We start from the raw sequence: 49,894 nt of genomic DNA, 5'->3' as shown, positions 1-49,894 counted from the left end.
GCGTCAGTCCAGACACCAGAGATGTCTGAGCTGACGCATTCGCAGGTAAACCCGCTCCCACAGGGCTCGCCAGGGAGGCTGGAATCAGGCGTAGGTGTCGATGAACCGCCCGAGCATTTCGTCGGACGCCTTGGCCACCTTTGCACCCAGTTCGACCTCGGTCTTGCCCAGGGCCAATTGCACGGTGCTGGTTGCCAGGTCCATCTGCTGGCTACGGTCGACCCCGCGCAGGCGCTCGGCCTGGAAGTCGCTGGACTGGCTGGTGGCGGCGCGCTCGACCGAAGCATTGGCGATCTGGCCGGCGGCCTGATCGACGCGGTTCTGGCCGTTGTAGATGGCGTTGAGGCCCGCGTAGTACGCGGTGCTGCCGGTGATTTCCATGTCAGAACTCCAATGACGCTGGATGTGAACAAGGGCAATTAAAGCAGGCCGAAGGCGAAAAGGCCCGTTTAAATCCCTAATGGCTCAGTGCCACTTGATAGGCCACGGGCATATCTGCCCATGCTCAATCCAGCAAGTCGAGTTGCAAATGCTCCGCCACCGCATCCGCCGTTGCCTGCTTGAGCTTCGGCACCCGCCCCAGGCACGGCGCAGGTAAACGCTCCGCCAGGCTGGCCAGGTTTTCCTCCAGCCGCGAAGTCCGCGGTTCGATGATATTCGCCACCCAGCCCGCCAGTTGCAGGCCGTCGCGGGCAATCGCCTCGGCACTGAGCAGCGCATGGTTGATGCAACCCAGGCGTACCCCGACCACCAGAATCACCGGCAGCTTGAGGGCAATCGCCAGGTCCGACAGGTTGGCATGGTTGGACAATGGCACGCGCCAACCGCCCGCGCCTTCGACCAGGGTGAAGTCTGCCCGCTGGTCCAGCACATGGCGCATGGCCTTTGACAACACAGCGACTTCCAGCGCAACACCCGCTTCCCGGGCAGCCACATGCGGCGCTATAGCCGGCTCGAAGGCAAACGGGTTGACCTCCTCGTAGGCGAGCTTGATCGAACTTTCGTCGATCAACGCCTGGGCGTCGCTGTTGCGCAGGCCCTTGGAGGTCATCGTGCAACCCGAAGCCACCGGCTTCGCACCCAAGGTGCTCAGCCCCTGCAACCGTGCCGCATGCAGCAGCCCGGCAGCGATGGTGGTCTTGCCGACATCGGTGTCGGTCCCGGCAATGAAATAGGCCTGGCTCATGTCGCTCCTCTCATGCCTGTGGCTTGCGCAGCACACCATAGACCACCTGATAGGTGGCGGGCAGCCCCTGGGGCTGGCGAAACGCTTCGTAGGCCTGCAACAGGCCTTGCATACGCGCGCGACCGGTCAGGCCGGCAGGCCGCCCGGGGTTGAGATTGTGAGCACCGAGCGCCTTGAGTTCATGGGTCAGGCTACGCACATCGGGGTAGTGCAGCACATGGGCCTGGCGCTGCAAGCTGACCTGGGCGAGGCCACTGGCAGCACACAGGCGCTGGTAGTCTTCGAACCTGCGGAAGCGATTGACATGCACCATGCCATCAACCGCCTGCCAGCTGGCGCGCAACTCATCGAGCGTACCGACGCACAGGCTGCTGAAGGCCAGCACCCCGTCCGGGCGCAATACTCGCCGAGCCTCCTCCAGCACGCTGGCGAACTGGCCACACCACTGCACCGCGAGGCTGGTGAACACCAGGTCGACACAGCCATCACGCAGCGGCAGGCGCTCGGCATCGCCGGCCACGTGATACTGCGCCCCACCCTGTTCGCCACGCGCGTGGCACAGCATGCCTTCGGCAATATCCACGGCAACGCCGGTGGCCGGGGCAAAACGCTCGCCCAGCACTCGGCTGAAATGCCCCGTGCCACTGCCAAGGTCCAGCCAGCGCGTCGGTGCCACATCATCCGGCAACTGCTCCAGCAGGCTCACGCCCACCGCACGCTGCAAGGCCGCAACACTGTCGTAGCTGGCTGCCGCACGGGAGAACGAGGCGGCCACCTGGCGCTTGTCCGGTAGCGCGCCGGGCAGGGTTGGACGGGAAAGGTCAGTCATCGCCACTCTCATGCAGAAAACTCTTGATGCCCGCCGCCAGCTCCTGTGGATACTCCAGCAGGAAGGCGTGGGAACTGTCTTCGACCAGGCCGACTTCCACGTCAGGCAGCAGCTCGCTCAGCGCTTTGGCCGCCTCTGCCGGCACCAGCGCATCGCTGCCGGCGAACAGGTGCAACTGCGGGCCGCCATAGGCCTGCAGGGCCTCACGGGTGTCGAGCCTGGCCAGCACTTCAAGGCCGGTGGCCAGGTACAGCGGGTCGGTATTTGGCACGCCGATACCCAGTTGCCGCAGCAGCGTGCGAGGTTGCAGGGCACCGTCGCTGCACAGGGTACGGAAGCGCTTGAGGGTCACCGAGGTGTGGCTGCGGCAACCATCGAGAAACGTGCCGAAGGTATCCTCGGCCATGCCATGGGGCCAATCGGCGCGAGCCACAAAGCTGGGGTTGCTGCCCAACGTCAGCAGGCCGCAGCAGTGGTCGCCACGCTTGCGCGCCAGTTCGCTGGCGAGCATGCCGCCGAGCGACCAGCCGCCCAGCCAGGCATCACTGGGCAATTTGCGATCAAGGTAGTCCACCCAGGCTTGCACGTCGGCATCGGCCAGTTCCGGCAGGGGCATCAGTTCGACCTGCAGGCGTGCATCTTGTGCCCGCAGGCTGGCGGCGAGCGGTTCGAGGGCGGCGGTGCCCAACCCCCAACCGGGAAGAAGGATCAAACGGTTACGCATCGGCGGCCTCCAGCTGTGGATAACACTCGGCCAATGCATTCAACAATAGCTGCACCTGCGCCTCGCTGTGCGCCGCGCTCAGGGTGACCCGCAGGCGGGCGCTGCCGGCAGGTACGGTTGGTGGGCGGATAGCGGTCACCAGCAGGCCACGGTCACGCAGCATGCGCGACAGCTTGAGGGCCTGGGCACTGTCGCCGATCAGGATCGGCTGAATTGGCGTCGGGCTGTCCATCAACTGCAGGCCGATTTGCGAGGCGCCCTGGCGGAACTGGCGGATCAGCGCAGCCAGGTGCTCGCGGCGCCAGGTTTCGCGGCGCAGCAGTTCCAGGCTCTTGAGCGTGGCGCAGGCCAGCGCTGGCGGCTGACTGGTGGTGTAGATGTAGGGGCGGGCGAACTGCACCAACGCTTCGATCAGCTCTTCGCTGCCGGCGACGAAAGCGCCAGCAGTGCCACAGGCTTTGCCCAGGGTGCCGATCAGCACCGGCACGTCGTCGATACCCAGGCCGAAATGCTCGACGATGCCGCCGCCTTGCGTACCCAAGGTGCCCAGGCCATGGGCGTCGTCAACCATCAACCAGGCGCCGCGGGCGCGGGCCACAGCGGCCAGAGCCGGCAGATCGGCGAGGTCGCCGTCCATGCTGAAAACACCGTCAGTGACCACCAAGGTGTTGCCAGTTGCCTTGTCCAAACGGCTGGCCAGGCTGGCAGCGTCGTTGTGCAGGTAGCGGTTGAAACGGGCACCACTGAGCAATCCACCGTCGAGCAGCGAGGCGTGGTTGAGGCGGTCCTGCAGCACGGTGTCGCCCTGCCCCACCAGCGCGGTGATGGCGCCAAGGTTGGCCATGTAGCCAGTGGAAAACAGCAGCGCGCGCGGGCGACCGGTCAGGTCGGCCAGCGCCTCTTCGACGGCATGGTGCGGCGAGCTGTGGCCGATCACCAGGTGCGAGGCGCCGCCACCGACACCCCAGCGCTCGGCACCGGCCTGCCAGGCGGCAATCACTTCACGGTGGTTGGCCAGCCCCAGGTAGTCATTGCTGCAGAAGGCCAGCAGGCGCAGGCCGTCGACCACGACTTCAGGCCCTTGCGGGCTTTCCAGCAATGGCCGCTGCCGATACAGGTCTGCGGCGCGCCGTTCGGCCAGGCGCGCCGCCAGGTCGAAGGCCATCTCAGGCAGACGCGGCGTCGTAGAACAGCTCGCTGCTGCGTTGCTCGACCAGGGCCTGCTCGATGGCCGCCTGGTGCACTTCGTCGGCATGCTCTTCACGCGCTTCGGGCTTGATGCCCAGGCGGGCGAACAGCTGCATGTCCTTGTCGGCCTGCGGGTTGGCGGTGGTCAGCAGTTTCTCGCCGTAGAAGATCGAGTTGGCGCCAGCCATGAAGGCCAGGGCCTGCATCTGCTCGTTCATCTGCTCACGGCCGGCGGACAGGCGCACGTGCGACTTGGGCATGAGGATACGGGCGACTGCCAGCATGCGGATGAAGTCGAACGGGTCGACGTCCTCTTCCTCGGCCAGCGGCGTGCCGGCGACCTTGACCAGCATGTTGATCGGCACCGATTCCGGGTGCTCGGGCAGGTTGGCCAGCTGGATCAAGAGGCCTGCGCGGTCGTCCAGCGACTCGCCCATGCCAAGGATGCCGCCAGAGCAGATCTTCATCCCGGCGTCGCGCACGTAGGCCAGGGTCTGCAGGCGCTCGCCGTAGGTACGGGTGGTGATGATGCTGCCGTAGAACTCAGGCGAGGTGTCAAGGTTGTGGTTGTAGTAGTCCAGGCCGGCCTGGGCCAGCGCCACGGTCTGATCCTGGTCGAGCTTGCCGAGGGTCATGCAGGTTTCCAGGCCCATGGCCTTCACGCCTTTGACCATTTCCAGCACATAGGGCATGTCCTTGGCCGACGGGTGTTTCCAGGCTGCGCCCATGCAGAAGCGGGTGGAGCCGATGGCTTTGGCGCGCGCGGCCTCCTCAAGCACCTTCTGCACTTCCATCAGTTTCTGTTTTTCCAGCCCGGTGTTGTAGTGGCCGGACTGCGGACAATATTTGCAATCTTCCGGGCAGGCGCCGGTCTTGATCGACAGCAGTGTCGAAACCTGTACGCGGTTCGGGTCGAAATGCGCGCGATGCACGGTCTGCGCCTGGAACAGCAGGTCATTGAAGGGCTGCTGGAACAGTGCCTTGACTTCAGGCAGGGACCAGTCGTGACGTGTTGTTGCAGTTGTGCTGGCGCTCATCGGCGTTTCCTTGTTTAGGCTGTAACTGGCGCCGAGGCACAAGTGCCCGCCAGCGCATCACGGATAGCTCGCATAGTCATGGAAGGCCTATGAACTGTCAACCTTGGTTAAAAGCACTGGTTTACAACTGTACAAATATTAATCATTCATGCTTGTTATGCAGTGAAATCGCTGAACAGCGCTACCCGTTGTGTGTCGCCTGCGAGCAAGAACTGCCCTGGCTCGATGAGTATTGCCTGCGCTGCGCCCTGCCCTTGCCAATGGCCGGCCTGATCTGCGCCCAGTGCAGCCGCCGCCCGCCCTCCTACGATCAGGTCATAGCGCCCTGGCACTATGGGTATCCACTGGACACCCTGATCAGCCGCTTCAAGCACAACAGCCAATGGCCGCTGGGTCGCTTGATGGCCGAATTGCTGTGCCTCAACGTGCACCATCGCTATCAGGAGGGCCTGCCCAGGCCAGACCTGCTGTTGCCGGTGCCGCTGGCCCGGCGTCGGCTGCGCGAGCGAGGCTTCAACCAGGCCGGCATGCTCGGGCGCTGGCTGTCGAAGGCGCTGGTTATCGAATGCGATGAACGGTTGTTGCTGCGCACGCGTGAAACACCGGCACAACAGAGCCTGGATGCCCGGGCACGCCGGCGCAATCTGCGCCAGGCGTTCGCGCTGGCCAGCGAGGCATCGCTCAAGGGCAGCCACATTGCCGTGGTCGATGATGTGCTGACCACCGGGGCCACCGCGCAGGCCATCGCGCAGCTGCTGCGTGAGGCCGGCGCACGCAGGATCGATGTGTATTGCCTGGCACGCACGGCAAAACCGGGGCAAGCTTGACGGGTCAGTTCCAGATAGGCACCACCATGTCCCTGCCCGCCCTCCTCACCCAGCACATCGCCCGCCGCCCGCAGCGCATCGCCCTGCTCCAGCACATCGCCGAGCAAGGCTCGATCACCCGCGCGGCCAAGGCTGCCGGCATTAGCTACAAGGCGGCCTGGGATGCGATCGACGAACTCAACAACCTCGCCAGCAAGGCCTTGGTCGAGCGCAGCACGGGTGGGCGTGGCGGTGGCGGCGCAAAGCTTTCGGTTGAGGGTGAGCGGGTGCTGCGCCTGTACCAGAAAGTGCAGGCACTGCAGGCACAGATTCTCGAAGCGGCGGAAGAGTCCAGCGACCTCGACCTGCTCGGTCGGCTGATGTTGCGCACCAGTGCGCGCAACCAGCTACAGGGGCAGGTCAGCGGTTTGCGACGGGAGGGCCGGCATGATCGGGTCAGCCTGGCGCTGGGCGGCGGGCTGGAGATCGATGCATTGATTACCCACGACAGTACGGCGCGGCTGGAGCTGACGTTGGGGACCACGGTGATGGCGCTGCTCAAGGCCGGGTGGGTACAGTTGCTCACGGCGGAGGATGAGGCCGAGGCTGGCTGCAATGAGCTTAACGCTACCGTCGAAGAGGTGCTGGCGGATGCACAGGGCGACTGCGAGGTGCGCTTGGCGCTGGGCAATGGGCAGACGCTGTGTGCGTTTGCCGAGGCATCTTGGTTGGCCGAGCAGTCGGTGAAGGAAGGAAGCAAGGTGAAGGTGCAGTTCCATCCTTCCTATGTTTTGCTCGGGGTTCCTGTGTAGCGATCGCCGGCAAGCCAGCTCCGGCCCGGCCGACCTTGAGGCATTGGAATGCGCTACCATGCCGACCTGTTGCCCACCCCCGGAGCCCCCATGTCCCACCCCTTCGACACCCTCACCCCCGACCTGGTCCTGGACGCCGTGGAAAGCCTGGGCTTTCTCAGCGATGCCCGGGTCCTGGCGCTGAACAGCTATGAGAACCGCGTCTATCAGGTGGGCATCGAAGATTCGCAACCGTTGATCGCCAAGTTCTACCGTCCGGGCCGCTGGAGCGATGCGGCGATTCTCGAAGAGCACCAGTTCACCGCTGAACTCGCCGACTGCGAAGTGCCCGTGGTCGCGCCGTTGCAACACGACGGCCAGACCCTGTTCGAGCACAAGGGCTTTCGTTTCACCCTGTTTCCGCGCCGAGGCGGCCATGCACCAGAACCCGGCAACCTCGACCAGCTCTACCGCCTCGGCCAGCTGCTCGGCCGCCTGCACGCCGTCGGCGCTGCGCGCCCATTCGAACACCGCGAAGCGCTGGCTGTGGACAACTTCGGCCACGCCTCGCTGAACACCCTGCTCGACGGCGGTTTCGTTCCCAAGGACCTGCTGCCGGCTTTCGAGTCCGTGGCCCGCGACCTGCTCAAGCGGGTCGAGGATGCCTACGCCCGTACCCCGCATCAGCTCATCCGCCTGCATGGCGACCTGCACCCCGGCAACCTGATGCACCGCGACGACGTGTATCACGTGGTCGACCTCGATGACTGCCGCATGGGCCCTGCCGTGCAGGACCTGTGGATGATGCTCGCCGGCAGCCGCGAGGAGCGCATGGGGCAACTGGCCGAGCTGGTGGACGGCTACAACGAATTCCACGATTTCGACCCGCGCGAACTGGCCCTGATCGAACCATTGCGCGCCCTGCGCCAGCTGCATTACAGCGCCTGGCTGGCGCGGCGCTGGGACGACCCGGCGTTCCCGCCGAGCTTCCCGTGGTTCGGCCAGCCGCGTTACTGGGGTGACCAGATCCTCGCCTTGCGCGAGCAAATGGCAGCGCTGGATGAACAACCGCTGAAATTGTTCTAGAAGCAAGCGCGCCGCTGTCTACAATAAGCGTCGCTTTACTGAGCAAGGACACTCCATGCACGCTGCAAACCCGCGCCGCGGGTACCTCCTGGGCCTTGGTGCCTACATCATCTGGGGCCTGTTCCCGCTGTACTTCAAAGCTATCCAGAGCGTTCCGGCGGTGGAGATCATCGTCCACCGGGTGCTCTGGTCGGCCCTGTTCGGTTCACTGCTGCTGCTGGTGTGGAAGCACCCCGGCTGGTGGCGCGAGCTGCGCGAAAACCCGCGCCGGCTGGCAATCCTGGCACTGAGCGGTGCGTTGATCGCTGGCAACTGGCTGACCTATGTCTGGTCGGTGAACAACGGCCGCATGCTCGAAGCCAGCCTGGGCTACTACATCAACCCCTTGATCAATGTGCTGCTGGGCATGCTGCTGCTCGGCGAGCGCCTGCGTCGCCTGCAATGGCTGGCGGTGGCCATGGCGGCGGTGGGCGTTGCGCAGCAGGTGTGGCAAGTGGGCAGCCTGCCCTGGGTGTCGCTGGCGCTGGCGCTGAGCTTTGGCTTCTACGGCCTGATTCGCAAACAGGCACCGGTGGCGGCGCTGCCCGGGCTGGTAGTGGAAACCTGGATGCTGGTACCGCTGGCCCTGGGCTGGTTGCTGCTGCATCCGACGGCGATGAGCGCACAAGCTGGCTTCTACGGCAGCAGCGAGGCGCTGTGGCTGATCGCTGCCGGGCCGGTGACGCTGGTGCCGCTGGTATGCTTCAACGCCGCGGCGCGGCACCTGCCCTACACCACCCTGGGCTTCCTGCAGTACCTGGCGCCGACCTTGGTGCTGCTGCAGGCAGTGCTGCTGTTCGATGAGCAGCTGTCGTCGAGTAGCTTGGTAGCGTTCATCTTCATCTGGGCGGGGTTGGCGGTTTACAGCGTCGATGCCTGGCTGAATCTGCGCAAGCGCGCCTGATCAAAAAACGATCAAAATCGTGCAGGCCACGTCGTTCGTGGCCTGCAGCAACATCTCCAAAGGTTATCCACACCCTCATCCCCGCGCTTTGTGCACAAGCGACTGATTCCTGTACGTTTTTTGCTCAAACCTCGGGAAGGCTTGCCGTGCCTGGGCTGGCGAGGTGCGCCCCCAGCTTATCCACAGGGCCGTCCCCGTGAAATCGGGATAACCCGATTCAGTCCTCAGGCCGCAACTTCAACTCCACCATCAAGTCGTCCGCCAGGCTTTCCAGCTTCTGCTGCAGATCATCCAGCGACAAGGTCAACGGCAGCGCCAGCAGCGCATCAGCATGGAACAGCGGCTCACTGCTCATCGGCGCCGGCCGCACTTCGGTGGTAAAGCGCTCCAGGTTCACCCCCTGATCCGCCAGCAGTCGGGTGATGTCGCGCACGATGCCCGGGCGGTCATTGCCCACCAGCTCCATGGCAATCGGCTTCCACGTGCAGGACGGTTCGATGCCGCTCTCGGCAATGAGCACGCGAATATCGTATTGCCCCAGCGCCTGCAGCGACTTCACCAGCTCGTCGTAGTTTTCCGCTGGCACCGCCACCCGCAGAATCCCGGCAAACTGCCCGGCCATCCGCGACATGCGGCTCTCCAGCCAGTTGCCGTTATGATCGGCAATGCACTGGGCAATGCGCTCGACCTGGCCGGCCTTGTCCGGGGCAATCACGGTGAGTACAAGATGATCCACAGGCCCTTCCTCTGCGTCGGGCCGCCCAAGGCGGCGAAAAATCGGGGGATCGACTCAGTATAGGCAAGGCGCGGCAACCTGCCGCAGGGCAATCCGCACAAACAATCGTGTACTGTTTCAAGATTTATCTGGAACAATCCACCCGTTTTTTGCGAACATACGTTCTCCCAGCGTGACCCTACGCGACCAACCGGTCGCATAACGGCGCTTTTAGTCTGATTTTGCCTCGCCTACTGCTTCATGTAGTATCCCGTGGCGCGGACTACAAAACGTCGTTTGGATGTCTGCCAAGGCGCCTGTGAAAATACGCACACTGTCTGCCAGACCGTCTGGCAGGCCGCACCCAGCCGCGCTCGTGCCATCCGACGAGGGCAAGCACTGGAACGTGTTTAGAGAAGCGCTACAGGCTTAATACAGAAGAGCGAAATAGCTGAGCAGAGTGAGGCAAGCAATGACTGGATACGTTCAAGTCGGTGGCCTTCAGGTCGCCAAGGTCCTGTATGACTTCGTCAACAACGAAGCCATTCCGGGGACCGGCATCGTCGCCGAGCAGTTCTGGGCCGGTGCAGAGAAGATCATCAATGACCTCGCTCCAAAGAACAAAGCCCTGCTCGCCAAGCGCGACGAGCTGCAAGCCAAGATCGACGCCTGGCACCAGGCACGCAAAGGCCAGGCACACGACGCCGTAGCCTACAAAGCATTCCTCCAGGAAATCGGCTACCTGCTGCCACAAGCCGACGATTTCCAGGCCACCACCCAGAACGTGGACGAAGAAATCGCCCACATGGCCGGCCCGCAGCTGGTCGTTCCGGTGATGAACGCCCGCTTCGCCCTGAACGCCGCCAACGCCCGTTGGGGTTCGCTGTACGACGCACTGTACGGCACTGACGCCATCAGCGATGAAGGCGGCGCCGAGAAAGGCCAGGGTTACAACAAGCTGCGCGGCGACAAGGTCATCGCCTTCGCCCGTGCCTTCCTCGACGAAGCCGCGCCACTGGCCGCAGGCTCCCACGTCGACTCCACCGGCTACCGCATCGAAGGCGGCAAGCTGGTCGTCACCCTGAAAGGCGGCAGCAACAGCGGCCTGCGTGATGACGCCCAGCTGATCGGCTTCCATGGCGACGCCAAGGCACCGACCGCCGTACTGCTCAAGCACAACGGCCTGCACTTCGAAATCCAGGTCGACGCCAGCACCCCGGTCGGCAGCACCGATGCCGCCGGCGTCAAAGACATCCTGATGGAATCGGCACTGACCACCATCATGGACTGCGAAGACTCGGTTGCCGCCGTCGATGCCGATGACAAGGTCATCGTCTACCGCAACTGGCTGGGCCTGATGAAAGGCGACCTGGCCGAGAGCGTGAACAAAGGTGGCAAGACCTTCACCCGTACCATGAACCCGGACCGCGAATACGCCGCGCCCAACGGCGGCAGCGTAACCCTGCACGGCCGTTCGCTGCTGTTCGTGCGCAACGTCGGTCACCTGATGACCAACCCGGCGATCCTCGATGGCCAGGGTAACGAAATCCCCGAAGGTATCCAGGACGGCCTGTTCACCAACCTGATCGCCCTGCACAACCTCAACGGCAACACCAGCCGCAAGAACACCCGCAGCGGCAGCGTGTACATCGTCAAGCCGAAGATGCACGGCCCGGAAGAAGTCGCCTTCGCCGCCGAAATCTTCAGCCGCGTCGAAGACCTGCTGGGCATGAAGCGCAACACCGTCAAGGTCGGCATCATGGACGAGGAGCGCCGTACCACGGTCAACCTGAAGTCCTGCATCAAGGCGGCCGCCGAGCGCGTGGTGTTCATCAACACCGGCTTCCTCGACCGCACCGGTGACGAAATCCACACCTCGATGGAAGCCGGCGCCGTGGTGCGCAAGGGTGCCATGAAGAACGAGAAGTGGATCGGCGCCTACGAGAACAACAACGTCGACGTCGGCCTGGCCACCGGCCTGCAGGGCCGTGCGCAAATCGGCAAGGGCATGTGGGCCATGCCTGACCTGATGGCTGCCATGCTCGAGCAGAAGATCGCTCACCCGCTGGCCGGCGCCAACACCGCCTGGGTACCGTCGCCAACCGCCGCCACCCTGCACGCCCTGCACTACCACAAGGTCGACGTGCAGGCGCGTCAGCGCGAGCTGGCTGCGCGCACCCCGGCTTCGGTCGACGACATCCTGACCATCCCGCTGGCGGCCGACACCAACTGGTCGGCTGAAGAGATCCGCAACGAGCTGGACAACAACGCCCAGGGCATCCTCGGCTATGTCGTGCGCTGGATCGACCAGGGCGTGGGGTGCTCGAAGGTACCGGACATCAATAACGTCGGCCTGATGGAAGACCGTGCCACCCTGCGCATCTCGGCCCAGCTGCTGGCCAACTGGCTGCGCCATGGCGTGGTCACCCAGGAGCAGGTACTGGAGAGCCTCAAGCGCATGGCAGCGGTGGTCGACCAGCAGAACGCCGGTGACGCCCAGTACCGCCCGATGGCGCCGAACTTCGACGACAACGTCGCGTTCCAGGCGGCGATCGAGCTGGTGATCGAAGGTGCCAAGCAGCCGAACGGCTACACCGAGCCAGTGCTGCACCGCCGTCGTCGCGAGTTCAAGGCGCGTAACGGGCTGTAAGCAACATCAGTGAAAGGGGCCGCTTTGCGGCCCCGATCCTGTGTCACTCGATCTTCAGTTCCTTCTTCACCAACGCCAGCAGTTTCCCCAGGTCCACCGGCTTCAGCAGAAAATCCACCACCCCCAGGTGCATCACGTCCACCGCCTCCTTCACATCGGTGTCGCCCGACACCACGATGATCGACAACGCCGCCCGCTCCGACTCACGAATCCGCCGGATCAACTCCAGGCCGTCGTTGGGCTGCATGCGCAGGTCGGTGATCATCAAGGCAATGCGCGGTTCGTAATGCAGCTTGAGCATCGCCTCCTGGGCGCCGTCAGCGGTCATGCTCTCGATGCCCCTGCTCTTCAGGTACAGCTTGAGCGCTTCACTGTTCACCGGGTTGTCATCGACAACCAGTACTACCGGGCTGGGCGCAACAGGCGCACTCACCACGGCCAGGGCTTCGCGTTCGGCGTCACTCAGAATCTCGTCATGCTCAGCCATGGTCATCTCGTCAAAAAAATCCCGCTCAACGGTTAGGACCGCAAAACCCGCGCACCCCGGTTCGCCTTTCGTCGGTCTTTGACAGTGCGTCCCATAGACTTACGTCCAATGGGCACCACCCCGCTGCCAGCCGACCATGGGGACCGAGAACAACAAGGCCGCTCCTATATATAGATATATATAGTTCGGCGTAGCGATACGGTCAGTGTCATGAGCAAAAAGGACGCCTACAGTCAGGCGGGCAGAACGGCAGTACTGCAAAACATTCAGGGCACCTTGCAGTTCCTGCAGCGCTTCCCGCCGTTCAACCAGATGGAGCAGAGCCACCTGGCCTTCCTGGTGGAACAATGCCAGCTGCGCTTCTATGCCAGCGGCGAAAGCATCATCAAACCCACGGATGGGCCGGTCGAGCACTTCTACATCGTCAAGCAGGGCCGTGTGGTCGGCGAGCGCCAGCACCTGGTCAAGCCCGGGGTGGAAACCACCTTCGAGATCACCGGCGGCGAGTGTTTCCCGCTGGCGGCGCTGCTCGGCGAGCGGGCGACGCGCACCGAACACCTGGCCGGTGAAGACACCTTCTGCCTGCAGCTGAACAAAGCCGCGTTCATCCGCGTATTCTCGATGTCGGAAGTGTTTCGAGATTTTGCACTGCGCGGGGTCAGCAGCCTGCTCGACCAGGTCAACCAGCAGGTACGCCAACGTGCGGTGGAAACCCTCGGCACCCAGTACTCGCTGAATACCCCGCTGGGCGAACTGGCCATGCGTCACCCGGTGGTCTGCGCGCCGGCTACACCGCTACGCGAGGCGGTGCGGCTGATGCATGAACAGCAGGTCGGCAGCATCGTCGTGGTCGACCCGCAGCGCTACCCGGTGGGCATCTTCACCCTGCGCGACCTGCGCCAGGTGGTGGCCGCCGCCGATGCCGACCTCGGTGCGCCGATCGAACAGCACATGACCGCCAGCCCGTTCTACCTCAACCCCCAGGCCAGCGCCTTCGATGCGGCCATGGCGATGACCGAACGGCATATCGCCCACGTTTGCCTGGTGGACAACCAGCGCCTGTGTGGCGTGGTGTCCGAGCGCGACCTGTTTTCCCTGCAGCGGGTCGACCTGGTGCACCTGGCGCGTACCATCCGCCATGCGCCACGCCTCGATTCGCTGGTGCAGCTGCGCGGCGAGATCGGCCAGCTGGTCGAGCGCATGCTCGCCCACGGCGCCTCTTCGACACAGATCACCCAGATCATCACCCTGCTCAACGACCACACGGTGTGCCGGGTGATCGAGCTGGCCATTGCCGAACGTGGCGACCCCGGCGTGCCGTTCAGCTGGCTGTGCTTCGGCAGCGAAGGGCGCCGCGAACAGACCCTGCACACCGACCAGGACAACGGCATCCTCTTCGAAGCCGCCGACGACGCCGAAGCCGAGGCCATTCGCGCTCGCCTGCTGCCCCTGGCGCAGTACATCAACCAGTGCCTGGCCCAGTGCGGTTTCACCCTGTGCAAGGGCAACGTCATGGCCGGCAACCCCGAGCTGTGCCTGTCCCGTGCGCAGTGGGCACGGCGCTTTGCCGGTTTCGTGCGCGAGGCGAGCCCGGAGAACCTGCTGGGTTCGAGCATCTACTTCGACCTGCGCGTGGTCTGGGGCGATGAACAGGGCTGTGAGCAACTGCGCCGGCAACTGCTGGAGCAGGTGGCGGACAATCGCATCTTCCAGCGCATGCTGGCCGACAACGCTCTGCGCCAGCGCCCGCCGGTGGGCCGCCTGCGCGAGTTCGTGCTGACCCGCCAAGGCAACGACAAGGCCGCCACCCTCGACCTCAAGGTCCAGGGCCTGACCCCCTTCGTCGATGGCGCCCGCCTGCTGGCCCTGGCCAATGGCATTGCTGCCTGCAACACCTTGGAGCGCCTGCGCCAGCTGGTCGACAAAGGGGTCATCGAAGCGCTCGACGGCGCTGCTTACGAAGAGGCCTACCACTTCATCCAGCAAACCCGCATGCAGCAGCACCAGCGCCAGACCCGCGACAACCTGCCGTACTCCAACCGCCTCGATCCGGACAGCCTCAACCATCTGGACCGGCGCATCCTGCGCGAATCCCTGCGCCAGGCCCAGCGCCTGCAGAGCAGCCTGGCCCTGCGGTATCAGTTATGAGCCTGTTCGCCTGGCTGCGCCCCACTGCCCCACTGCTCGACGCGGCCTTGCGCCAACGCCTGGCGCGGCTGCCCAAGGCCAGGCCGCTGGGGGTGTGCTCGTTGCGCGAGCAGCGCTGGGTCGTGCTCGACCTGGAAACCAGCGGCCTGAACCCCAATCGCGACCAGGTATTGTCGATTGGCGCGGTGGCCATCGCGGATGGCGCCATCGATTTCGCCCAGCAGTTCGAACGCACCCTGCACCGCCCTGAGCAAAAAACCAACGCCAGCGTGCTCATCCACGGCCTCGGGCCGAGTGCCCTGGCGGCTGGCTGCGACCCGGCCGAGGCCTTGCTCGACTTGCTCGAATTCATCGGCGACAGCCCGGTGCTGGCGTTCCATGCGCCGTTCGACCAGCGCATGCTTGCCCGCGCCTTGAAAGAGAGCCTGGGCCATCGCTTGCAATTGCCCTTCCTCGATGTGGCGGAACTGGCGCCGATGCTCAACCCCGACACCGTGTTGCGCGAAGCCGGGCTGGACGATTGGGTGGCACGCTTCGGCCTGCAGGTGGACGAGCGTCACCATGCCAGCGCCGATGCGCAGGTCACGGCGGAGCTGGCGTTGATCCTGTTCAGCCAGGCCCGGCGCCAGCAGCTCGACAGCCCGTTGCAGCTCGAGCAGCGGCTGAGGGGATGGCGGCGGCGCAAGGTACAGAGTCAAGGATTCTAGAAATTCAGGACTTGAGGGGTCTCACAGCCCCCATACCCCCAATGATGGCCATCCGATAAGCGCCCATTGCACCCACCCTTCCCCTCTGTAACAATCGCGAATAATTATCGTTAGTTAATGCATTCGTTCCGGGGGGACGCTGCGTGTCTTCTGCCCACAGCCCACACGCCGAACTGGTCGGCTCGCTGTACCGCGACCATCGCGGCTGGCTGCTCGCCTGGCTGCAACGCAGCATGGCCTGCCGCCAGCGTGCCGAAGACCTGAGCCAGGACACCTTCGTGCGCCTGCTGGGCCGCAGCCATCTGGATACCCCGCGCGAACCGCGCGCCTTCCTCGCCGCCGTGGCCAAGGGCCTGATGTTCGACCACTTCCGCCGCGCGGCGCTGGAGCAGGCCTACCTGGCCGAGCTGGCGCTGGTCCCCGAAGCCGAACACCCTTCCCCGGAAACCCAGCACCTGATCCTCGAAGACCTCAAAGCCATCGACCGCCTGCTCGGCAAGCTGTCGAGCAAAGCCCGTGCAGCCTTCCTGCACAACCGCCTGGATGGCATGGGCCACGCCGAAATCGCCGAACGCCTGGGCGTTTCGGTGTCGCGCGTACGCCAGTACATCGCCCAAGGCATGCGCCAGTGCTACGTGGCCCTGTACGGGGAACCGACGTGAACAACACACCAGTTTCGTCGCGGGTGCTGGAAGCTGCCATTGCCTGGAAAATGAGCCTGGACGATGGCAGCGGCACACCTGACGAGCGCAACGAATTCATCCGCTGGCATGCCGCCAGCGAGGAACATGCCCGCGCCTGGCGCCAGCTCGGCGCCCTCGATCAACGCGTCAGCGCCGCTGCCGGCCCGGCTCGCCAGGCCCTGCTGCAATCACGCGTCAGCCTGCGACGGCGGATAGGCAAGGCCGGCAGCGGGCTTGCCGGCCTGTTCCTGCTTGGCGCTCTGCTGACCGGCGTCGGCACACCGTCACTGGCCCCCAGCTACTGGCTCGCTGATCAGCGCACCGCCACCGGTGAACTGCGTACCCTGCGGCTGACCGACGGCACGCTGCTGAGCCTCAATACCCACACTGCGGTGGATATCGACTACGACGGCGAGCAGCGCGTGCTGGTACTGCATCAAGGCGAAATTTCCGTGGAAACCGGCCACGACGACCCACGGCCATTACTGGTGCGTACCGACGATGGCCGCCTGCGCCCGCTGGGCACGCGCTTCCTGGTGCGCCGCGAAGACAACGGCACACGCCTTGAGGTCTTGCAGTCGTCAGTAGGCGCCATGCCACACAACAGCGGCGACGAACAGGTCCTGCACGAAGGCCAGCAAGTGCTGATGAACAGTAACGGCCTCGGCCAGATAAGCCCGGTGCAAGCCGGGGCCGATGCCTGGACCCGCGGCATGCTGGTGGTCGACAACGTGCGCCTGGCAGACCTGCTGAAACAGCTGGGCCACTACCGCAGCGGTCACCTGGGCGTGGCCGATGAAGTGGCCGACCTGCGCGTGACCGGCAGCTTCCCGCTGACCGATACCGACCTGGCCCTGGCTTCGCTGGTGCCGGCGCTGCCGGTGAAGATCGAGCGGCATACGCCGTGGTGGGTGACCGTAGTTCCCAAATAGATTGATTTCGCTCCCATCGTAGCCTTGCCCGCAAAGGGGACGGCGCAGGCGAAAACCAGATTCAAATAATTCTCACTTTTTTTCCGATTTCCCCTGTCACTTTTGAATTCTCGCTCGGCAAGGAAGCAGTTAGCACTTATCCGTCGAGGAACCGCTGCATGTCCCGTGCCGTTGATCGTATCCTGCGTCCCAGCCTGATGGCCCTGGCTATCGCCGTGGCCGCGCCATTGTCCAGCACCGCCCTGTTCGCCGCCGAGCAGGCTGCGCCACGCGCCTACAACCTGCCCGCCGCACCGCTGGCCTCTACGCTGAACCAGATCGCCAGCCAGTCGGGCATCGCCCTGGCCATCGACCCAGCGCTGGTCAGCGGCCGTACCTCGGCCCCGGTCACCGGCCAGTACAATGGCCTCGGTGCCCTGCAGGCAGCCCTGCTTGGCACCGGCCTGCAACTGCAGCAGAGCAGCGTGGGCAGCTACAGCCTGGTCGCCGTGCCGGAGGGTGCCCTGGCCCTGCCGGAAACCACCGTGAATGCCGCCAGCGCGTCGGAAAGCGCCTGGGGCCCGGTCGACGGTTACCTGGCCAAGCGCACTGCCGCGGGCACCAAGACCGACACCGCGCTGGTCGAAGTACCGCGTTCGATCTCCGTGGCAACCCGCCAGCAGATGAGCGACCGCGGTGTGCACAGCCTCGACGACGCCGTGAAATATATGCCGGGCATCGTCTCCGCCAGCTTCGGCAGCGACACCCGTTACGACTGGATGCGCGTGCGCGGCTTCGAGCCGACCCAGTTCCTCGACGGCCTGCCGCTGCCACGCGGCGTGTACGCCAACCCGAAAGCCGAAACCTGGAACCTCGACCGCCTGGCCCTGCTGCGCGGCCCGGCCTCCTCTGTCTACGGCCAGACACCGCCTGGCGGCTTGCTGGACATGGTCAGCCGCCGCCCGCAGGCAGAAAGCGCTCACGAAATCGAACTGCAATACGGCAGCGACAACCACCGCCAGATCAACTTTGCCAGCACCGGCAAGATTGATGACGAAGGCCGTTTTCTATACGGCGTCAGTGGTGTGATTCGCGATGGCGGCACGCAGATCGACCATATCGATGACAAGCGCTACAACATCGCGCCAAGCCTGACCTGGAACATCGACGACGACACTTCGCTGACCCTGCTGACCCAGTTCACTCGCGATGATACCGGCGCCACCAGCCAGTTCCGGCCGATCCAGGGCACCAAGATCGACATGCCGTTCGGCAAGATCTCCCACCACAAGAACCTGGGTGACCCGGACTACGAGTTCTACGACCGCACCTACTACGCGCTGGGTTACGCCTTCGAACACCGCATCAACGATGTCTGGCAGTTCCGTCAGAACCTGCGCTACACCAAGACGGACCTGGCGTTCCAGACCATCACCCCCGGCAGCTATAACGCAACCACGCCTCCGGTGCAGGACGATGGTACCGTCAGCCGCATGTCTACCAACACCGATGAAGACATCAGCCAGTTCGCGGTGGACAACAACTTCCAGGGCGACTTCGCCACTGGCGAGGTGACCCACACCCTGCTGCTGGGCCTGGACCACCAGCGCATCAACACCAACTACCTGTCGATCTTTGGCTTCAACGTGCCGGACAGCAACGTGATCAACCCGATCTACGGGGTGCCAATCACCCGTCCGGACCGCTCCACGGCGTTTTACGACTACGACCAGAAAACCCATCAGACCGGCGTGTACATCCAGGACCAGATGGCCCTCGACAACTGGCGCCTGACCCTGGGCGGCCGTGAAGACTGGGTGCACACCAGCACCAAGTTCCTCAATCAGGGCGACGCCACCAACACCCAGCGCGACAAGAAATTCAGCGGCAACGCGGCCATCAGCTACGTGTTCGACTCGGGCTTCGTGCCGTACCTGTCGTATGCCGAGTCGTTCCAGCCGTCCAGCAATGCTGCCGTGTCCTCATCCGAGTCGTTCAAACCGACCGAAGGCAAGCAGTGGGAACTGGGCGTCAAGTACCAGCCACCGGGCTCCAACACCCTGCTGTCGGCAGCCGTGTATGACCTGACGCAGAAAAACGTTTCGGTCACCAACAACGTCGGCGGTGTGACCGTCACCAGCCAGACCGGCGAAGTGAAAGTCCATGGCCTGGAGCTGGAAGCCGTTTCCGACGTCACCGAAAACCTCAAGCTGACGGCCGCCTACACCCTGGCCAAATCGGAAGTGCAGGACGGCCTGTACAAGGGCAACCGCCTGCAGCTGATGCCCAACCAGCAAGCCTCGCTGTGGGCCGACTACACCTGGCACAGCGGCGTGCTCGACGGCTTCGGCATCGGTGGCGGTGCGCGCTACACCGGCAACACCTACGGCGACCAGGCCAATACCTACCTGGGCAAGGCGAACGCCTACACCGTGTTCGACGCCTCGGTGCACTACGACCTCGGTCGCCTGAGCAGCAGCCTCAAGGGCGCGTCGGTGGCGGTCAACGCGACCAACCTGTTCAACAAGGACTACATCTCCACCTGCGACAGCTTCTACTGCTACTACGGCGACGAGCGCAGTGTCGTGGCCAGTGCTTCCTACAAGTTCTGAGTGATCGGGGGGCTGTTGCGCAGCCCCCACGCTCCAACAGACAAACGTCGGTACCGTGATGAAAAGCCCAACCCTGCGCCGCTGGTCGGTGATCCACACCTGGAGCAGCCTGGTCTGCACCCTGTTCCTGCTGTTGCTGGCACTCACCGGCCTGCCGCTGATCTTCCACCACGAACTCGAACACCTGCTCGGTGACGCACCAGAGTTGCGCGAGATGCCCGCCGGCACCCCGCATCTGGACCTGCAACAGCTTGTGCTGAAAGCTGAGCAGCACCGCCCCGGCGAAGTGGTGCAGTATTTCGGCTTCGACCAAGACGAGCCCGACGGCGTACTCACGATCACCGCGGCCACCGCCGGCACCGAACCCAATTCGTCGCACACCTTCATGCTCGACGCCCGCAGCGGCGAAGCCGTGGCCATGCCCGCCGCCAACGGTGGTTTCATGATGCTCATGCTGCGCTTGCATGTGGACATGTTCGCCGGCCTGCCCGGCAAGTTGTTGCTGGCGTTCATGGGCGTACTGTTCGTCGTTGCGATCATCTCCGGCACCGTGCTGTATGCGCCGTTCATGCGCCGCCTGGAGTTCGCCACCGTACGCCACGACAAATCCTCCCGACTGCGCTGGCTCGACCTGCACAACCTGATCGGCATCGTCACCCTGGCCTGGGCGCTGACCGTCGGCGTCACCGGGGTGATCAGCGCCCTCTCCGACCTCGTCATTGCCGCCTGGCGCAACGACAGCCTGGCCGTCATGGTCGCCCCTTATCGGGATGCCCCGGCACTCACCGAGCGCGCCCCGGCCACGCGACTGCTGGAGATCGCCGGGCGCGCCGCGCCCGGCATGCGCCCGGACTTCATCGCCTTCCCCGGCACTCGCTTCTCCAGCGAACACCATTACGCCGTGTTCATGAAAGGCGCCACGCACCTGACCTCGCACCTGCTGACGCCCGTACTGATCGACGCGCAGACACTCGACGTGACAGCCGTTGGCGAGCGCCCCTGGTACATGGACGCCATGGGCCTGTCGCAGCCGCTGCATTTCGGTGACTACGGCGGGCGACCGATGCAGGTCCTGTGGGCAATCCTCGATGTACTGACGATCATCGTGCTGGCTAGCGGCCTGTACCTGTGGTGGGGCAAGCGCAGCAAGCGCCGGGAGGCACGGCCATGAGCCACACGTCGCAGACCAGTTCGCGCATCTTTGCCTGGCCAGCGCTGATTGCCGCCCTCGGTGCGCTCGGCCTGTTCGCCGCCTTGCTTGGCGACGGCTGGTGGGACGGGCTGTCGTGGCTCGGTCTTGGCCTGCCCGCCTGGCTATCCATGCGTGGCCTGTGGCGCGCCAGTGGTAACTGACTAACACCGCCAGCTCACCACGCCCGCGCAACATGGTCTGCCTCGCTCAAGGAGACGAAGCATGACCACACAGCCCTTGTTCCAGGTGCTGGACGCCCAGCTGGACACCTTGCTGCCACCGCTGCAAGGCATCGAACATGCCCTCGATCAGCACCTCGCCGGGCTCTTTCCAGGGCTCGCCATCAGCGCCCGTACATTAATGTTCGAAGGCCATTCACTGTTTCAGCTGGTGGGCTTTCATCTGTTCGATGGCGGCGCGTTCCGCGTACCCGCAGGCAGTCGGCCACGACATACCGATTATCCGGTCATCAGCCTGCCACTCGATTTCAACCAGCGCATCCACAGCTTCTGCAATGGCCTACGCCAGGGCTTGCACGCGCGCCTGGCCACCTACTGGATGGCGCGTGGTGGCAATGGTTTGAGCCGCGTGGTTCGGCTGGCTTCGTACTTGCGCGACCGGTTCGAGGCAGAAATCCGCGTGCGCATGACCGACCAGACCCTTTCCCCCCAACACGCACAGCTGCTCAGGACCTGCATACAGATGCCTTACCCCTGGCAACGACGGCAATTGCCTACGGACATGCGCCCGCAAATCTATCGAATCCTGCTGAGCAGCACCGCCCCCAACTGGCGTAGTTATCTGCCAGGTTTTCTGGTGCTCACCGAGCGCGGCCTGGAGGGGGGCTTGCTGGAGCCTCACGAAGGTGTTGGCCGAGCGCTGCTGTGCAGCGTGGCCCACGGCATCGAGACCTTCGACAGCCTGACGGCCCTTCATCAGGAAGTCTGCGAGCGCCTGGAAGACCCCCAGCAAAGCGAGCACCTGGTCAGGCTGATGATCGACCCTGCTGAACAACACAATGCCCGCCAAGCCGAACGCTTGCGCTACGACTGGTACACCGACGATCTGGCCGACTACTTCGCTCACGCTATCCGCGACGCGCAGATCAAGCAGCTCAGCCACGCCTGGCAGGCCGCCTGGAATCGCGGGCAGCAGCGTGACATCGGGCAGTTCGACCAGGCATTGGCCAAGGCCCTGGACTGGCGCGGCGCCGTCAGCAGCAAAGGGCCGATGGCCAACCGCTACGGCCTGCTGCTGGAAAAACACTTGCCCAACTGGCTGAGCAAGACCTCGGCGCAAGGTGTCGCGCACATCATGCAGGCCATGCAAGAACAGATAGCCGCCATCGAAGGCGCCAGCGGCCCTGGCATCCTGACACTGGATCAATTCACGCAACGGCACAGCTTGCTGCATTGGGTCAACGAGCGCCTGCGCGAGTACCTGCAACGTGACCCAGGCCTGGATATCGACCCCAAGCATATTTCCGTCAGCGTCACCCTGGCGCGCCAGAAAGGCCCGTTCATCCACCCACAACCCACTGGCAGTACCAGCAGCTACATCCCGATTGCGAGCCGCCCGCAGGTCGGCGACACCATCGAACTGGTGCATCACACCTACCGCCTCGAAGAACTGGCATTGCTGAACATTGCCTGGTTCGACGTGGATTACTGGCTGACGGCGCGCGTATACGTGCATGGCGACCAACCTCTGCCCGCGCTCACGCCTCAGCGGGTAAAGGACATTGTACGGCGACTCAACGCGGGCAACGGCTACCAAGCCTACCTGCGCAGCGAGCTACTCGATTCAGCGCAAGGCCGCTGGCGACAAAAGGCCCATGGACAGCTGATGCGCACGCGCATGCATGCCGAAGCGGTCAAGGCACGCTACGCCGGCCATTTCCTCGATGACGCCAGCGAGCAGGGCTATGGCTGGGCCAGCACGGTCATCCACTCAGCCGACAGCCAAAGCCGGCCACCGTTCGCAGGGCACGCGGTGCACGCACAGCAGTTGCTCATCAATGAAGACACCCTGCAAGGCGTGGTGCTGCTGGTCTCACCACAGGCATCCCGACGCATCGTGGTGTACTGCCCGGACGTCCCGGACCGCCGCTACTGGCGCGAATACAGCGGAACGCGCGCGCTGATCAAGGCGGTGCGCGGCGACCTTCACCTGCAGGCCTATCTGCTCCAGCGCTTGCCGACGACTAGCGGACGCTTGCTGGAAAGGCGCCTGCGCAAGGGTGGGCTCGGAAGTACCGTGAAGGCCCAGACGATAACCGGCAACCTGTTGCAAGCGCTCTACCGTGCGGAGGTCAACGGCCTGATGAGCGAAACGGATACGTCAACGCGCAGCAACCAGGAGTTGCTCGGTGAATTTTCAGTCAATGTCGTCCGGCTTCTGCTGGATATCGTCAGCCTGGTATTGCCGCAGCGCGCAATGATTGCCCTGGCATTTGCCCGCATGTCGATATCGATATGGGATGGTTTCGAAGCCTTCGAACAGGATGATCATGCTGGCGCCCTTCACCATGCCATCGCCGCCCTCGGCCATGGCACCGCAGGGCTCAACGAAATGGCAGGGTCGGGCCTGATGCGCCGAGCCCTGCGCGGGCTGCCCAAACCGCCTCCGGTGCCGCTGCCCAGGCATTACGAGGCCTTGCCTGAGCGGGCCCGGCTGCGCTACCGAATCGATACCCTGCATGGCGAGGCGGTCTATGAGCTACCGTCGGCCAAGCCGGGGCTGAGCCAGTACTATGTGCAAGACAACCTGGGGCGGTTTTTCAATGTCAGCTATGACGGCCGGCGCTGGCGAGCCACCGACCCGGACCAGCCCTTTGCCTTTCTGAAGCTGCCGATCAAACGCAAGCAAGACGGCAGCTGGACAGTGGACTCGCCCGTGCTCTGGTATGACGGGTTGCCCGACATTGCCACACTGCTGGAGCAATGCAGCCTGAGCCCGGCACAGCAAGGCAGCGCGATCGAAAATCAACCAGGCCTCTTCGCAGCGGGCAGCCTGCTGTACCTGCAGCTGGGTAGGCACCAGCTTCCCGTTCGCCAGCACCTGCTCGCCGGCCACTACCATCTGCTGCTGCCTGACACCCTCAGCGGCGCCGTGCCAGCTTCGGCGGTCTTGCAGCAGCAAGGTGGCGCATGGCGCATTCGTGTGCGCCAGCCCGGCCGCAGCAGCGACTGGCTGGCACTGCCTGCGGCCTACTGGGACAGCCGAGGCAGCAGTCGATCCAAGCGCTGATACAAAGCGCTGCCTTTTGGCCAATTGCGCAGCAGCCGCGCCCGGTCACGGGCATAGGCCGGAGCGAAACTGAGCTGGGTGGCATGCTGGCACATCGCGTCGAGGTCGATCAGTGACCACTGGCCGTTGTCCCAGAACAGGTTGTGGCCCTTGAAATCACCGTGGCTGATGCGCTCGCGGATCAACTGCTGCATGAGGTGCACCAGGGCATCGACCTGTTCTTCCGGCACTTCGCCGCTTTCCACGAAGGGAGCGAAGCAGGCGGTCAGGTCCGGGCCGTCGACATACTCGGTGACCAGGTAGGCGCGGCTGCGCAGGCCCATGATGCGCTGTTCCAGCACGGCCAACGGGCGCGGGGTAGCAATGTCGAGGAATTCCAGGCGATGCCCTTCGATCCACGAATGCCAGGCCCGGCTCGGGCGCCAGAAGCGCTTGAACCAGTGCGCGGTGTTCTTGATGTTGTAGCGTTTGAGCACCAGCTGGCGGCCATTCGCCTCGATACGCGCCACGCTGGCGGCACCACCGGTCTTGTACAGGTGGCCCTGGTCGATCAGCGCGTCAGCTTGCTCCAGCACGGGCAGCATGGCGTCTACCTCACTGCGGCGGATCGCACGCAGGCCAGAGAGGCTGCGCTCGACGCTGAACAGGCTGCACTCGCGGCCAGCCTTCTCCAGGTAGTCCTTCTGCCGCCAGCTGCGCACCTTGTCCACCTGCTTCTGCAGCGCTTCCAGTGGCAGCGCGTGCTCGGCGTTAGCCAGCAGGTAGTGCACCAACAGCTCTTCGATGAACGGCTCCAGGCGCTTGGGCAACTGGGCGAAGAACACCCCGAGGTTTTCCAGTACACGCGGGCGCGACAGCTGCTGGCCAGGCGTCTCGGCCTTGATGCCGGCGCCGTCGATCAGGTACAGCTTGCCGCCGTGGCGCAACAGGTTGTCCAGGTGCAGGTCTTCCTGCCACAGGCCTTGCGCATGCATCCGTGCCACGGCGGTGAGGGCTTCGCCCAGGACCAGGTGCTGCTCGTCAGCCAGCACCGGCAGTTTTTCCACCGCAGCCCAGGCATCGGCCAGGCTTTCGGCACCCTCGAGGAATTCGAACAGCAGCCAGCCGCCCTCGCCTTCCTTGAGGCCGTCGGCAAGCAGTTGCGGCGTGGTCAGGCCCTCTTTGGCCAGCAGCTTCACGCCATCCAGCTCACGCTGGAAATGCCGTGCGGCATTGCCGCCGACCAGCAGCTTGGCCAGCACCGGGGTGCCGCGCCAGATGCCGGCGCCGACATAGCGCTGGCCAGGCAACACCCGCAGCAGGCTGAGCAATTGCAGGTCAGCCGTGCCAGCGGCATCGGCCAGGGTGATGCTCAAGGGCAGCGTCGGGCTGCGCCCGGCGTCTTTGAGTTCGGACAAACGCATCAGCGGGCCTCTTTTTCACGACGGCGTTGCGTCAGGCGTTGCAACCAGGTGCCGACCAGCGCGCCGTCGGCAGGCTGCTGCAGGTAGGCGGCCAGCAACTGGCGCACGTCCGCCTCGCTCCAGGCGCCGGCACGGCGCAGCAGCGGCTCCAGGTCGCGCAAGCGGTCGCGCGCGCCGAACAGCAGCGGCCGGGTCTTTTCCAGGTCGATCAGCTGCGCTTCCCAGCCTTCGCGGCGTTGGCGCAGGAAGATGTGCTTGGGATAGAAACAGCCGTGCACCAGGCCTGCACTGTGCAGGGTGCGCGCCAGCTGGCCGCAGGCCTTGAGGATGCCCGCCCGGGCATCATCGGCAAGCTGTGGCCACTGAGCCAGCAGGCCTTCGAGGTCGCTCCAATCGTCCAGCGCACGGGTCATCAGGATCGCCCGGTGCTGGCCGTTCTGCTTGCGCTCGCCATAGAACACGGCCTGCAAGGCCGGGATGTGCAGCTTCTGGTAGCGGCTGATGTTGCGGAACTCGCGGGCGAAGGTCGGTTCGCCAAACGGCCGGTGCAAGCTGCGGGTCAGGTAATCGCTCTGGCGCTTGAGGTAATAGCCTTTACCTTCGAGCTCCAGGCGGTAGACGCTGCTCCAGCCGCCACGGCCGGTGTTGGGTTCGTCCACGGCGTCGAGTTGCAGCGCCCACAGCGCCTCGAAATCGTTCAAGCCATGGCGTTTGAGCAGCGCGAGGTCCGCGCTGGCCAGGTAATCGGTCATTCCCTTCCCTCGAAGAAGCTCAGCACCTGGCGAATGCGCCGCTTGTCGCGCACATTCAGGCGCTGACGCCCACGGTACTGCAGGTAGAAACGCAGGCGCTGGGTCGCCGACAGGTGATATTTGGCCACCTTGTCCAGGCATGCCAGGTCTTTGATCATGCGGTGGCGCCACATGAAGCCGCGCCAGAAGTCGCCGGTCGGGCAGTCGATGAAGAACAGCGTGCCCAGGTCGTCGACCAGCAGGTTGCGCCATTTCAGGTCGTTGTGGGCAAAACGGTGCTCATGCATCACCCGGGTATGGCGCGCCAGCTGACGGCTCAGCTTGTCGACCCAGACCCGGTCAGCCAGGCGTGGGTCGTTGCGCTCGGCCAAGGCCGAGAGGTCTTCGGTACGCGGCAGTTCGCGGGTGATCATCGCGCCACGGCCAAAGGCCAGGCCCTTTCGTTCCAGGCCCCAGGCCACCACCTCGGCAGTGGGAATCTCCCACTTGGCGAACTGCTTGAGGTTCTGCCATTCGGCCTTGATGCGTGGCCGGCCCAGGTAACGGCGCATGTGCTTGCCGGCGCCGGTGTAACGCTTGACGTAGTAGTTGACCCCGTCACGCTCGATGCGGATGACTTCGCTGAGCGGGTCACGCGTGAGGTGTTCGCCCTTGAGGGCAAAGACCGCATCGAGGCTGCCGAAGTCCGACGCCAGATGTTCGTAGCCTGGCGCCAGTGTCCAACCCGCCATCAGAGTGCATCCCCATAGCGTTGCTTGCGATCGTAGAGCTTCTGCGCCTTGCGTTCGAGCCAGGCGAGCAGCGCGGCCTCTTCGGCCAGAACCTGGCGCAACGGGCGCTGGAAATAACCACGCAGGAAGCGCAGCTTGTCGCGCCGGGTCAGGCCGATGTCCAGCGCCGAGAAGTACAGCGCGGCCAGGTCCTTGTCGCGCCAGCGGCGGCTGATTTTCGCCCGGGTCTGGGCGCGGTGCAGGTCGATGACCGACAGTTTGAAGTCTTCCGGCGTCACTGGCCGGTCGGTGTGCAGCAGGAAGTGGCAGATGTAGCAGTCGCGGTGGTTGACCCCGGCACGGTGCATGCCGCCGGTCATCTTCGCCACTTCAGCGATCAGCGCACGCTTCAGGCGCGGCTCGGGCGGGTTCTTGACCCAGTCGATGCTGAAGTCTTCCAGGCTGATGGTCGGCGCCAGCTCTTCGGTGACGATGAACGAATGCTGGCTGGCCGGGTTGCTGCCACGCTCGCCATAGGCGACCGCGGTCATGGTCGGCACACCCACTTCATGCAGGCGCTGGATGGCCTGCCATTCCTGGCCGGCACCGAGCACCGGCAGCTTGGCGGTGAACAGGTTCTTGAAGATCTCGCCCCAGCCGATGCCGCGGTGAATCTTCACGAAGAAACCTTCGCCCTCGACCTCGGTACGCAGCGTGCGACGGCCTTCCAGCTCGCGATAGACCTCGCCTTGCAGCGCTTCCACGGCATCGAAGGCATCACGCCCGGCCCACAGGCGCTTGAAGGGTTCGGCCAATATCAGCTTCATGCGTTCTCCTGCCCCAGGATCACATCGGCAGCATGCTGCGGCATGCTGTACAGGTCGGCGCTGTCGGCAAAGGCCAGGCCGTTGCGCGACCAGTCGGCGCGGGCCTGCCCGTCTTCGAGCATGCGCTGCAGGTAAGCATTGAGCTGCTCCTGCTCGAACGGCTCGTCCAGCACCAGGCCGCTGTCGGCCTCGGCGATGTAGTGGGCGTAGCCGCAGACCTTGGACACCAGCACCGGCAGGCCGGCCACCAGTGCTTCGAGCAGCACCGTGCCGGTGTTCTCGTTGTACGCCGGGTGAATCAGCAGGTCGGCGCCCAGCAGGAAGCGCGGGATGTCGCTGCGGCCCTTGAGGAACTGCACCTGCTCGCCCAGGCCCAGGGTGGCGCTCTGCAGCTGGAACACCTTGGGGTCGTCCTGGCCGATCACCATCAGCCTGGTGCGCTTGCGCAGCGCCGAAGGCAGCGCGGCCAAGGCCTTGAGGCTGCGGTCGACGCCCTTGGTCTTGAAGCCCGAACCGATCTGCACCAGCAGCAGGTCGTCATCGCCCAGGTTGAATTCCTTGCGGAACTCGGCGCGGATCTCGGCGGCATTGGCCGGCGCGCGGCGGTCCTGGGAAATGCCTGGCGGCAGCAGGTGGAAGCGTTCCACCGGAGTGCCGTAGTGCTTGATGAACAGCGGCTGCTGCACTTCGGAAATCATCAGGACTTCGGTGCGCGCGTCCTTGGCGAACACGGCGCGCTCATACTCGGCAAAATGCCGGTAGCGGCCCCAACGGCGGTACAGGCCGCCGCGCAGGGTCTGCGCCTTGTCCTCGAAGCAGCCGTCGGCGGCGTAGTACACGTCCAGCCCCGGCATCTTGTTGAAGCCGATCAGGCGGTCGACCGGGCGCTTGGCCAGGTCCGCTTCCATCCAGGCGCTGAGCTTCTCGTTGCGCCGGTGGTTGAAGATCGCCTTGACCGGCGCCACCAGCACCTCGAAGCCCGGCGGAATGTCACCCTCCCAGATCAGCGTGTACACGCGGATCTGGTGGCCCCGCTTCTGGCATTCCAGGGCAATGCGCATGAAGTCGCGCTGCAGGCCGCCGAAGGGGAAATATTTGTAAAGCACGAAAGCCAGTTGCATCAACGAACATCCTCAGCCAGCAGCAGCGCGCTCAGGCGGCTCGCTACATGCTCGGGATTCAGGCGAGTGAAGCACAGTGGCCACTCGCGTTTCAGATCGAACCGGCGCCGGTCGTCAGCGCTCGGTTTATAGGTGCATTTCTTCTGCAGGCACGGCGCGCAAGGGAAATCGCTGGCCTGGTGAACCTGCACGCGGCCATAGGCGCCGGTCAGGCCCGGGTTGGTCGGGCCGAACAGCGAAATGGTCGGCACATCCAGCGCTGCGGCCAGGTGGCCGAGGCCGGTATCCACCGCCACACAGGCCTTGGCCGCCGCCAACACGCGGGCGACGCCGACAAGGTTCAATTTGGGGAGCACCTGGCAGTTGTTCAAGCCCAGGGCGATGCGCTCGGCGCGGGCCTTCTCGGCCGGGTTGCCCCACGGCAGGCGCACCTGCAGCTTGCGCCGGCCCAGGCGCTCGGCCAGTTCGCGCCAGTAGGCTTCGGGCCAGTGCTTGGTCGCCCAGGTCGTGCCGTGCAGGAACACCACATAGGGCGCAGCCGGCGGCAGTTGCAGGCGGTCGAGGTCGAGGCCGTAGTGACCGATGCCTTCCGGCAGGTCATAGGCCAGGGCCATGGCGAACAGTTGTCGCACTCGCTCCACGGCATGCTGGCCAACGGCGACCGACAGCGGCCGGTCATAGAAACGGCTGGCCCAGCCTTCACGGGCCGAGTAGCGGTCCAGCCCAGCGACCGGGGCCTTGACGTAGCGGGTCAGCCAAGCCGACTTGACCAGGCCCTGGGCATCGATCACCAGGTCATACTTGCGCTCGCGAACGCGCTGCTTGAACGCCTTCCACTCGCCACTCTTGATCGTCTGCCAGATGTTCTTGCGCCAGCGGCGGATCGCCACCGGGATGACCTGGTCGACCGCCGGGTGCCAGCTGGGGATCTCGGCGAAGCCTTCTTCCACCACCCAGTCAAAACGGATGCCCGGGATGGCATGGGCGGCGTCGGTCAGCGCCGGCAGGGTGTGGATCACATCACCCAGCGACGAGGTCTTGATGATCAGTACCCGCACTTAGTCGACCTCGGCCACGGTATCGATCAGGTTCGGACCACCCAGGCTGTGCAGGGCGGCGATGACTTTGCCAGGTTCCAGCAGGCGCAGGCAGTTGTAGTGGCCGAAGCGGCAGGTGCGGTCGAAGCACGGGCTGCACTCGATGCCGGTGCGCACCACTTCCACCTGTTCGGCCAACGGCGGCGTGAAGCCTGGCGAGGTGGAACCGTACACCGCGACCAGCGGGCGGTTCAGTGCGGCGGCCACGTGCATCAGACCGGAGTCGTTGGACACCACGGCATCGGCGCAGGACATCAGGTCGATGGCCTCGGCCAGCGAGGTTTCGCCCGCCAGGTTGTACGACTCTTCACGAAGGCCCGGGATCAGGCGGTCGCGGATCTGCTCACCGACCGGGTGATCGTTCTTCGAGCCGAACAGCCACACCTGCCAGCCCTGGCGGATCATGGCGTCAGCCACTTCTGCGTAATGCTCGGCCGGCCAGCGCTTGGCCTCGCCGAACTCGGCGCCAGGGCACAGCGCCAGCACCGGGCGGTCCAGCGCCAGGCCGAACTTGGCCATTGCGGCTTCACGGCTCTGCGCTTCGATCTGCAGGTTCGGCCGTGGATACGGCTGCGGCAGCTCGGCACCGGGCGCGTAGGCCAGGGCCATGAAGCGCTCGATCATCAACGGGTAGCGGGCCTTGTCCAGCTTGCGCACGTCGTTGAGCAGGCCGAAACGCATTTCGCCGCGCCAACCGGTGCGCTTGGGGATGCCGGCAAAGAACGGCACCAACGCCGACTTCAGCGAGTTGGGCAGCAGGATGGCCTGGTCGTACTGGCCGGCCAGGGACTTGCCGATGCGCCGACGCGTGGCCAGCTCCAGCGCGCCGTGGCCAAGCGGGAAGCTCAAGGCCTGGCGCACTTCGGGCATGCGTTCGAGGATCGGCCGGCTCCACTCGGGCGCCAGCACGTCGATCACGCAGTCGGGGTGCTGCTGTTTCAGGCACTGGAACAGGGTCTGCGCCATCACCATGTCGCCGACCCAGCTGGGGCCAATGATCAGTATTCTCATGCTTAGTCCAGAAACGCTCGGGGAGGCTACAGGCTGCATACAGCCTGGCCTCCCCTCTTTATATTCAGGCTATGTGGCGGACAGTGTACCACTCAGACCCTTTCCGGGCCTTCAGGTCAGCCCCAGCTCACCCCAGATCCGCCGCACCTGGCGGCGCTCATCGGCAAACTGCGCCGCGTCGATCACCCCGGCCTGCTTCTGCAGGGCCTGGCGGTGCGACGCCGAACGGAACGCCTTGTACACCTCACGCAACAGCACCGCGTCACTGGCCGGCATCAAACCTGCCTGCTCCAGCTCTTCCAGAATGCGGATGTTATCGGTCCATCGGAGTATGGCCGGGTGCTCGTGAGACCAGGCCAAAGCGGCGTATTGCACCATAAATTCGATATCGACGATACCGCCGGCATCCTGCTTGATATCGAACGGCACCCCGGCATCGAAGGCATTGGCCGCGGTACCGGCAAGCGTGGCCTTGGTGCCGAGGTTGTCGCGCATCTTGGCACGCATCTCGCTCACTTCGCTGCGCAACTTGCCCAGATCACGGGCCTGGCCCAGGACCTTGGCGCGCACGCCCTCGAACGCCGTCGCCACCTGCTTGCAGCCCACCAGCACACGGGCACGGACCAGGGCCTGATGCTCCCAGGTCCAGGCCTCACTTTGCTGGTAACGCTCGAACGCCCCCAGCGAGCTGACCAGCAGCCCCGCCGCGCCGGACGGGCGCAGGCGCATGTCGACGTCGTACAGCTGGCCGGAGTTGGTCTGGGCAGTCAGCAGGTGGATGATGCGCTGGCCCAGGCGGGTGAAGAACTGCGCACTGTCGATCGGCTTGGCGCCGTCGGTTTCCGCTTGCGGGTCGCCATCGTGAATGAACACCAGGTCCAGGTCCGAACCATGGCCCAACTCCAGGCCACCGACCTTGCCATAGCCGATGATGATGAAGCCCGGCTCGCACAAGCTGCCATCACTGCGTTTGGGCTGGCCATGACGGGCCACGGTCTGGCGCCAGGCCAGGGCCAGCACCTGGTCGAGAATGGCTTCGGCCAGCCAGGTCAGGTAGTCGCTGACTTTCATCAACGGCAGGTTGCCGCTGATTTCCGAGGCGGCCACACGCAGGCTGTGGGCCAGCTTGAAGTGGCGCAGCGCTTCCATCTGCTGCTCCAGGTCGTCCTCGGGGATGCGCGTCAGCCGCTCGCGCAGCTCGGCAGCCAGCTCTGGCGCCAGTGGCGGGCTGAACAGGCGGCCTTCGTTGAGCAGCTCATCGAGCAGCAACGGGTAGCGAGCGATCTGCTCGGCGATCCATGGGCTGGCCGCGCACAGGGTCAGCAAGCGGCGCAAGGCACCCGGGTTTTCGGTGAGCAGCACCAGGTAGGCCGAACGCCGTGCCACGGCCTCTACCAGCGGCAGCACGCGTTCCAGTACCAGGTCCGGGTTGTCATGCTCCACGGCCTGGGCCAGCAGGCGTGGAATGAAGGCATCCAGGCGCTCGCGGCCGATGCGCTGCATCGAGCGCAGCTGCGGGCTGGCGCGCAGTGCGGCGAGGCGGCGCAACGCTTCGGTCGGCAGCTTGAAACCGGCCTCTTCCAGCTGACGACCCGCGGCTTCTTCATCCTGGGCCTGCTCCCACAGCGGCGACCACTCGCCACCCACCACCAGCTCGCCTTCGCCTTCGTCTTCATCGGGGTCGGCGATGACCTGGCGGAAGTGCCAGTCGACCCGGCCGCGCCAGTACATCAACTGCTCGTGGAAGCTCTGCCAGTCGGCAAAACCGAGGATATAGGCGACACGCTCACGGTCCAGCTCGCTGTCCGGCAGCATCTGCGTCTGGCGGTCGGCGATGGCCTGGATGGCGTGCTCGGTGTAACGCAGGAATTCATAGCCTTCGCGCAGCTCTGCCACCACGGCGGGGGGCAGGTAACCTTGGCCTTCCAGGGTTGCCAGCACCTTGAGCAATGGCCGCAGTTGCAGGCTCAGGTCGCGGCCGCCGTGGATCAGCTGGAAGGCCTGGGCGATGAACTCGACCTCGCGGATGCCACCGGCGCCGAGCTTGATGTTGTCGGCCATGCCCTTGCGCCGCACTTCCTGCTGGATCAGCTGCTTCATCGTGCGCAGCGCTTCGATCGCCGAAAAGTCCAGGTAACGCCGGTACACGAAGGGTTTGAGCATGTCTTGCAGCTGCGCGCCAGCGGCCTGATCACCGGCCACCACCCGCGCCTTGATCATCGCGTAGCGCTCCCAGTCGCGGCCCTGGTCCTGGTAGTACTGCTCCAGTGCATTGAAGCTGAGCACCAGTGCGCCGGCCGAGCCATAGGGGCGCAGGCGCATGTCGACACGGAACACGAAGCCGTCGACGGTCACCGGGTCGAGCGCCTTGATCAGGCGCTGCCCCAGGCGGGTGAAGAATTCCTGGTTTTCCAGCGAACGCTTGACGCCTTCGGTTTCACCGTTCTCGGGGAAGGCAAAGATCAGGTCGATATCCGACGACAGGTTCAATTCCACCGCGCCCAGCTTGCCCATGCCCAGCACCACCATGTGCTGCGGCTGGCCGCTGCGGTTGCCGATCGGCGTGCCGAACTGCTGGCAGTGGCGCAGGTACAGCCATTGGTAGGCTTCGTCGATGGCCGCGTCGGCGAGGTCGGACAGGTCGCGGCAAGTCTCGCCCAGTTCGGCCTGGCGGGTGATGTCACGCCAGATGATGCGCACCTGCTGGCGGTTGCGCTCGCGGCGCAGGTTGCGCGCCAGCTCGTCTTCGCTTTGCGCGGCCTGGGCCGCCGCGGCGATCTGCCCGCGCAGCTCGCCCGCAACGTAACGGCGGTCCAGTTCACCGCTGGCGATCAGGGCAAACAGCATGGCCGGCTCGCGCTGGGCCACGCCAAGGACGAAGTCACTGGCAGCGGCAACCTGATCGAACTGTTGCCGGTGCAATGGGCTCCAGGTGTGCAGGTCGAGGTCGGCGTGGCCTGCCACGGCATCGCTCAGGAACTGCTGGTTGCGAACGACCAGCGGTTGCAGGGAAGCAGGCAGTTCGAGCGGCAAAGGTAGGCGCATGGTCTATCCTTGATCGGCGTGAAATGGAGGGGAAAAAGCGGCCAAGAGGAAGCCGGACCACGGTTGGACTGTCATACAAAAGTTGGAAATAGCTGAAAAAAACGAATCATTGGCAAGAAACATCAAGATTCACCTGTTCGCGACACACCGCCAACCAACATGAACGTTTTTCCTCACAAGCCAAGGTGCGACCAAACGTCGCATTTGTGTAGTTTTACTACTACCCATGACGCGCAAAAGCATGAAATGCCGGAGCAAATGTAGTAAAACTACACGGCGCCGGGAGACACCCCGGTAATCCAAGAATTCACGACGTCTGCCCATAAGGCCAGTCGCAAACTCAGGCCCCCGATTCTGGTGGCCTTTCCGCCCTGGAGCAAGCCATGCAAGACCTCGATCCAATCGAAACCCAGGAATGGCTGGATGCCCTGGAGTCGGTCCTCGACAAAGAAGGCGAAGACCGCGCTCATTACCTGATGACCCGCATGGGCGAGCTGGCCACCCGCAGTGGCTCCCAGCTGCCGTACGCGATCACCACGCCATACCGCAACACCATCCCTGTCACCCACGAAGCACGCATGCCTGGCGACCTGTTCATGGAACGCCGCATTCGCTCGATGGTGCGTTGGAACGCGCTGGCCATGGTGATGCGCACCAACCTGAAGGATTCGGACCTGGGCGGCCACATCTCCAGCTTCGCTTCCAGTGCCACCCTGTACGACATCGGCTTCAACTACTTCTTCCAGGCGCCAACTGAAGAACATGGCGGCGACCTGATCTTCTTCCAGGGCCACGCATCGCCAGGCGTCTACGCCCGTGCCTTCATGGAAGGCCGCATCAACGAAGACCAGATGAACAACTTCCGTCAGGAAGTGGACGGCAACGGCCTGTCTTCGTATCCGCACCCATGGCTGATGCCTGACTTCTGGCAGTTCCCGACCGTATCCATGGGTCTGGGCCCGATCCAGGCTATCTACCAGGCGCGCTTCATGAAGTACCTGGAAGCCCGTGGCTTCATCCCGGCCGGCAAGCAGAAGGTCTGGTGCTTCATGGGCGACGGCGAGTGCGACGAGCCGGAATCCCTGGGCGCAATCGCCCTGGCCGGCCGCGAGAAGCTGGACAACCTGATCTTCGTCATCAACTGCAACCTGCAGCGCCTCGACGGCCCGGTTCGCGGCAACGGCAAGATCATCCAGGAACTCGAAGGCGTGTTCCGTGGCGGTGGCTGGAACGTCAACAAAGTCGTCTGGGGCCGCTTCTGGGACCCACTGCTGGCCAAGGACACCAACGGTGCCCTGCAGCGCCGCATGGACGAAGTCATCGACGGCGAGTACCAGAACTACAAAGCCAAAGACGGCGCGTACGTGCGTGAGAACTTCTTCAACACGCCAGAGCTCAAGGCCATGGTCGAAGACCTGTCCGACGACGAGATCTGGAAGCTCAACCGTGGCGGCCACGACCCGTACAAGGTCTACGCGGCGTACCACCAGGCTGTGAACCACAAAGAGCAGCCGACCGTCATCCTGGCCAAGACCATCAAGGGTTACGGTACCGGTGCTGGCGAAGCCAAGAACACCGCGCACAACACCAAGAAGGTCGACGTCGACAGCCTGCGTCACTTCCGTGACCGCTTCGACATCCCGGTCAAGGATGCCGACCTTGAGAACCTGCCGTTCTTCAAGCCGGAAGAAGGTTCTGCCGAAGCCAAGTACCTGGCCGAGCGCCGTGCTGCCCTGGGCGGTTTCGTGCCACAGCGCCGCGCCAAGAGCTTCAGCGTGCCGACCCCGCCACTGGAAACGCTGAAAGCGATCCTGGACGGTTCGGGCGACCGCGAAATCTCCACCACCATGGCCTTCGTGCGCATCCTCGCGCAGCTGGTCAAGGACAAGGACATCGGCCAGCGCATCGTCCCGATCATCCCGGACGAAGCCCGTACCTTCGGTATGGAAGGCATGTTCCGCCAGCTGGGCATCTACTCGTCGGTCGGCCAGCTCTACGAGCCAGTCGATAAAGACCAGGTGATGTTCTACCGCGAAGACAAGAAGGGCCAGATCCTCGAGGAAGGCATCAACGAAGCCGGCGCCATGTCGTCGTTCATCGCTGCCGGTACCTCGTACAGCTGCCACAACCAGCCGATGCTGCCGTTCTACATCTTCTACTCGATGTTCGGCTTCCAGCGCATTGGCGACCTGGCCTGGGCCGCTGGCGACAGCCGCACCCGTGGCTTCCTGATCGGCGGTACTGCCGGCCGTACCACCCTCAACGGTGAAGGCCTGCAGCACGAAGACGGTCACAGCCACATGATGGCGGGCACCATCCCGAACTGCCGCACCTACGATCCGACCTACGGCTACGAGCTGGCGGTGATCATCCAGGACGGCATGAAGAAGATGACCGAAGAGCAACAGGACATCTTCTACTACATCACCGTGATGAACGAATCCTACCAGCAGCCAGCCATGCCGGCCGGTGTCGAGGAAGGCATCATCAAGGGCATGTACCTGCTCGAAGAAGACACCCGCGAAGCCGCGCACCATGTACAGCTGATGGGCTCCGGCACCATCCTGCGCGAAGTCCGCGAAGCCGCGAAGATCCTGCGCGAAGAGTTCAACGTCGGCGCCGACGTGTGGAGCGTCACCAGCTTCAACGAACTGCGTCGCGACGGCCTGGCCGTGGAACGCGCCAACCGCCTGAAGCCTGGCCAGAAGCCACAGCAGACTTACGTCGAGCAGTGCCTGAACGGTCGCAAAGGTCCGGTCATCGCGTCCACCGACTACATGAAGCTGTTCGCCGAGCAGATTCGCCAGTGGGTGCCGAGCAAAGAGTTCAAGGTCCTGGGTACCGACGGTTACGGTCGCAGCGACAGCCGCAAGAAGCTGCGTCACTTCTTCGAAGTCGACCGCCACTTCGTGGTGCTGGCTGCCCTGGAAGCCCTGGCTGACCGCGGCGAGATCGAACCCAAGGTTGTGGCTGACGCCATCGTCAAGTTCGGCATCGACCCGGACAAGCGCAACCCACTGGACTGCTGAGGAGTATTTTTAAGTGAGCGAACTCATTCGCGTACCTGACATCGGCAGCGGTGAAGGTGAAATCATCGAGCTGTTCGTCAAGGTCGGTGATCGTATCGAGGCTGACCAGAGCCTGCTGACCCTGGAGTCCGACAAGGCCTCCATGGAGATCCCGGCGCCCAAGGCCGGTGTGGTCAAGGAACTGAAGGTCAAGCTGGGCGACCGCCTGAAAGAAGGCGACGAGCTGCTGGTTCTGGAAGCCGAGGGCGCCGCTGCTGCGGCCCCTGAGGCTCCGGCTGCCGCTCCTGCCCAGGCTGCTGCTCCAGCGCCAGCCGCTGAAGCAGCACCGGCCCCTGCTCCGGCCGCAGCCCCGGCTGCCGCCAGCGTGCAAGACATCCACGTGCCGGACATCGGCTCGTCGGGCAAGGCCAAGATCATCGAAGTGCTGGTCAAGGTCGGCGACACCGTCGAAGCCGACCAGTCGCTGATTACCCTGGAGTCCGACAAGGCCTCCATGGAAATCCCGTCGCCTGCTGCCGGCGTGGTCGAAGAAGTGCTGTGCAAGCTGGAAGACGAAGTCGGCACTGGCGACCTGATCTTCAAGCTCAAGGTTGCTGGCGCAGCGCCTGCTGCTGCCCCGGCCCCAGCCGCCGCTGCACCTGCCCCGGCTGCCGCACCTGCCGCTGCTCCAGCGCCGGTCGCTACCGCGCCGGCTGCCGGCAGCAACGCCAAGGTTCACGCAGGCCCGGCAGTTCGCCAGCTGGCCCGTGAATTCGGCGTCGAGCTGGGCGCAGTTGCCGCCACCGGCCCGCACGGTCGCATCCTGAAAGAAGACGTGCAGGTCTACGTCAAGGCGATGATGCAGAAGGCCAAGGAAGCACCAGCAGCCGCTGGCGCAACCGGTGGTGCGGGCATCCCGCCAATTCCGGCCGTGGACTTCAGCAAGTTCGGTGAAGTAGAAGAAGTCGCCCTGACCCGCCTGATGCAGGTCGGTGCCGCCAACCTGCACCGCAGCTGGCTGAACGTGCCGCACGTGACCCAGTTCGACTCCGCCGACATCACCGAGCTGGAAGCCTTCCGCGTTGCGCAGAAGGCCGTGGCCGAGAAGGCTGGCGTCAAGCTGACCGTGCTGCCACTGCTGCTCAAGGCCTGCGCCTTCCTGCTCAAGGAACTGCCGGACTTCAACAGCTCGCTGGCGCCAAGCGGCAAGGCCATCATCCGCAAGAAGTACGTGCACATCGGCTTCGCCGTGGACACCCCGGACGGCCTGCTGGTCCCTGTGATCAAGAACGTCGACCAGAAGAGCCTGCTGCAACTGGCTGCCGAAGCCGCTGCACTGGCCGAGAAGGCGCGCACCAAGAAGCTGTCGGCTGACGACATGCAGGGTGCCTGCTTCACCATCTCCAGCCTCGGCCACATTGGCGGCACCGGCTTCACGCCGATCGTCAACGCGCCGGAAGTGGCGATCCTGGGCGTCTCCAAGGCGACCATGCAGCCGGTCTGGGATGGCAAGGCCTTCCAGCCGAAGCTGATGCTGCCTCTGTCGCTGTCCTACGATCACCGCGTGATCAATGGCGCTGCCGCCGCGCGCTTCACCAAGCGCCTGGGCGACGTGCTGGGCGATATCCGCACCATGCTGCTGTAAGGCGGCACACTGCCCCTCCTTGCGAGGGGCAGTACTCTTTTCGAGCTGCCACGCTCGTACCTCAACCCCGCCAGTTGGCGGGGCTTTTTTTTGTCCGCCTGTAGTGTTTTAACGCCTGGGAGATCGAGCGCCGCCCGCCCCCAATAATCCAACTGCCGCCTAAGGATTTCAGCCCAGCGGCCGAAAACATATACATGACAGCCCTCATGGCCGCTTGCCAGCCTCAGGGACATGATGCAACCTTGCCAGATGCGCCGCCGCCCAGGCCGCGTCCCCCTTCAAGCGAGTCTTCGATGAAAAGCCAACCCGATGCCGCCAGCCGTGTGGCGGCCGAGGTCGTCACGCAGCTTCCCGTGCCCTCGCGGCTCGGCATGCTGCGTTTCGAAAGGCTGAACGAAGCCAACTGGGCGATGCTCTACCTCGACCCGGCCTGCGATCGCCAGTTTGGCCTGCCCGCTTCCGAGCTGTGCGCACTGATCGATTCGCCCTACGCCAGCCTGATGGAGCCCGAGGCTCGCTACCGGCTGCACGATGAAATCCAGCTGCAACTGAGCAACCGTGGCTACTACCGCGTGCGCTACACCCTGCATACCCAGGCCCGCGCGCTGCGCCTGCTGGAAGCCGGCGAGGCGTTCAAGCAGCACAACCGCCAGCTGCTGCGCGGCTTCCTGACGGTGCTCGACGACGAAGACGACAGCGACCTCGACACCAACGACCTGGAATCGCGCAACAACCGCCTGCAGCTGGCCCTGCAGATCAACCAGCGTGCCCAGCAAGAACAGCTTGAGCACCTGGAACGCGTGCGTGCCCAGCAGGACCTCATCCTGCGCCTGGCCCGCCAGCGCTACAGCGCCGGGAACTCGCTGCTCGAAGCGGCCCAGCTGATCACCCGCAGCGCCTGCGAAATCTACAAGGTCGACAGCGCCAGCATCTGGCATCTGGACGACCAGCGCCTGGAGCCGATCAGCGCCTGGCTGCGCGACGAGCAGGCGCACCGCCTGCCCGAACCGATCGATGCCAGCCGCTTCCCGGACTACCTGGAAGCCCTGCATGCCAGCCGTGCCATCGACGCGCACAACGCCAATCACGACCCTCGGACCCGTGACTTGGCCGAGAGCCTGTATGCCGACAACAACGCCATGCTCGACGCCAGTATCCGCGTCGATGGCCAGGTGGTCGGCGTGTTGTGCCTGGAGCAGACCGGCCAGCCGCGCGCCTGGCAGTCCGATGAAATCGCCTTTGCCGGTGAGCTGGCCGACCAGTTCGCCCAGGTCATCACCAACCACAACCGGCGCACTGCCGCCAGCGCCCTGCACCTGTTCCAGCGGGCCGTGGAACAGAGCGCCAGCGCCTTTCTGCTGGTCAACCGCGACGGTGTGGTGGAGTACGTCAACCCAAGCTTCACGGCCATTACCCAGTACAGCACCGAGGAAGTCCAGGGCCACCACCTGGCCGAGCTGCCAGCCTTGGAAAACCTCAGCGAACTGCTGTTCGACTCGCCGTCGAGCCTGGCCATGGGCAACAGCTGGCAGGGCGAGTTCAAGAGCCGGCGCAAAAGCCTTGAGCCCTACTGGGGGCAGCTGTCGATCTCCAAGGTGTATGGCGACAACCGTGAGCTGACTCACTACATCGGCATCTACGAAGACGTCACCCAGACCAAGCTGGCCCAGCAGCGCATCGAGCGCCTGGCCTATACCGACAACCTGACCAACCTCGGCAACCGCCCGGCGTTCATCCGCAAGCTCGACGAGCGCTTCGCCCGCGACAGCGAGAACCCGATCTGCCTGCTGCTGGTGGACATCGACAATTTCAAGCGGATCAACGACAGCCTCGGCCACCAGACCGGCGACAAGCTGCTGATCAGCCTGGCCCGGCGCCTGCGCAACAGTTTGAGCGTAAACGGCGTGCTTGCCCGTTTCGCCAGCAACGAGTTTGCCGTGCTGCTCGACGACACCAGCCTGGAAGACGGCCAGGGCGTTGCCCTGCAATTGCTGCGTACCCTCGACAAGCCGATGTTCGTCGACAACCAGCTGATCAACGTTACCGCCTCGGTGGGCCTGGCCTGCGCGCCGCTGCACGGCAGCGACCCGACCACCCTGATGAAAAACGCCGGCCTTGCCCTGCACAAGGCCAAGGCCAACGGCAAGCACCAGGTGCAGGTGTTCACCGAAGTGCTCAACGCCGAAGCCAGCTACAAGCTGTTCGTCGAGAACAACCTGCGCCGCGCCCTGACCCAGAACGAGCTGGAGGTGTTCTACCAGCCCAAGCTGTGCCTGCGCAGCGGCCGCCTGCTAGGCCTGGAGGCGCTGCTGCGCTGGAACCACCCCGAGCGCGGCATGATCCGCCCGGACCAGTTCATCAGCGTGGCCGAAGAAACCGGCCTGATCATTCCCATCGGCAAGTGGGTGGTGCGCCAGTCGTGCCGCATGAGCCAGCAGCTGCAGGAAGCTGGCATGGGCTGCCTGCACGTGGCCATCAACCTGTCGCCCAAGCAGTTCTCCGACCCTGACCTGGTGGCCTCGATCGGCTCGATCCTCAAGGAAGAAGGCCTGCCGCCGCACCTGCTGGAGCTGGAGTTGACCGAAGGCCTGCTGCTGGAAGCCACCGAAGACACCCACCGCCAGCTCGATGAGCTCAAGGCCCTGGGCCTGACCCTGGCCATGGACGACTTCGGCACCGGCTATTCGTCGTTGAGCTACCTGAAGAAATTCCCGATCGACATCATCAAGATCGACCGCAGCTTCATCAACGAGATCCCCGACAACCAGGACGACATGGAAATCACCTCGGCGGTGGTGGCCATGGCCCACAACCTCAAGCTCAAGGTAGTGGCCGAAGGGATCGAAACGCCGGAGCAGCTGGCGTTCCTGCGCAGGCACCGCTGCGACGTCGGCCAGGGCTACCTGTTCGACCGGCCGATACCGGGCCGGGAGCTTGAAGAAAAACTCAAGCGCTACCCCCGCGGTCCAATGGCCTGACAGCTGCTTCAAGGTCGGGCACACTAGATCCCATTCGAGCCTCATCGCGGATAAATCCGCTCCTACGCAATCCCTGTAGGCGCGGATTTATCCGCGATGGGGCCAACCCGAATTCAACTGACATACAGAGGAACAGCCATGGTCCTGCGCTCGGAAATCCTGGTGAACAAAAACGTCATGCCAACTGCAGAGCAGGCCCTGCCTGGCCGCGAAACGCCCATGCAGCTGCCCGAATTCCACTACGTCTTCAAAGGCACCCCACTGCTCGGCCCGTTCTTCGAAGGTGCCATCGATTTCGCCATCTTCGGCCTGGGCTGCTTCTGGGGCGCCGAGCGGCGCTTCTGGCAGCGTGAAGGCGTAGTCAGCACCGTGGTCGGCTACGCTGGCGGCTTCACCCCGAACCCGACCTACGAAGAAGTCTGCTCGGGCCTTACCGGCCATACCGAGGTGGTGCTGGTGGTGTTCGACAAGGACAAGGTCAGCTACCAGGAGCTGCTGGCGATGTTCTGGGAACTGCACAACCCGACCCAAGGCATGCGCCAGGGCAACGACATCGGCACCCAGTACCGCTCGGCCATCTACTGCACCAGCCCGGAACAGCTGGAGCAGGCCAAGGCCAGCCGCGACGCCTTCCAGGCCGAGCTGAGCAAGGCCGGTTTCGGCGAGATCACCACCGAGATCGACCAGGCACCGACCGTGTACTTCGCCGAGGCCTACCACCAGCAGTACCTGGCCAAGAACCCGGACGGCTACTGCGGCATCGGCGGCACCGGCGTGTGCCTGCCACCGAGCCTGCAGGGCAACTGAACCATGAGCACGATGACCCTGTTCCACTCGCCGCTGTCGCCCTTCGTGCGCAAGGTCATGGTGGTGCTGCACGAGACTGGCCAGCTTGACCGTGTCGCGCTACAGCCGGTGAACATCAGCCCGGTGAACGGCGACGAGCAGCTCAACCACGACAACCCGATCGGCAAGATCCCGGCCCTGCGCCTGGAAGACGGCACCGTGCTGCACGACAGCCGGGTGATCTGCGAGTACCTCGACCTGCAGCATGTCGGCTTGCCGCTGCTGCCGCGCGAGGGTTCGGCGCGCTGGCGGCGCATGACCCTGGCCTCGCAGGCCGATGCGATCATGGATGCGGCGGTGTCGAGCCGCTATGAGAGCTTCCTGCGGCCTGAAGCCAAGCGCTGGGATGGCTGGCTCGAGGCGCAGGCCGAGAAGATTCGCCGCAGCCTGGCCAACCTTGAGCAGGAGCACCTGGCCGAGCTGGCGTCCGGGTTCGATCTTGCGGCAATCGGCTTGGCCTGTGCGCTAGGGTATCTGGACCTGCGTCAGCCAGAGTTCGGCTGGCGTGAGCGCCAGCCTGGCTTGGCGGCGTGGTATGCCGAGGCGGCCAAGCGGCCGTCGATGGTAGCTACCGCTCCGGTGGCCTGAAGGGCCTCTTCGCGGGTAAACCCGCTCCCACAGGAACGGCACAGGCTTCAAGGGCTGTGCAGTACCTGTGGCAGCGGGTTTACCCGCGAAAGGGCCGGTAAGGCCCACATCAAATTCAGCAGTCAGGACTGCCCGCAGTAAACTTCTTGGCCGGGTTGACTGCCGCCTTGAACTGGCGCAGCGCCTTGGAGCCAATCAGCAACGGGTAGTTGAAGTGGCTGCGGTCCACCAGGTTGACCTCCATGGTGCGCTTCACGCCACCCAGGCACATCTCCAGGTCGACCACCGGCCGCTTGGAGCTCTCCGGCGCATCACCCTCTTCTTCATCATCGACACGGCCCTTGATCTTGCTGATGCGCGAGACCTGGTGCTCATAGACCTTGCCGTCGGAGTCCTTGGTGGCCAGGCGGAACCGTACCCACTCCTCGCCATCGCGGGTGAACAGCTCGATATCCTTGGCCGACAGCGAGGCAGTCCAGGCACCGGTGTCCATCTTGGCCTCCAGGGTCTGGCCAAGCTCGGGCAACTTGATCTTCTCGTAACGGCCATACAGCGTGGGTTCGGCAGCCATCACCGGCAACGCCAACAGCGATAACAGGGCAAGCAGAGATTTCACAGGCAGGCTTCCTTGAAAAGGGTCAGTGCTTAGACTGCACTGGCTGAATAGGTTCGCTGTCACAAGCCTAACCAACATGTTGTGAAACATTTGTCCCCACCATCGGGCATTGGACATTTGGCGTAGACCCCGGCGCTGCTTATCATTGCGCCCTGCTAATTTCCCACAACAAGAGTTTCCTTATGCGTCGCCTGTTTACCGGCATTCTCACGACCACCCTGCTGCTGCTCAACACCGTGGTGTTGATCTGCCCGCTGCTGGTCTTCGCCCTGCTCAAGCTGGTGCTGCCAGGCCGTGGGCGCGACTATGCCTCGTGGGCGGTGATGTGGGTGGCCGAGACCTGGTCGGAAATCGACAAGGCCATCTTCGCCCTGTGCATCCCGACGCAGTGGGACATCCGCGGGGTCGAGAACCTGCGCAAGGACACCTCGTACCTGGCTGTCAGCAACCACCAGACCTGGGTCGACATCCCGGCGCTGATCGAAAGCCTCAACCGCCGCACGCCGTTCTTCAAGTTCTTCCTCAAGAAGGAGCTGATCTGGGTACCGCTGCTGGGCTTGGCCTGGTGGGGCCTCGATTACCCGTTCATGAAGCGCTACAGCAAGGCGTTTCTTGAAAAGCACCCGGAGCTCAAGGGCAAGGACCTGGAGATCACCAAGGCCGCCTGCGAGCTGTTCAAGCGCCAGCCGGTAACCGTGGTCAACTACCTCGAAGGCACCCGCTTCACCGAGGCCAAGCACCGCGAGCAGCAATCGCCCTATCGCTACCTGCTCAAGCCCAAGGCCGGTGGCGTGGCGTTCGTGCTGGCGGCGCTGGGCGAGCAGCTGGATGCGCTGCTGGACGTGACCATCGTCTACCCCGGCAACCAGGCGCCGGGGTTCTGGGCCTTGCTCAATGGCAGCATCAGCCGGGTGATTATCGATATTCAGGTGCGTGAGCTGGACCCGGCCTTGTGGGATGGGGATTACGAGAATGACCCTGCGTTCCGCCAGACCGTGCAGGCCTGGGTGAACCAGTTGTGGCTGGAGAAGGACCAGCGGATTGAGCAACTGCGTGCGCAAATGCGCTGAGATCTTCAATGCCTGCACTGGCCTCTCGCGGATAAATCCGCTCCTACGGGTAGCGATTCCTGTAGGAGCGGATTTATCCGCGAGAGGCCGCTACAGGCACTGCAAAGCTCCAATTAAAATCCAGGCTAATAATCAGAATAAGTAATACTTTTTTGTCATCACCCACCCAAGTGGATAAAAATCGACCAAAGCACAACTACAAAAATGCCTGGATCGATCGATGGCCAACCCACCCAGCTCCAACTCCGCCCAACTGCGCCGTGTCCTCGGCCTCCCCGCCCTGGTGTTCTTCGGCCTGGTGTACATGGTCCCGCTGACCATCTTCACCACCTACGGCATCGTCACCGAACTCACCGGTGGCCGCACCGCCAGCGCCTACATGGTCACCCTGGTAGCCATGCTGTTCACCGCCGCGTCCTACAGCTTCATGGTCAAGCGCTTCCCGGTTGCGGGTTCGGCGTACTCCTACACCAACATGGCCTTCGGCCCCAACGTCGGCTTTCTCGCCGGCTGGTCGCTGCTGCTCGACTACCTGTTCCTGCCGATGATCAATTACCTGTTGATCGGCCTGTTCCTCAACATCGCTTTCCCGGCCATCCCGGCGTGGTCCATTGCCCTGGCCTCGATCGTGCTGGTAACGGTGCTCAACGTGGTCGGCATCCATTCGGTGGCCAAGACTAGTAACTTGATCGTCGGGGCGCAGATCGTCTTCATCGTGGTGTTCGTCGCGCTGTCGTGCCAATCGCTGGCCGGCCAGCCGCTGGACCTGCTGTCGCCACTGCTGGGCGATGGCTCCAAGCCTGGGTTCGGCGCGATCATGGCGGGTGCTGCGGTGCTGTGCCTGTCATTCCTCGGCTTCGACGCCGTCTCGACCCTGGCCGAAGAATGCCGCGACGCCCGCCGCGACGTGCCACGGGCAATCATCCTCACCACCCTGTTTGCCGGCGTGCTGTTCACCGTACTGGCCTACGTCAGCCAACTGGTGATGCCGGGCACCACCTTCGCCAATGCCGATGCGGCGGCCAACGAAGTGATGTTCAAGGCGGGCGGGCAGTTCCTGGCCAACTTCTTCACGGCAGCTTACGTTGCCGGCAGCCTGGGCTCGGCGCTGGCCTCGCAGGCGGCGGTGTCGCGCATTCTGTTCACCATGGGGCGTGACAACGTGCTGCCACGGCGCAGCTTCGGCTACCTGTCGCCACGCTTTGGCACGCCAGTATTTGCCATTGCGCTGGTGTCGGCGTTCTCGCTGCTGGCGTTGGTGATCGACCTCGCTACCCTCGCCTCGCTGATCAGCTTCGGTGCGCTGGTGGCGTTTTCGGCGGTGAACCTGGCGGTGGTGAAGACGCACCTGATGGATGATGGCGCTCAGCGTAACCTCAAGGGGTTGCTGTGCTATGGCCTGGTGCCGCTGGTGGGGTTGGGGTTGACCCTGTGGCTATGGACCAGCCTGTCGGCGCTGACGTTGGTGATTGGGCTGTGCTGGTTTGCGTTTGGCCTGGCATACCTGGCGGTACTGACCGCCGGTTTCCGCCGTCGGGTGCGCCTGGTGGACTTCAGCGAAGCTGCCTGACCGAACGCAGGGCCGCTCCCGCAGGTACACCCCCTGTGGGAGCCGGCTTGCCGGCGACAGGGCCGGCACTGGCGCTAAAGAATCATCAGACCGAAGGTTGGGTCAACGGCGCCGGTGTAGTCCACAAACCTCCCAGATTCTGCAACAACGACCCGGCAATCCCCTGCTGCCCCAGATACTGCAGAATCAACGGCGCAAACTGCCCGATCATCCCGGTATCCATCCCCAGCGCCTTGAACGCACTGTCCAGGTCGCTGCGATTCTGCACATCGTTGCCCAGCGCCTTGTCCAGGGCCGACTGGCTGCCCTTGTCGTTGCCCAGCAATTCACCCAACCCGCTCAGCCCGCCCAGGGCATTGGCGCCAGACAGCAGGTCCAGGCCCGGCACGGCCTTGGTCAGTTGGCCATAGTCGTCGCTGCTCAGGTTATTGCGCGCCAGCCCCAGCATGGCCCCTGCCCCGCCCACGGCCTGTTCGGGGGTGATGTTCAGCTGGCTGCCTAGGGTGTTGAGCAGGTTGGCCTGCCCTTCGGGTGCCTGTACCTGACCTTGCTGCTGGTTCTGCATGGAGGAGACGGCGTTGGCGGCGTCGCTGAGGTTGAAGGCGAACACCGGGCTTGCGGCCAGGGTCATCAGGGTTGCCAGGGTGAATGCTTTCATCGGGAGGGACCTCGTCGGCCGGGATGGCCTGGGAAACGAGGACTTCGACTGATTGGAACAAGGTTTGTTCCAGGCCATGCATCGGGTTTACGCGGCTCACCTACCTGCCTGACAGCGAACGTACCGTATCGACCTAGCATTTCTGCCAGTTGTAGCGTTGATCCAAACCAACAGACACTGGAAACCAACACCTACCCGTCGAGTGGCAGGTCAAACGCATACACGAGGATAGACGAGTGACCATTCACCAGAACTTCTATCAGGGCAGCCACCTGCGTACCATCAAGTCGAGAGACCAGGCGACTTCACTGTTTCGTCACCAAGATATGCCGCTGGCGGAAAAACGCGGCACAAATCCGGTAAATCTGCTCGGCACCGGTCTTAGCCGATCTGTACTCAATAGCCTGAAGACCTCTTCCCCCAGTTCGTTTTCTTACACGCCATATGGGTACAGTCCCGACGCGACGAGGGAAGATTCGTCGCTGGGCTTCAATGGTGAGTACCGCGACATTCTCGGACTCTACCCACTGGGCAATGGCCAGCGCAATCACAATTCGAGACTCATGCGCTTTCAGTCGCCGGACGACGAAAGTCCGTTCGATAGAGGTGGATTGAATGCCTATGCCTACTGCGCAGGAGATCCGATAAACCGCAGAGATCCGACAGGCCACTTCTTCGGATTGCTGATCGCCATCATCGTATTGGTGATCATTGCCTTGGCAGTTGGCATCGGACTGCTTCTGAACCACCTGGTAAAGAAGAAACCAGGGGGCTATCTCCCTCGCTCCGAAAGATCCAGAATTCGGCGCTGAGCCGAAAAAAAGCCCCTCCGTCGAGTGGCAGGTCAAACACATACACGAGGATGGACGAGTGACCGTTCACCAGAACTTCTATCAGGGCAGCCACCTGCGTACCATCAAGTCGAGAGGCCAGGCAACTTCACTGTTTCGTCACCAAGATATGCCGCTGGCGGAAAAACGCGGTACAAATCCGGTAAATCTGCTCGGCACCGGTCTTAGCCGATCTGTAATCAATAGCCTGAAGACCTCTTCCCCCAGTTCGTTTTCTTACACGCCATATGGGTACAGTCCCGACGCGACAAGGGAAGATTCGTCGCTGGGCTTCAATGGTGAATACCGCGACATTCTCGGACTCTACCCACTGGGCAATGGCCAGCGCAATTATAATTCGAGACTCATGCGCTTTCAGTCGCCGGACGACGAAAGTCCGTTCGATAAAGGTGGATTGAATGCCTATGCCTACTGTGAGGGGGATCCGATAAACCGTAGAGACCCTACAGGTCACAACGCTTTGGCATTACTTTTCGTCATACTTATTGTGGCAGTGATCGTCGCGATGATTTATTGGCTGATCAAATCCATGAAAGAGATTAAAGCTGAAAAAGACTACCGAGGCGAAAGATCAAGAATCAGGCGCTAAAAAACCAGCAAGGCTGGGCGGGCCGAAAGCCCTGACGAGCAGCCATATAAAAAAGCCCCTCGATATGAGGGGCTCTTCGTTACCTCACGGCATCAAGCCGCGCCCCACATCTTGTGCGGGTCGATTACAAATTTCTTCGGTACACCCGCATCGAACTCGCCATAGCCTTCCGGCGCCTGATCGAGGTTGATCACCTGCACGCCGACCACTTCAGCAATGTTGATGCGGTCCCACATGATCGCCTGCATCAACTGGCGGTTGTACTTCATGGTCGGGGTCTGGCCGGTGTGGAAGCTGTGCGACTTGGCCCAGCCCAGGCCGAAGCGGATGCTCAGCGCGCCGATCTTGGCGGCGGCATCGACCGCGCCCGGGTCTTCGGTCACGTACAGGCCTGGGATACCGATGTTGCCGGCTACACGGGTCACTTGCATCAGCGAGTTCAGCACGGTGGCTGGGGCCTCATGCTTGGCACCTTCGTGGCCGTGGCCGCGGGCCTCGAAGCCAACGGCATCGACGGCGCAGTCCACTTCCGGCTCGCCGAGGATGTCGACGATCTGCTCGTGCAGCGGGGTGTCCTTGGACAGGTCGACAACTTCGAAGCCCTGGGACTTGGCGTGGGCCAGGCGAGCCGGGTTGAGGTCGCCAACGATCACACAGGCGGCGCCCAGCAGGCGTGCCGAGGCAGCGGCGGCCAGGCCGACCGGGCCGGCGCCGGCGACGTAGACGGTGCTGCCTGGGCCAACGCCAGCCGTGACGGCGCCGTGGAAGCCGGTTGGCAGGATGTCTGACAGGCAGGTCAGGTCACGGATCTTCTCCATGGCCTTGTCGCGGTCCGGCAGTTTCAGCAGGTTGAAGTCGGCGTACGGCACCAGCACGTACTCGGCCTGGCCGCCGGTCCAGTCGCCCATGTCGACGTAGCCGTAGGCACCGCCAGCGCGGGCCGGGTTGACGGTGAGGCAGACACCGGTGTGCATCTCTTTGCACGAGCGGCAGCGCCCGCAGGCGACGTTGAACGGTACCGACACCAGGTCGCCGATCTTCAGGCGTTCTACGTCACGCCCCAGCTCGACGATTTCACCGGTGATTTCGTGGCCCAGGACCAGGCCGACCTGGGCAGTGGTGCGGCCACGGACCATGTGCTGGTCGGAGCCGCAGATGTTGGTGGAAACCACCTTGAGGATCACGCCGTGCTCGATCTTCTTGCCGCGTGGGTCTTGCATTTTCGGGTAGTCGATCTTCTGTACCTCGACCTTGCCCGCGCCGAGATACACCACTCCACGATTGCCAGACATGCTCTTACCTCGCTTGATTTATATTTATGCAGCGGTGGTGAACGCGCCGCCATCCATGGGCGGCTTGTGTTACTGGAATGCAGGGAATTGTGGGCCTGATACGGCAGATTGCACTGACTGGAAGCGACAGGGAGATGCCTTTTAACGGCAGGGGAAAATGCGCTGTCCCCTTCGTGGGATTATCACGAGGTTACAGGCATACGCGGTTCTTGTGGGAGCCGCGCTGGCCGGCGAGGGCCCGCGCCGCGGCCCCGGCAATTCGTGCAACAACCT

At 63.8% G+C, this 49,894-nt stretch carries 41 protein-coding genes; 22 read left to right on the top strand and 19 right to left on the bottom strand.

The window, feature by feature from the left end:
* Positions 1-84 precede the first annotated feature (84 nt).
* The 6 genes from ABE528_RS25445 to bioB form a co-directional block, all read right to left on the bottom strand.
* A complete protein-coding gene (locus ABE528_RS25445) occupies positions 85-381 on the bottom strand; it encodes a hypothetical protein (protein ID WP_060512164.1) in 297 nt (98 codons plus the stop codon).
* A 124-nt stretch (positions 382-505) separates the two neighbouring features.
* A complete protein-coding gene (gene bioD / locus ABE528_RS25440) occupies positions 506-1,186 on the bottom strand; it encodes a dethiobiotin synthase (protein ID WP_152957968.1) in 681 nt (226 codons plus the stop codon).
* Between the two features lie 10 nt (positions 1,187-1,196).
* Positions 1,197-2,015: a malonyl-ACP O-methyltransferase BioC gene (gene bioC, locus ABE528_RS25435; RefSeq protein WP_346654412.1), complete on the bottom strand. Its 819-nt coding sequence runs from the start codon at positions 2,013-2,015 to the stop codon at positions 1,197-1,199.
* Entirely contained in the window at positions 2,008-2,739 is a 732-nt protein-coding gene (locus tag ABE528_RS25430) for an alpha/beta fold hydrolase (protein WP_346654411.1), read from the bottom strand. Before ABE528_RS25430 ends, bioC begins: the two co-directional genes overlap by 8 nt.
* A complete protein-coding gene (gene bioF / locus ABE528_RS25425; protein WP_346654410.1) occupies positions 2,732-3,904 on the bottom strand; it encodes an 8-amino-7-oxononanoate synthase in 1,173 nt (390 codons plus the stop codon). Before bioF ends, ABE528_RS25430 begins: the two co-directional genes overlap by 8 nt.
* Before the next feature lies 1 nt (position 3,905).
* Positions 3,906-4,964, bottom strand: a complete 1,059-nt coding sequence (bioB, locus tag ABE528_RS25420; RefSeq protein ID WP_152957964.1) for a biotin synthase BioB — start codon at positions 4,962-4,964, stop codon at positions 3,906-3,908.
* 89 nt (positions 4,965-5,053) lie between these two features.
* Here bioB and ABE528_RS25415 point away from each other — a divergent pair, with 89 nt between their 5' ends.
* The 4 genes from ABE528_RS25415 to rarD all read left to right on the top strand — a co-directional run bounded on the left by ABE528_RS25415 (position 5,054) and on the right by rarD (position 8,590).
* Positions 5,054-5,791, top strand: coding sequence for a ComF family protein (locus ABE528_RS25415; protein WP_346654409.1), 738 nt, complete (start codon positions 5,054-5,056; stop codon positions 5,789-5,791).
* Between the two features lie 26 nt (positions 5,792-5,817).
* A complete protein-coding gene (locus ABE528_RS25410; protein WP_346654408.1) occupies positions 5,818-6,582 on the top strand; it encodes a TOBE domain-containing protein in 765 nt (254 codons plus the stop codon).
* Positions 6,583-6,672: 90 nt separating this feature from the next.
* A complete protein-coding gene (locus ABE528_RS25405; protein WP_346654407.1) occupies positions 6,673-7,647 on the top strand; it encodes a serine/threonine protein kinase in 975 nt (324 codons plus the stop codon).
* A 55-nt stretch (positions 7,648-7,702) separates the two neighbouring features.
* Positions 7,703-8,590, top strand: a complete 888-nt coding sequence (gene rarD / locus ABE528_RS25400; protein WP_152957960.1) for an EamA family transporter RarD — start codon at positions 7,703-7,705, stop codon at positions 8,588-8,590.
* A 217-nt stretch (positions 8,591-8,807) separates the two neighbouring features.
* Here rarD and ABE528_RS25395 read toward each other — a convergent pair whose 3' ends face one another.
* Positions 8,808-9,326 (bottom strand): ACT domain-containing protein, encoded by a 519-nt coding sequence (locus ABE528_RS25395; protein ID WP_054885257.1) that lies wholly within the window; start codon positions 9,324-9,326, stop codon positions 8,808-8,810.
* A gap of 451 nt (positions 9,327-9,777) precedes the next feature.
* Here ABE528_RS25395 and ABE528_RS25390 point away from each other — a divergent pair, with 451 nt between their 5' ends.
* Entirely contained in the window at positions 9,778-11,955 is a 2,178-nt protein-coding gene (locus ABE528_RS25390) for a malate synthase G (protein ID WP_152957959.1), read from the top strand.
* A 43-nt stretch (positions 11,956-11,998) separates the two neighbouring features.
* Here ABE528_RS25390 and ABE528_RS25385 read toward each other — a convergent pair whose 3' ends face one another.
* Complete coding sequence (locus ABE528_RS25385) at positions 11,999-12,442, bottom strand: response regulator (protein ID WP_346654406.1); 444 nt, start codon at positions 12,440-12,442, stop codon at positions 11,999-12,001.
* Positions 12,443-12,652: 210 nt separating this feature from the next.
* Between ABE528_RS25385 and ABE528_RS25380 the strand changes: the two genes are divergently transcribed.
* From ABE528_RS25380 to ABE528_RS25345, 8 genes are all read left to right on the top strand, one after another.
* Positions 12,653-14,590 carry a putative nucleotidyltransferase substrate binding domain-containing protein gene (locus ABE528_RS25380; protein ID WP_346654405.1) on the top strand — a complete coding sequence of 646 codons (1,938 nt, stop codon included), beginning with the start codon at positions 12,653-12,655 and terminating at the stop codon, positions 14,588-14,590.
* Entirely contained in the window at positions 14,587-15,297 is a 711-nt protein-coding gene (locus ABE528_RS25375; RefSeq protein WP_152957956.1) for a 3'-5' exonuclease, read from the top strand. Before ABE528_RS25380 ends, ABE528_RS25375 begins: the two co-directional genes overlap by 4 nt.
* 143 nt (positions 15,298-15,440) lie before the next feature.
* The gene (locus tag ABE528_RS25370) at positions 15,441-15,959 is read left to right on the top strand and encodes an RNA polymerase sigma factor (protein WP_346654404.1); all 519 of its coding nucleotides are present in this window, start codon (positions 15,441-15,443) and stop codon (positions 15,957-15,959) included.
* Complete coding sequence (locus ABE528_RS25365) at positions 15,956-16,912, top strand: FecR family protein (protein ID WP_346654403.1); 957 nt, start codon at positions 15,956-15,958, stop codon at positions 16,910-16,912. Before ABE528_RS25370 ends, ABE528_RS25365 begins: the two co-directional genes overlap by 4 nt.
* 158 nt (positions 16,913-17,070) lie before the next feature.
* A complete protein-coding gene (locus ABE528_RS25360; protein WP_346654402.1) occupies positions 17,071-19,503 on the top strand; it encodes a TonB-dependent siderophore receptor in 2,433 nt (810 codons plus the stop codon).
* A gap of 58 nt (positions 19,504-19,561) precedes the next feature.
* A complete protein-coding gene (locus ABE528_RS25355) occupies positions 19,562-20,674 on the top strand; it encodes a PepSY-associated TM helix domain-containing protein (protein WP_346654401.1) in 1,113 nt (370 codons plus the stop codon).
* On the top strand, positions 20,671-20,856 hold the full coding sequence (locus ABE528_RS25350) for a hypothetical protein (protein WP_152957953.1): 186 nt from the start codon (positions 20,671-20,673) through the stop codon (positions 20,854-20,856). The genes ABE528_RS25355 and ABE528_RS25350 overlap by 4 nt, the downstream gene beginning before the upstream one ends.
* 61 nt (positions 20,857-20,917) lie before the next feature.
* Positions 20,918-23,944 (top strand): DUF6543 domain-containing protein, encoded by a 3,027-nt coding sequence (locus ABE528_RS25345; protein ID WP_346654400.1) that lies wholly within the window; start codon positions 20,918-20,920, stop codon positions 23,942-23,944.
* Here ABE528_RS25345 and ABE528_RS25340 read toward each other — a convergent pair.
* The 8 genes from ABE528_RS25340 to glnE form a co-directional block, all read right to left on the bottom strand.
* Positions 23,905-25,347 carry a lipopolysaccharide kinase InaA family protein gene (locus ABE528_RS25340; protein WP_346654399.1) on the bottom strand — a complete coding sequence of 481 codons (1,443 nt, stop codon included), beginning with the start codon at positions 25,345-25,347 and terminating at the stop codon, positions 23,905-23,907. The two genes, ABE528_RS25345 and ABE528_RS25340, sit on opposite strands and share 40 nt — an antisense overlap.
* On the bottom strand, positions 25,347-26,099 hold the full coding sequence (locus tag ABE528_RS25335) for a lipopolysaccharide kinase InaA family protein (RefSeq protein ID WP_152957950.1): 753 nt from the start codon (positions 26,097-26,099) through the stop codon (positions 25,347-25,349). Before ABE528_RS25335 ends, ABE528_RS25340 begins: the two co-directional genes overlap by 1 nt.
* A complete protein-coding gene (locus ABE528_RS25330) occupies positions 26,096-26,830 on the bottom strand; it encodes a lipopolysaccharide kinase InaA family protein (RefSeq protein ID WP_152957949.1) in 735 nt (244 codons plus the stop codon). Before ABE528_RS25330 ends, ABE528_RS25335 begins: the two co-directional genes overlap by 4 nt.
* Positions 26,830-27,636, bottom strand: a complete 807-nt coding sequence (gene rfaP, locus ABE528_RS25325) for a lipopolysaccharide core heptose(I) kinase RfaP (protein WP_152957948.1) — start codon at positions 27,634-27,636, stop codon at positions 26,830-26,832. Before rfaP ends, ABE528_RS25330 begins: the two co-directional genes overlap by 1 nt.
* Entirely contained in the window at positions 27,633-28,757 is a 1,125-nt protein-coding gene (locus ABE528_RS25320; protein ID WP_152957947.1) for a glycosyltransferase family 4 protein, read from the bottom strand. The genes rfaP and ABE528_RS25320 overlap by 4 nt, the downstream gene beginning before the upstream one ends.
* Positions 28,757-29,815 carry a lipopolysaccharide heptosyltransferase I gene (gene waaC, locus ABE528_RS25315; RefSeq protein ID WP_346654398.1) on the bottom strand — a complete coding sequence of 353 codons (1,059 nt, stop codon included), beginning with the start codon at positions 29,813-29,815 and terminating at the stop codon, positions 28,757-28,759. Before waaC ends, ABE528_RS25320 begins: the two co-directional genes overlap by 1 nt.
* Positions 29,816-30,865, bottom strand: coding sequence for a lipopolysaccharide heptosyltransferase II (waaF, locus tag ABE528_RS25310; protein WP_346654397.1), 1,050 nt, complete (start codon positions 30,863-30,865; stop codon positions 29,816-29,818).
* A 111-nt stretch (positions 30,866-30,976) separates the two neighbouring features.
* Positions 30,977-33,910 carry a bifunctional [glutamate--ammonia ligase]-adenylyl-L-tyrosine phosphorylase/[glutamate--ammonia-ligase] adenylyltransferase gene (gene glnE, locus ABE528_RS25305; RefSeq protein ID WP_346654396.1) on the bottom strand — a complete coding sequence of 978 codons (2,934 nt, stop codon included), beginning with the start codon at positions 33,908-33,910 and terminating at the stop codon, positions 30,977-30,979.
* Positions 33,911-34,293: 383 nt separating this feature from the next.
* Between glnE and aceE the strand changes: the two genes are divergently transcribed.
* The 5 genes from aceE (at position 34,294) to ABE528_RS25280 (ending at position 42,975) form a co-directional block, all read left to right on the top strand.
* Positions 34,294-36,939 carry a pyruvate dehydrogenase (acetyl-transferring), homodimeric type gene (aceE, locus tag ABE528_RS25300; RefSeq protein WP_152957944.1) on the top strand — a complete coding sequence of 882 codons (2,646 nt, stop codon included), beginning with the start codon at positions 34,294-34,296 and terminating at the stop codon, positions 36,937-36,939.
* Between the two features lie 13 nt (positions 36,940-36,952).
* Complete coding sequence (aceF, locus tag ABE528_RS25295; protein WP_346654395.1) at positions 36,953-38,563, top strand: dihydrolipoyllysine-residue acetyltransferase; 1,611 nt, start codon at positions 36,953-36,955, stop codon at positions 38,561-38,563.
* A gap of 293 nt (positions 38,564-38,856) precedes the next feature.
* Positions 38,857-41,541, top strand: coding sequence for a GGDEF and EAL domain-containing protein (locus tag ABE528_RS25290; protein ID WP_152957943.1), 2,685 nt, complete (start codon positions 38,857-38,859; stop codon positions 41,539-41,541).
* A gap of 138 nt (positions 41,542-41,679) precedes the next feature.
* Positions 41,680-42,348, top strand: coding sequence for a peptide-methionine (S)-S-oxide reductase MsrA (gene msrA / locus ABE528_RS25285; RefSeq protein WP_152957942.1), 669 nt, complete (start codon positions 41,680-41,682; stop codon positions 42,346-42,348).
* Positions 42,349-42,351: 3 nt separating this feature from the next.
* Complete coding sequence (locus ABE528_RS25280) at positions 42,352-42,975, top strand: glutathione S-transferase (RefSeq protein ID WP_152957941.1); 624 nt, start codon at positions 42,352-42,354, stop codon at positions 42,973-42,975.
* 115 nt (positions 42,976-43,090) lie between these two features.
* On the opposite strand, the gene ABE528_RS25275 is transcribed toward ABE528_RS25280, so the two are convergent.
* A complete protein-coding gene (locus ABE528_RS25275; protein WP_346654394.1) occupies positions 43,091-43,591 on the bottom strand; it encodes an ATP-dependent zinc protease in 501 nt (166 codons plus the stop codon).
* Positions 43,592-43,773: 182 nt separating this feature from the next.
* Here ABE528_RS25275 and ABE528_RS25270 point away from each other — a divergent pair, with 182 nt between their 5' ends.
* Both ABE528_RS25270 and ABE528_RS25265 read left to right on the top strand, forming a co-directional pair.
* The gene (locus tag ABE528_RS25270) at positions 43,774-44,661 is read left to right on the top strand and encodes an acyltransferase (protein ID WP_346654393.1); all 888 of its coding nucleotides are present in this window, start codon (positions 43,774-43,776) and stop codon (positions 44,659-44,661) included.
* Positions 44,662-44,881: 220 nt separating this feature from the next.
* Positions 44,882-46,231, top strand: a complete 1,350-nt coding sequence (locus ABE528_RS25265) for an APC family permease (RefSeq protein WP_152957938.1) — start codon at positions 44,882-44,884, stop codon at positions 46,229-46,231.
* Between the two features lie 85 nt (positions 46,232-46,316).
* On the opposite strand, the gene ABE528_RS25260 is transcribed toward ABE528_RS25265, so the two are convergent.
* Positions 46,317-46,889 (bottom strand): DUF2780 domain-containing protein, encoded by a 573-nt coding sequence (locus tag ABE528_RS25260; protein WP_152957937.1) that lies wholly within the window; start codon positions 46,887-46,889, stop codon positions 46,317-46,319.
* A 236-nt stretch (positions 46,890-47,125) separates the two neighbouring features.
* Between ABE528_RS25260 and ABE528_RS25255 the strand changes: the two genes are divergently transcribed.
* A complete protein-coding gene (locus ABE528_RS25255) occupies positions 47,126-47,701 on the top strand; it encodes an RHS repeat-associated core domain-containing protein (RefSeq protein ID WP_346654392.1) in 576 nt (191 codons plus the stop codon).
* Between the two features lie 58 nt (positions 47,702-47,759).
* Complete coding sequence (locus tag ABE528_RS25250) at positions 47,760-48,329, top strand: RHS repeat-associated core domain-containing protein (RefSeq protein WP_346654391.1); 570 nt, start codon at positions 47,760-47,762, stop codon at positions 48,327-48,329.
* A gap of 92 nt (positions 48,330-48,421) precedes the next feature.
* Here ABE528_RS25250 and fdhA read toward each other — a convergent pair whose 3' ends face one another.
* Positions 48,422-49,621 carry a formaldehyde dehydrogenase, glutathione-independent gene (gene fdhA / locus ABE528_RS25245; RefSeq protein ID WP_152959013.1) on the bottom strand — a complete coding sequence of 400 codons (1,200 nt, stop codon included), beginning with the start codon at positions 49,619-49,621 and terminating at the stop codon, positions 48,422-48,424.
* Between the last annotated feature and the right edge of the window lie 273 nt (positions 49,622-49,894).

Origin of the sequence: Pseudomonas sp. TWI628, from assembly GCF_039673865.1 — a bacterium.
Classification (GTDB): domain Bacteria; phylum Pseudomonadota; class Gammaproteobacteria; order Pseudomonadales; family Pseudomonadaceae; genus Aquipseudomonas.
Note: the sequence above shows the minus strand (reverse complement) of the source record. Positions and strands in the feature narration are given on the sequence as shown.

Bases quoted from the DNA above. Each gene is read 5' to 3' on its own strand.
- ABE528_RS25445 (WP_060512164.1), bottom strand. From the start codon at position 381: ATGGAAATCACCGGCAGCACCGCGTACTACGCGGGCCTCAACGCCATC.
- bioD (WP_152957968.1), bottom strand. From the start codon at position 1,186: ATGAGCCAGGCCTATTTCATTGCCGGGACCGACACCGATGTCGGCAAG.
- bioC (WP_346654412.1), bottom strand. From the start codon at position 2,015: ATGACTGACCTTTCCCGTCCAACCCTGCCCGGCGCGCTACCGGACAAG.
- ABE528_RS25430 (WP_346654411.1), bottom strand. From the start codon at position 2,739: ATGCGTAACCGTTTGATCCTTCTTCCCGGTTGGGGGTTGGGCACCGCC.
- bioF (WP_346654410.1), bottom strand. From the start codon at position 3,904: ATGGCCTTCGACCTGGCGGCGCGCCTGGCCGAACGGCGCGCCGCAGAC.
- bioB (WP_152957964.1), bottom strand. From the start codon at position 4,964: ATGAGCGCCAGCACAACTGCAACAACACGTCACGACTGGTCCCTGCCT.
- ABE528_RS25415 (WP_346654409.1), top strand. From the start codon at position 5,054: ATGAACTGTCAACCTTGGTTAAAAGCACTGGTTTACAACTGTACAAAT.
- ABE528_RS25410 (WP_346654408.1), top strand. From the start codon at position 5,818: ATGTCCCTGCCCGCCCTCCTCACCCAGCACATCGCCCGCCGCCCGCAG.
- ABE528_RS25405 (WP_346654407.1), top strand. From the start codon at position 6,673: ATGTCCCACCCCTTCGACACCCTCACCCCCGACCTGGTCCTGGACGCC.
- rarD (WP_152957960.1), top strand. From the start codon at position 7,703: ATGCACGCTGCAAACCCGCGCCGCGGGTACCTCCTGGGCCTTGGTGCC.
- ABE528_RS25390 (WP_152957959.1), top strand. From the start codon at position 9,778: ATGACTGGATACGTTCAAGTCGGTGGCCTTCAGGTCGCCAAGGTCCTG.
- ABE528_RS25385 (WP_346654406.1), bottom strand. From the start codon at position 12,442: ATGGCTGAGCATGACGAGATTCTGAGTGACGCCGAACGCGAAGCCCTG.
- ABE528_RS25380 (WP_346654405.1), top strand. From the start codon at position 12,653: ATGAGCAAAAAGGACGCCTACAGTCAGGCGGGCAGAACGGCAGTACTG.
- ABE528_RS25375 (WP_152957956.1), top strand. From the start codon at position 14,587: ATGAGCCTGTTCGCCTGGCTGCGCCCCACTGCCCCACTGCTCGACGCG.
- ABE528_RS25360 (WP_346654402.1), top strand. From the start codon at position 17,071: ATGTCCCGTGCCGTTGATCGTATCCTGCGTCCCAGCCTGATGGCCCTG.
- ABE528_RS25355 (WP_346654401.1), top strand. From the start codon at position 19,562: ATGAAAAGCCCAACCCTGCGCCGCTGGTCGGTGATCCACACCTGGAGC.
- ABE528_RS25350 (WP_152957953.1), top strand. From the start codon at position 20,671: ATGAGCCACACGTCGCAGACCAGTTCGCGCATCTTTGCCTGGCCAGCG.
- ABE528_RS25345 (WP_346654400.1), top strand. From the start codon at position 20,918: ATGACCACACAGCCCTTGTTCCAGGTGCTGGACGCCCAGCTGGACACC.
- ABE528_RS25340 (WP_346654399.1), bottom strand. From the start codon at position 25,347: ATGCGTTTGTCCGAACTCAAAGACGCCGGGCGCAGCCCGACGCTGCCC.
- ABE528_RS25335 (WP_152957950.1), bottom strand. From the start codon at position 26,099: ATGACCGATTACCTGGCCAGCGCGGACCTCGCGCTGCTCAAACGCCAT.
- ABE528_RS25330 (WP_152957949.1), bottom strand. From the start codon at position 26,830: ATGGCGGGTTGGACACTGGCGCCAGGCTACGAACATCTGGCGTCGGAC.
- rfaP (WP_152957948.1), bottom strand. From the start codon at position 27,636: ATGAAGCTGATATTGGCCGAACCCTTCAAGCGCCTGTGGGCCGGGCGT.
- ABE528_RS25320 (WP_152957947.1), bottom strand. From the start codon at position 28,757: ATGCAACTGGCTTTCGTGCTTTACAAATATTTCCCCTTCGGCGGCCTG.
- waaF (WP_346654397.1), bottom strand. From the start codon at position 30,865: ATGAGAATACTGATCATTGGCCCCAGCTGGGTCGGCGACATGGTGATG.
- glnE (WP_346654396.1), bottom strand. From the start codon at position 33,910: ATGCGCCTACCTTTGCCGCTCGAACTGCCTGCTTCCCTGCAACCGCTG.
- aceE (WP_152957944.1), top strand. From the start codon at position 34,294: ATGCAAGACCTCGATCCAATCGAAACCCAGGAATGGCTGGATGCCCTG.
- ABE528_RS25290 (WP_152957943.1), top strand. From the start codon at position 38,857: ATGAAAAGCCAACCCGATGCCGCCAGCCGTGTGGCGGCCGAGGTCGTC.
- msrA (WP_152957942.1), top strand. From the start codon at position 41,680: ATGGTCCTGCGCTCGGAAATCCTGGTGAACAAAAACGTCATGCCAACT.
- ABE528_RS25280 (WP_152957941.1), top strand. From the start codon at position 42,352: ATGAGCACGATGACCCTGTTCCACTCGCCGCTGTCGCCCTTCGTGCGC.
- ABE528_RS25270 (WP_346654393.1), top strand. From the start codon at position 43,774: ATGCGTCGCCTGTTTACCGGCATTCTCACGACCACCCTGCTGCTGCTC.
- ABE528_RS25265 (WP_152957938.1), top strand. From the start codon at position 44,882: ATGGCCAACCCACCCAGCTCCAACTCCGCCCAACTGCGCCGTGTCCTC.
- ABE528_RS25260 (WP_152957937.1), bottom strand. From the start codon at position 46,889: ATGAAAGCATTCACCCTGGCAACCCTGATGACCCTGGCCGCAAGCCCG.
- fdhA (WP_152959013.1), bottom strand. From the start codon at position 49,621: ATGTCTGGCAATCGTGGAGTGGTGTATCTCGGCGCGGGCAAGGTCGAG.